Source organism: Cryomorphaceae bacterium 1068 (assembly GCA_027214385.1).
Classification (GTDB): domain Bacteria; phylum Bacteroidota; class Bacteroidia; order Flavobacteriales_D; family Cryomorphaceae; genus JAKVAV01.
Map to the genome: position 1 here is coordinate 1 of JAPVXR010000017.1, position 57,671 is coordinate 57,671.

46 protein-coding genes and 1 tRNA gene (1 of these 47 running past the window's edge) are annotated in these 57,671 nt (G+C 43.4%); 24 read left to right on the forward strand and 23 right to left on the reverse strand.

What is annotated here, in order from left to right; all coding sequences use genetic code 11:
- Both O3Q51_16260 and O3Q51_16265 read right to left on the reverse strand, forming a co-directional pair.
- The coding region (locus O3Q51_16260; protein MCZ4410371.1) for a hypothetical protein at positions 1–3,203 on the reverse strand (3,203 nt) is incomplete at its 3' end.
- Between the two features lie 214 nt (positions 3,204–3,417).
- Positions 3,418–3,491, reverse strand: a tRNA-Ile gene (locus tag O3Q51_16265).
- A 120-nt stretch (positions 3,492–3,611) separates the two neighbouring features.
- Here O3Q51_16265 and O3Q51_16270 point away from each other — a divergent pair.
- Positions 3,612–4,499, forward strand: a complete 888-nt coding sequence (locus O3Q51_16270; protein ID MCZ4410372.1) for a fructosamine kinase family protein — start codon at positions 3,612–3,614, stop codon at positions 4,497–4,499.
- On the opposite strand, the gene pdeM is transcribed toward O3Q51_16270, so the two are convergent.
- The 3 genes from pdeM to O3Q51_16285 are packed head-to-tail and all read right to left on the reverse strand — an operon-like array spanning position 4,496 to position 8,559.
- Positions 4,496–5,125 carry a ligase-associated DNA damage response endonuclease PdeM gene (gene pdeM, locus O3Q51_16275; protein MCZ4410373.1) on the reverse strand — a complete coding sequence of 210 codons (630 nt, stop codon included), beginning with the start codon at positions 5,123–5,125 and terminating at the stop codon, positions 4,496–4,498. The genes O3Q51_16270 and pdeM overlap by 4 nt on opposite strands.
- Positions 5,125–7,569: a ligase-associated DNA damage response DEXH box helicase gene (locus tag O3Q51_16280; GenBank protein ID MCZ4410374.1), complete on the reverse strand. Its 2,445-nt coding sequence runs from the start codon at positions 7,567–7,569 to the stop codon at positions 5,125–5,127. Before O3Q51_16280 ends, pdeM begins: the two co-directional genes overlap by 1 nt.
- Before the next feature lie 6 nt (positions 7,570–7,575).
- On the reverse strand, positions 7,576–8,559 hold the full coding sequence (locus O3Q51_16285) for an aldo/keto reductase (protein MCZ4410375.1): 984 nt from the start codon (positions 8,557–8,559) through the stop codon (positions 7,576–7,578).
- A 130-nt stretch (positions 8,560–8,689) separates the two neighbouring features.
- On the opposite strand from O3Q51_16285, the gene O3Q51_16290 reads away from it, so the two are divergent.
- The 6 genes from O3Q51_16290 to O3Q51_16315 all read left to right on the forward strand — a co-directional run bounded on the left by O3Q51_16290 (position 8,690) and on the right by O3Q51_16315 (position 14,524).
- Positions 8,690–9,226 (forward strand): RNA polymerase sigma-70 factor, encoded by a 537-nt coding sequence (locus O3Q51_16290; protein ID MCZ4410376.1) that lies wholly within the window; start codon positions 8,690–8,692, stop codon positions 9,224–9,226.
- A 3-nt stretch (positions 9,227–9,229) separates the two neighbouring features.
- Positions 9,230–10,048: a FecR domain-containing protein gene (locus O3Q51_16295; GenBank protein ID MCZ4410377.1), complete on the forward strand. Its 819-nt coding sequence runs from the start codon at positions 9,230–9,232 to the stop codon at positions 10,046–10,048.
- Complete coding sequence (locus tag O3Q51_16300) at positions 10,048–12,672, forward strand: TonB-dependent receptor (GenBank protein ID MCZ4410378.1); 2,625 nt, start codon at positions 10,048–10,050, stop codon at positions 12,670–12,672. The genes O3Q51_16295 and O3Q51_16300 overlap by 1 nt, the downstream gene beginning before the upstream one ends.
- 5 nt (positions 12,673–12,677) lie before the next feature.
- On the forward strand, positions 12,678–13,454 hold the full coding sequence (locus O3Q51_16305) for a hypothetical protein (GenBank protein ID MCZ4410379.1): 777 nt from the start codon (positions 12,678–12,680) through the stop codon (positions 13,452–13,454).
- A gap of 76 nt (positions 13,455–13,530) precedes the next feature.
- Positions 13,531–14,370, forward strand: coding sequence for a FecR family protein (locus O3Q51_16310; GenBank protein ID MCZ4410380.1), 840 nt, complete (start codon positions 13,531–13,533; stop codon positions 14,368–14,370).
- 4 nt (positions 14,371–14,374) lie between these two features.
- A complete protein-coding gene (locus O3Q51_16315; GenBank protein MCZ4410381.1) occupies positions 14,375–14,524 on the forward strand; it encodes a hypothetical protein in 150 nt (49 codons plus the stop codon).
- A gap of 146 nt (positions 14,525–14,670) precedes the next feature.
- On the opposite strand, the gene O3Q51_16320 is transcribed toward O3Q51_16315, so the two are convergent.
- Complete coding sequence (locus tag O3Q51_16320; GenBank protein MCZ4410382.1) at positions 14,671–15,660, reverse strand: YhdH/YhfP family quinone oxidoreductase; 990 nt, start codon at positions 15,658–15,660, stop codon at positions 14,671–14,673.
- 2 nt (positions 15,661–15,662) lie between these two features.
- Complete coding sequence (locus tag O3Q51_16325) at positions 15,663–16,085, reverse strand: Rid family hydrolase (protein MCZ4410383.1); 423 nt, start codon at positions 16,083–16,085, stop codon at positions 15,663–15,665.
- A gap of 76 nt (positions 16,086–16,161) precedes the next feature.
- Here O3Q51_16325 and O3Q51_16330 point away from each other — a divergent pair, with 76 nt between their 5' ends.
- On the forward strand, positions 16,162–17,187 hold the full coding sequence (locus O3Q51_16330; GenBank protein ID MCZ4410384.1) for a ligase-associated DNA damage response exonuclease: 1,026 nt from the start codon (positions 16,162–16,164) through the stop codon (positions 17,185–17,187).
- Positions 17,184–18,776, forward strand: coding sequence for an ATP-dependent DNA ligase (locus O3Q51_16335; protein MCZ4410385.1), 1,593 nt, complete (start codon positions 17,184–17,186; stop codon positions 18,774–18,776). The genes O3Q51_16330 and O3Q51_16335 overlap by 4 nt, the downstream gene beginning before the upstream one ends.
- Here O3Q51_16335 and O3Q51_16340 read toward each other — a convergent pair.
- From O3Q51_16340 to O3Q51_16355, 4 genes are read right to left on the reverse strand one after another with little or no spacing between them, the layout of a single operon-like run.
- On the reverse strand, positions 18,773–19,141 hold the full coding sequence (locus O3Q51_16340) for a hypothetical protein (protein MCZ4410386.1): 369 nt from the start codon (positions 19,139–19,141) through the stop codon (positions 18,773–18,775). The genes O3Q51_16335 and O3Q51_16340 overlap by 4 nt on opposite strands.
- 44 nt (positions 19,142–19,185) lie before the next feature.
- Positions 19,186–19,938 carry a succinate dehydrogenase/fumarate reductase iron-sulfur subunit gene (locus O3Q51_16345; GenBank protein ID MCZ4410387.1) on the reverse strand — a complete coding sequence of 251 codons (753 nt, stop codon included), beginning with the start codon at positions 19,936–19,938 and terminating at the stop codon, positions 19,186–19,188.
- A 29-nt stretch (positions 19,939–19,967) separates the two neighbouring features.
- A complete protein-coding gene (locus O3Q51_16350) occupies positions 19,968–21,971 on the reverse strand; it encodes a fumarate reductase/succinate dehydrogenase flavoprotein subunit (GenBank protein ID MCZ4410388.1) in 2,004 nt (667 codons plus the stop codon).
- A 10-nt stretch (positions 21,972–21,981) separates the two neighbouring features.
- Positions 21,982–22,761, reverse strand: coding sequence for a succinate dehydrogenase cytochrome b subunit (locus O3Q51_16355; protein MCZ4410389.1), 780 nt, complete (start codon positions 22,759–22,761; stop codon positions 21,982–21,984).
- Between the two features lie 164 nt (positions 22,762–22,925).
- Here O3Q51_16355 and O3Q51_16360 point away from each other — a divergent pair, with 164 nt between their 5' ends.
- Positions 22,926–24,215 (forward strand): aminopeptidase P N-terminal domain-containing protein, encoded by a 1,290-nt coding sequence (locus O3Q51_16360; protein MCZ4410390.1) that lies wholly within the window; start codon positions 22,926–22,928, stop codon positions 24,213–24,215.
- Here the strand turns inward: O3Q51_16360 and O3Q51_16365 are convergent.
- Positions 24,212–24,469 (reverse strand): hypothetical protein, encoded by a 258-nt coding sequence (locus tag O3Q51_16365; protein ID MCZ4410391.1) that lies wholly within the window; start codon positions 24,467–24,469, stop codon positions 24,212–24,214. The genes O3Q51_16360 and O3Q51_16365 overlap by 4 nt on opposite strands.
- A gap of 288 nt (positions 24,470–24,757) precedes the next feature.
- Here O3Q51_16365 and O3Q51_16370 point away from each other — a divergent pair, with 288 nt between their 5' ends.
- The 5 genes from O3Q51_16370 (at position 24,758) to O3Q51_16390 (ending at position 31,309) form a co-directional block, all read left to right on the forward strand.
- A complete protein-coding gene (locus O3Q51_16370; protein MCZ4410392.1) occupies positions 24,758–25,534 on the forward strand; it encodes a response regulator in 777 nt (258 codons plus the stop codon).
- Between the two features lie 99 nt (positions 25,535–25,633).
- The gene (locus O3Q51_16375) at positions 25,634–26,392 is read left to right on the forward strand and encodes a LytTR family DNA-binding domain-containing protein (protein ID MCZ4410393.1); all 759 of its coding nucleotides are present in this window, start codon (positions 25,634–25,636) and stop codon (positions 26,390–26,392) included.
- On the forward strand, positions 26,389–29,424 hold the full coding sequence (locus O3Q51_16380; GenBank protein MCZ4410394.1) for a histidine kinase: 3,036 nt from the start codon (positions 26,389–26,391) through the stop codon (positions 29,422–29,424). The genes O3Q51_16375 and O3Q51_16380 overlap by 4 nt, the downstream gene beginning before the upstream one ends.
- 10 nt (positions 29,425–29,434) lie before the next feature.
- Positions 29,435–29,677 carry a hypothetical protein gene (locus tag O3Q51_16385; protein ID MCZ4410395.1) on the forward strand — a complete coding sequence of 81 codons (243 nt, stop codon included), beginning with the start codon at positions 29,435–29,437 and terminating at the stop codon, positions 29,675–29,677.
- An 87-nt stretch (positions 29,678–29,764) separates the two neighbouring features.
- A complete protein-coding gene (locus O3Q51_16390) occupies positions 29,765–31,309 on the forward strand; it encodes a hypothetical protein (GenBank protein ID MCZ4410396.1) in 1,545 nt (514 codons plus the stop codon).
- Here the strand turns inward: O3Q51_16390 and thiL are convergent.
- A complete protein-coding gene (thiL, locus tag O3Q51_16395) occupies positions 31,304–32,338 on the reverse strand; it encodes a thiamine-phosphate kinase (protein ID MCZ4410397.1) in 1,035 nt (344 codons plus the stop codon). The genes O3Q51_16390 and thiL overlap by 6 nt on opposite strands.
- A gap of 216 nt (positions 32,339–32,554) precedes the next feature.
- On the opposite strand from thiL, the gene O3Q51_16400 reads away from it, so the two are divergent.
- Genes O3Q51_16400 through O3Q51_16435 form a run of 8 tightly spaced genes read left to right on the forward strand, consistent with a single transcriptional unit; the run spans position 32,555 to position 38,885 of the window.
- Positions 32,555–32,881: an iron-sulfur cluster assembly accessory protein gene (locus tag O3Q51_16400; protein ID MCZ4410398.1), complete on the forward strand. Its 327-nt coding sequence runs from the start codon at positions 32,555–32,557 to the stop codon at positions 32,879–32,881.
- A gap of 12 nt (positions 32,882–32,893) precedes the next feature.
- Positions 32,894–34,339, forward strand: coding sequence for a Fe-S cluster assembly protein SufB (gene sufB / locus O3Q51_16405; GenBank protein MCZ4410399.1), 1,446 nt, complete (start codon positions 32,894–32,896; stop codon positions 34,337–34,339).
- Positions 34,340–34,357: 18 nt separating this feature from the next.
- Positions 34,358–35,119, forward strand: coding sequence for a Fe-S cluster assembly ATPase SufC (gene sufC, locus O3Q51_16410; protein ID MCZ4410400.1), 762 nt, complete (start codon positions 34,358–34,360; stop codon positions 35,117–35,119).
- 2 nt (positions 35,120–35,121) lie between these two features.
- Positions 35,122–36,378 carry a Fe-S cluster assembly protein SufD gene (gene sufD / locus O3Q51_16415; GenBank protein MCZ4410401.1) on the forward strand — a complete coding sequence of 419 codons (1,257 nt, stop codon included), beginning with the start codon at positions 35,122–35,124 and terminating at the stop codon, positions 36,376–36,378.
- Between the two features lie 2 nt (positions 36,379–36,380).
- A complete protein-coding gene (locus O3Q51_16420) occupies positions 36,381–37,628 on the forward strand; it encodes a cysteine desulfurase (GenBank protein ID MCZ4410402.1) in 1,248 nt (415 codons plus the stop codon).
- Positions 37,628–38,050: a SufE family protein gene (locus O3Q51_16425; GenBank protein ID MCZ4410403.1), complete on the forward strand. Its 423-nt coding sequence runs from the start codon at positions 37,628–37,630 to the stop codon at positions 38,048–38,050. The genes O3Q51_16420 and O3Q51_16425 overlap by 1 nt, the downstream gene beginning before the upstream one ends.
- 8 nt (positions 38,051–38,058) lie before the next feature.
- Positions 38,059–38,370: an SUF system Fe-S cluster assembly protein gene (locus tag O3Q51_16430; protein ID MCZ4410404.1), complete on the forward strand. Its 312-nt coding sequence runs from the start codon at positions 38,059–38,061 to the stop codon at positions 38,368–38,370.
- Positions 38,370–38,885: a DUF2480 family protein gene (locus O3Q51_16435; GenBank protein ID MCZ4410405.1), complete on the forward strand. Its 516-nt coding sequence runs from the start codon at positions 38,370–38,372 to the stop codon at positions 38,883–38,885. Before O3Q51_16430 ends, O3Q51_16435 begins: the two co-directional genes overlap by 1 nt.
- Here the strand turns inward: O3Q51_16435 and O3Q51_16440 are convergent.
- The gene (locus O3Q51_16440; GenBank protein ID MCZ4410406.1) at positions 38,882–40,783 is read right to left on the reverse strand and encodes a class II glutamine amidotransferase; all 1,902 of its coding nucleotides are present in this window, start codon (positions 40,781–40,783) and stop codon (positions 38,882–38,884) included. The genes O3Q51_16435 and O3Q51_16440 overlap by 4 nt on opposite strands.
- Positions 40,784–40,948: 165 nt before the next feature.
- Between O3Q51_16440 and O3Q51_16445 the strand changes: the two genes are divergently transcribed.
- Positions 40,949–44,824 (forward strand): gliding motility-associated C-terminal domain-containing protein, encoded by a 3,876-nt coding sequence (locus O3Q51_16445; protein ID MCZ4410407.1) that lies wholly within the window; start codon positions 40,949–40,951, stop codon positions 44,822–44,824.
- Here O3Q51_16445 and O3Q51_16450 read toward each other — a convergent pair.
- The 9 genes from O3Q51_16450 to O3Q51_16490 form a co-directional block, all read right to left on the reverse strand.
- Positions 44,821–45,351, reverse strand: a complete 531-nt coding sequence (locus O3Q51_16450; GenBank protein MCZ4410408.1) for a 3-hydroxyanthranilate 3,4-dioxygenase — start codon at positions 45,349–45,351, stop codon at positions 44,821–44,823. The two genes, O3Q51_16445 and O3Q51_16450, sit on opposite strands and share 4 nt — an antisense overlap.
- A gap of 40 nt (positions 45,352–45,391) precedes the next feature.
- Positions 45,392–49,222 carry an OmpA family protein gene (locus O3Q51_16455; protein ID MCZ4410409.1) on the reverse strand — a complete coding sequence of 1,277 codons (3,831 nt, stop codon included), beginning with the start codon at positions 49,220–49,222 and terminating at the stop codon, positions 45,392–45,394.
- 27 nt (positions 49,223–49,249) lie between these two features.
- Complete coding sequence (locus O3Q51_16460) at positions 49,250–51,289, reverse strand: OmpA family protein (protein MCZ4410410.1); 2,040 nt, start codon at positions 51,287–51,289, stop codon at positions 49,250–49,252.
- A gap of 89 nt (positions 51,290–51,378) precedes the next feature.
- On the reverse strand, positions 51,379–52,293 hold the full coding sequence (locus O3Q51_16465) for a type IX secretion system membrane protein PorP/SprF (protein ID MCZ4410411.1): 915 nt from the start codon (positions 52,291–52,293) through the stop codon (positions 51,379–51,381).
- Entirely contained in the window at positions 52,290–53,027 is a 738-nt protein-coding gene (locus O3Q51_16470; protein ID MCZ4410412.1) for a gliding motility-associated C-terminal domain-containing protein, read from the reverse strand. Before O3Q51_16470 ends, O3Q51_16465 begins: the two co-directional genes overlap by 4 nt.
- 7 nt (positions 53,028–53,034) lie before the next feature.
- On the reverse strand, positions 53,035–55,089 hold the full coding sequence (locus tag O3Q51_16475) for a hypothetical protein (GenBank protein MCZ4410413.1): 2,055 nt from the start codon (positions 55,087–55,089) through the stop codon (positions 53,035–53,037).
- A 2-nt stretch (positions 55,090–55,091) separates the two neighbouring features.
- On the reverse strand, positions 55,092–56,453 hold the full coding sequence (locus tag O3Q51_16480; protein MCZ4410414.1) for a hypothetical protein: 1,362 nt from the start codon (positions 56,451–56,453) through the stop codon (positions 55,092–55,094).
- A 100-nt stretch (positions 56,454–56,553) separates the two neighbouring features.
- Positions 56,554–57,636, reverse strand: coding sequence for an FAD-dependent oxidoreductase (locus O3Q51_16485; GenBank protein ID MCZ4410415.1), 1,083 nt, complete (start codon positions 57,634–57,636; stop codon positions 56,554–56,556).
- A gap of 14 nt (positions 57,637–57,650) precedes the next feature.
- Positions 57,651–57,671, reverse strand: the 3' portion of a protein-coding gene (locus O3Q51_16490) for a DUF3667 domain-containing protein (protein MCZ4410416.1). The gene runs 921 nt beyond the window's last position; 21 of the gene's 942 nt are visible here — the last part of the coding sequence; its start codon lies beyond the right edge, outside the window — the gene reads right to left on this strand; it ends in the stop codon at positions 57,651–57,653.

A 57,671-nucleotide genomic window follows, 5' to 3' on the forward strand; every position in this document is an offset into this window, starting at 1 on the left:
ACATCAATGATTGCATCAGCAGGGCAGTCCGCTCCGTCTGAAGTAAAGAATGTCATCGGTGGTTCTTCGCAGTTAGGATCTTTTACAGGCGCTTCATCATCAGCAATTGTGATCTGTTGATCACAGCTAGATGTGTTGCCGCATGCATCAGTCGCTGTCCAGGTTCTGGTGAATACTTCCGGACAACTGCCCGTAATTGCACCATCTTCGAATGAAATGTCAATTACATCATTGCAGTCATCTTCTGCAGTCGCCATACCCAATGCTGCAGGACTTGTATCGTCGTTGCAACTTACCACAGCATCTGCCGGGCAGGTGATATCAGGACCTGTTGTGTCTGTAATCGTTGTTGTTTGTGTTGCTACTGTGAAATTACCGCAATCATCTGTCGCGATACATGTACTAACTGAGGTACTTTCACATTGTGTAATCAATGAAGGACCACAATTCAAATTGAAATTAAGGTCACAGCTCTGATTAGTCCTTACGTATGATTCCCCATCATATTGGATAGAACCAGTGTACTTCATCCATCCGGAAATACCGAAAGTTTCAGTAAACACATTGGCACTTTGCCCTACCTGGAAACCATAATTGTAATTCGGAGGATCATGAGTCAAAGTCAGGTAGCTTCCTGCATAGTCTCGGATACCGGCCATCACGTTTGACTTAGTATCGTCCATCTCGTAGTACAACCAATCCAAATAATTAGTGCCGGCAATACCTTCATCTTTGTAATCTCTGCCGAGGCCTGACCATTCTGTCCAGTCGTATCCTCCTCTGAGCCAAATGCTGAACTGCCATGCCAATTGATCATTGCCAACTGAAGCGAGTGTTCCGTAGAAGTGAACCGTCCCATCATCGAAACGAGTGTAAGTTCCCTCTTCTAGGGTGAAGAGTTTACTTCCCGAACCTGAAGTACCCGGCATATTAGGGAACCATCCTGAACGAGGAGAAGATTCCTGCGGACGGTCCATATCAAAAGGAGTGCATGGCCCACTCACTTCCAATGACTGTGTGCCTTCAAAGCACTCAACGGTAGGCATAGAACAATTGTCTGTAGCCGTAAGTGTTGCTCCTGAAACATCGTCAGAACAATCTGCCGTTAATTCTTCCTCATAAGGATCAAATACTGGCGAATCAGTGTCTGTGACAGTTATTACTTGATCACAGCTTGATGAATTGCCACATGCATCGGTAGCTGTCCATGTTCTTGTAATTACTTCAGGACAAGTACCTGAAGCTACATCTGATGAACTTACCACTACTTCCTGACCACAGTCATCGGTAGCTGTGGCTGTGCCAGTCGCAGTGGGACTTGTATCGCCTCCGCAATCTACAACCACATCAGCAGGACAAGCAATAGCAGGTGCTGTGTTGTCTGTAATATTTAGGATGGTTGCTACCGCTTCTGATGCATTGCCACAATCATCCTCTGCCACAAACGTGCAGATTAATGTTGCTAGGGCATCGCAAGAGTCGCTCAACATTACTTCAATATCTACTTCTACCCAGTCGCTGCCGCTGCAGTCATCATCTGTTCCCAATGGAACCAATCCATTGCTCACAAACAACGCGCGCGCTGATTGCAGGAACGCCTGACGCTCATCCTGTGTTAATGTATTATTCGCAAAGCCTGTCGCGTCATCTAAACTGATGTCGCTGCAAGTGATGTCGCCTTCCAGATCTGCTGGCATTAATAATGTAGGAGCGGTTGTGTCAACTACGGTTATTAATTGGTCGCAAGAGACAACATTATCGTATTCATCAAGTACAGTCCACGTTCTTGTGATGACTGTTTCACATCCGTTCACGCTAATGTCATCTTCGAAGAAAATGGCAACATCTAATGGACATTCTGTTGTTGGTCTATCCGCAGTAGCCTCTCCCAAAAAGTCAGGTGAAGTATCAGCAGAACAATCAACGGTTGTATCGGAAGGGCAAGTAATGACAGGCGGATTTTCAAAGCAAACAATGTTTGGCGGAGGAGGACATAAATTGATTGAGTTCACGTCGCCATGACCATCAACTGCATTCCCTTGGAAAACACCGTCAGTAAAAAACCAAGTAGAAAGTCCGAACTGTGCATTTTTGTCGTTTGCACCTAAACCGACTTGTAGACCAAAATTGTAATCTGCAGGTTTGTGCTCAACCGTCACATAAGAACCTATAGTAGAAGGTGAGCAACCGGAAAGGCTACTAACTCTATTGGGGTTAAAAATGTAGAAGTCCCAATTTACTTCATTACCGTTGATATTCGAAGGATTTCCCTTTATACCTCTTCCCAAACCAGACCAAGTTGCAAAGTCTGCTTTGTCCGAAAACCAAAAATCAACGCAAAGAACCAATGACGGATCATTTTGATTTTGAATCTCTCCATAAAGTCGGGCTTCTCCTCCTGCGAGTTCCGCAAAGTAAACACCAAAAGGTGCAGGCACCCAATTACTCCCAGCTGCAACACCAGGAAGCCATAGTACATGACTGCCTGCGGCGTACTGCTCTAATGGACAATTTGTAAGAATCTCGCTACAACCTGTATTCAGGTTTAGATCTCCGTGTCCACTAACCGGGTTACCAAGAACGGTTCCGTTAGTGAAGAACCAAACAGAAGCACCATCTTCAGCATTTTTGCTATTCGCGGCTGTTCCTATTTGAAGTCCAAATTCGAAATCGGCTGGCATGTGCGTAACTGTCAAAGACGAACCAGCTAAACCATCTACACCAGTTAGAGTATTGGACTCGCTAGCATCAAAAATGAAATAGTCCCAATCAAGATAATTGGAACCCGCGAGACTTGCTTCATCTTTATAATTTCCTCCACCTGCACTCCAGGTGGTCCAATCAGAACCACCCGTGTAGTGGAAGTCGATATCCCACACTAAGGTTTCATCAGTTTTGTTCCGAACTCGACCTTTTATTCTAGCGGTTCCGTCTGAAAACAATTCCAGCGTACCCGGGGCATCTGGAAAGAATTCATATTTATTGTCAGAAATACCGGGAACATTCGCCAAATGCAATGCATGGCCGTTGCTTGCATCTGAAAATTCGGTGATGCTGCAAACTTTGACTAATTCCGGTTCAACGGATTGCGCCTGAATATTTGCCGACAAGAATACAGCAGCAATCAGGGGTAAGAAAAATACAGAAAGGTAGCTACAGCAACGCGTAGCGACCCTAAACAAATTGGGTAGAGAAGTTCTCATACGGTTAAAAGATTGGTTTTGGTAATTATTAAAGCACTTAGAATATTGACAGCCAACTTTCGATGAACTTAAATATTCAACAAACAAATGCCTCCAAATATAGGACAAAATCATTTTCAATTCCAAAATTGACTCTGATTTCACAGAAAAATATTTCTGGAATATCGCCACAGAACAAAAAAAACCCGCATTCAACGAATGCGGGTAATTTATGTGGGCCCAGAAGGACTTGAACCTTCGACCTTCAGATTATGAGTCTGCTGCTCTAACCAGCTGAGCTATGGGCCCTGAAAAGAGGGCAAAACTAAGTGATCGAACTTTCTCTTGCAACCATGAAGTACGAATAAATATCTCATACCTTTGAAAGTGATAGTAGAATTCAATCCCATTCAATCTTAAAGAATCATTTTGAGCGTACTAAATCAAAATCTTTCAGACGATTGGCAAAAAGCCATCGAAACTTCAAGAGGAAAACCAGCTGAAATTCTAAGGGTAAGTATTGTAGGTGGCGGAAGTATTAATGATGCTCGTCGGCTCGAAACTTCAGAAGGAGCCTATTTTGCAAAAATCAATAGCGCCGAGGAGTATCCCGGTATGTTCGAAGCAGAATCATCGGGACTGCGATTCTTGAAAGAACACTGCGCATTCAGAATTCCAATTCCTATTGCTACTGGAGTAACAGAAGATATCCAGTGGATTCTGATGGAGAATATTAACAGCATCAATCGAAAGTCCGACTTTTGGGAAGAGTTTGGAAGAAAACTAGCTGATATGCACAAACACAGTGCTGATTATTTCGGTTTAAATCAGGACAATTATTTAGGGAGTCTAATCCAACGCAATGACAAGCGTGACAAATGGGAAGACTTCTTTAGTGACATGAGGATAAGACCTCAGCTTGAAATGGCTAAGGACAATAGACTGGCCACTTCAGAATTCTTAAGACTCTTTGACAAAATGCTAAGTCGGGTTGAAAGGTACTTCCCTAAAGAAGCTCCTGCTGCATTGCACGGAGACTTATGGACAGGAAATTTCATGACTGACTCAGAGGGGGAGGCGGTAATATTCGACCCGGCAGTTTACTACGGTCACAGAGAAATGGATTTAGGCATGAGTAAATTATTCGGCGGTTTTGATAAACGCTTTTATGACGCTTATAATGAGGTTTATCCTTTGGAGCCTGGTTGGGAAGAACGGATTCATGTCGCCAATTTGTATCCTCTCTTGGCTCACGTAAATCTCTTTGGCGGAAGCTATACAGGACAAGTAATCCAAATTCTTAGAAAGCACATCTAGAATACGCGCATTGTTTCGTTTTCGGCAGGTACGAATACGGCATCGCCTTCCGCCGGCTTGAGTGTAAATGATCCTGTAAAGTCTCCAAACGAAGGCAGTATTCCGTAGTCTTTTCCAAAAAAATAGCACGGGACTCTCAATGACTGCCTCCCCATACCCCTTAGTCTTATTGATGGATGAATGTGCCCATGAATATTATAAAAATCACTCTCTTCTCTATCGTGTGTAAATAAAAATGGTCCGGATGACATTCTGTCCACTAGTGATATATTGGCAGCTTCGAAAGCTTGATCCGAAAGTATGTCGTGGTTTCCTTTAACTAAGGTCATCTTAATATTGGAGTAGGCATTTCTGAAATCCACAAACTGATCCCAGGCTTTATTGAGTTTGCTGTGAGACAAGTCGCCCAGGAAGATGATTTGCTTGGGTTGAGTTTTTAAAACCAAGCCTGAAAGGCGCCAAAGGTTATTTCGCTCGGCCATTCCCGGAACAGGAATTCCGTTTTTTCGAAAATGACTCACTTTGCCAATATGAGCATCAGCCACAATAAGCATTTTCTTCTCTTCCCAAAAAATTGCTCTTTCAGGAAGGAGGCTGAGTTTGGTTTTTTGAATTTCGTAGACCATTATAACTCGAGTTGCAAGGTCATTTTTTTGATGCGATCTTCCAATTTCTCTGAAGACATACGCTCTCTTAATCGATCTACTAAGATTGGAAAACAAAAAGGAGTCGGCTTTTTGGGATAGGTCACGCGAATTTCTTGTGTAGCAATTCGCTTTAAAGCGGATCGAAGACGGACTTCCTCAATTTGAAACTCCATCACTTCCGAGAACGCTTGCTTCAATAAAAGGTTATTAGGTTCGTAATCTCTGAACACGTCAAAAAACAGCTGCGACGACGATTGAAGGTGTTTGTCCTTTTGATAATGCCCGGGAAACCCTTTGAACACCAAGCCCGAAATTCCCGCAATGTCGCGGAAGCGCCTTCGGGCCATTTCGCTTTGATTGAGGCTGGCTGTAATATCTTCACTCAGATGGTCCGGTGAGAAAATATTCGAATCGATTCCATCTTCAATCGGTATATCTTGATCCGACAAAAGCTCAAATCCATAATCGTTTAGCGCAATGCTGAAGCTAAATGGTTTGAACAGAGAAAGTCGATAAGCCAGTAGAGAGGCCAAACCCTCGTGAACGAATCTTCCCTCGAAAGGATAAACGAAAATGTGGTAACCTTCGCGGGAATGGAGTTTTTCGATCAGAAGTTGCTTTGCGTCGGGAACTATGGAGTGTGATTTTTGCGCTTCCACTATAGGGCGCACAGCCCTTAACTCTGCAGAATCAAATTGATCGTTGGCAATCTTACCTATCTGAATCCTAAGATTTTCAGAAAGCATGGAAGAGAGTGGCATTCGTCCACCCTGCCAACTGGGTACAGCTCCTTTCTTGTTCTTACTGAGTTTTACGTGCACCGTCATCTCTTTTACGCGAATGAGTTCCAAAGGCCTTCCGGCAAACCAAAACGTATCTCCTGGGCTAAGTCTTGAAATGAACCACTCCTCGATAGACCCGAGTCTGCCACCCGACTGAAACTTAACCATCAGCATAGCATCGCTTACGATAGCCCCGATGGAAAGTCGGTGCCTCATAGACATACGTCGATTGTTGACCTTATGAAGTCCGTCCTCCATCACCTCAACTTTCGAAAACTCATCGTATGCCTCAAGCGAAGAACCTCCTTTGGTGATAAAATTCAATGCCCAAGACCACTCGTCGTCAGAGAGGCTTTCGTAAGAAAAAGTCGACCTGATTTCATGCAGAATGTCTTTTGGCCTAAAGCCATCCGAAACAGCTAAAGTGATAAGATACTGAACCAAGACATCGAAACTTCGAATGTATGGCATCCGATCTTCCAAATCATCTTTTTCAATAGCCGACTTAAGCGCTTCGCACTCGATCAGCTGAAGCGCATTGGTAGGGAGGAAATAGATGACCGATCGCTCGCCGGGTGAGTGTCCGCTCCGACCAGCTCGCTGAACAAAACGGGATACTCCTTTTGGGCTACCAATTTGAATAATCGTTTCTACGGGACGAAAATCAACACCCAAGTCAAGGGAACTGGTGCAAACGACGCATTTTAATTTTCCTTCGTGCAGAGCATCTTCGACCCAATCACGTAACTCCCTGCTGATGGAGCCGTGGTGCATGGCAATCAATCCAGCGAGCTCAGGCTTAATGCTGAGCAGGTGTTGATACCATATTTCAGCTTGAGCGCGTGTATTGGTAAAAATAAGTGTGGTTCTGCTCTTTTCGAGAATGGGGAGAACGCTCTCGGCCAGCTTCACTCCCAAATGACCTGCCCAGGGATACTTTTCTATCTCATCAGGGATAATGGGGATGATTTCGATTTTCTTCTTGATCTCCGATTTGATGAAGCGCAATTTCTTGGTGCCAAAATCAGTTCCAAACAGGACCTCCATGGCTTGCTCCATATTACCAATGGTAGCCGAAATACCCCATATACAAGGATCTGCGATGGTCTTTAATCTGGAAAGTGCCAGCTCCAAAAGCACCGCTCTTTTTGAACCCATTAATTCGTGCCACTCATCAGCCACGACAAAGCGCAACGAACCAAAGTAATCGGCATATCCCTTCGAAGCCATCAACAGATGCATACTCTCCGGGGTGGTGATCAGAACATCGGGAGGCGTGCGCTTTTGTTTTACCCGATCAGCAGTTGAAGTATCTCCTGTTCGAATGGCTATTTGCCAAGGAAGCTCGAGATCATCACAAAATGTTTGACAGGCATTCTTTATATCTTTGGTAAGTGCGCGTATGGGAGTAACCCAAATTAACTTGAGGCCTTTCTTTTTCTTGAGCTTCCCTTCTTTTTCGGCTTTTAGGTATTCTAAAACCACTCCTGCAAAAAGTGCATAAGTCTTTCCGCTGCCAGTGGGAGCATTGAGCAGACCCGATTCTCGATTGAGGCAGGCTTGCCAAGAATCTTTTTGAAATTGAAAAGGCTTCCACCCTTTCGAGTCAAACCAGGCTTCGGCTACTTTGAGCTCGCTCATTAAAATTTAGAACTGAGGGTGATTCGGCTTGTTATCCAGAATTGCTTCAATCCGTTCCATGACATCTTCCGTGAGCTTTGGTGTCACCTCAACAGCTTTTAGGTTTTCTTCTAGCTGTGAAGTTTTGCTCGCGCCAAGAATAACAGTACTAACGTTTTCATTCTTCAAGCACCAAGCCAAAGCAAGATGTGGCATTGCTACTCCAAGATCACCCGCCAGTAACGTGAGCTTCTGAACTTTACTCAATGTCTGCTCAATGAGTAATTTTTCATTCAGCCATGAAAGCTCCGCCCTTTTCAAACGAGTCTCTCCTTCCTTTCCGCTGTTGTATTTCCCGGTAAGGACACCTGAGGCCAGCGGACTCCAAACCGTAGTACCCAGTCCAACCGTTTTGTAAATCTGAGAAAACTCCACTTCTACTTTTTCTCGAACGAGCATATTGTACTGTGGTTGCTCCATGGTAGGGCCAATCAGGTTGTACTGCTTGGCCACCATATGGGCCTCCATGATTTCTTGAGCGCTCCACTCGCTGGTGCCCCAGTAGAGAATTTTTCCCTGATTAATCAGGTTGTGCATTGACCAAACGGTCTCTTCTATCGGAGTTTCTTTGTCGGGTCTATGGCAAAAAAACAGATCTAAATAGTCCACATGAAGTCGTCTCAGTGCATCGTGGCAAGCTTCCGTAATGTGCTTCCTATTCAAGCCTTTTTGCGTGGGTAATTGACCGCCTGATCCAAAAAAAACCTTACTCGAAACGCTGTAGGTATCTCGCGGCCACTGCATCTTCTTGAGAATATTTCCCATTACGATTTCTGACTTTCCTGCGGCATATACCTCAGCATTGTCAAAGAAATTGACACCTGCATCATAAGCCATTTTCATGAGTTCTTCTGAGGTGTCATCTCCTATCTGATTTCCGAAAGTGACCCACGAACCAAAGGAAAGTTCGCTTACTTTTAGACCCGATTTACCAAGTCGTCTATATTCCATTTTCTAAGAATTTGGTTTATTTGATAACGAGAACAGTGGCACGGTGTTTAGGATACTCCGATATTGCTCTCTGAAAAACGCTTTTTAAGTAAGGTATTCATTTTATTGCAGTCTAAAGGAAGTTTCAATTTTGGGATTATTCAAAAAATCTGAATCAGAAAGTAAGAAGGAGATTCTGACTGCTCGGGAATTCGAGGAAGTGTTTGATTTGTATTACAAGCAGGTTCGGAATTTTCTATATTACAAAACATCTCAGTCAGAACTATCTGAAGATGTGGCACAAGACGCGTTCGTAAAGCTATGGGAAACCCGCGAAAAGATTGACAAGTCTTCGCTCAAAGCCTATCTTTTTACAATAGCGAATAACCTCATGATCAATAAGCTCAAAAGAGAGCAATTGAAGTTCAAATTCTTGAATTATGTTGAAGAAAGAAACGATCATGAGACGCCTCAGTACCTGATAGAAATGCAAGAGTTTGACAAAAAACTTCAGGTGGTTTTAGCCAAAATTCCTGATGGTGCTCGCGAGGTATTTTTAATGAATAGAATTGACGGTTTGAAATACCGCGAAATTGCCGAAATTCTCGGATTGAGCATGAAGGCGGTAGAAAAGAGGATGTCGAGAGCACTAGCCATTTTGAGGGATGAGCTCGACCGAAAAGTTTAGAGTATGAATGATTTGGAAAAAGCTGAAGATCGGCTAAAGGCATACAAGGCTCCGTTTTCGGATGAGAGCGTTTTATCTGCCAGAGCGAAGGTGATGGCCCGTACGATTCATTTCGAGGAAGAGGTTGAGCATTCTCAAGGTTTTAATTTTGGACGGTTTTACGCTGCTGCCGCTGGTCTTGCGCTTATTCTTTCGATTCCATTTGCTATTCATTTTATAGGCACGACTACACTTACTGCTACCGAGATTTCTTCTGAGTTCACTTTGCCTGATGGCTCAAAAATGATGCTTGCAGAGGGCAGCTCAATTTCCTACAATTCTCTTCTATGGAACCTTAGTCGCAGAACTGATTTGGAAGGTGAGGGTTACTTTACTGTGAAAAGTGGAGATGAATTTACAGTGGAAACAGAATTCGGAGATGTAACCGTTCTCGGGACTCGATTTTCAGTTTGGGAAAATGAAGATGCCCTAGTTGTCCAGTGCCAAGAAGGAAAAGTAGATGTAGAAGGCGAAATCCTCGAAGCAGACGATTACATCATTATGTCCTTGAAAAATTCGACTCAAGGTAAATGGACCAATAACGAGCCGTTTATTTCTCAAACTGCCAACGACCTTTCTTTTGATAATGCGCCCATCCATATTGTCATAGAATCATTAGAGGAGAAATTCGGGAAGGACATTCAATTCAAGACGAACGCAGTTTACCGATTCTCAGGCAGTCTGAATGAAAGTGATCTCGATAGTTCGTTGAAAATTCTAACTAAGCCTTTCGGGCTTGAAATATCTTCAAACGAAGGCGGAGTGGTTATCTTAGAGCCTTAATGCGTTTTGTCACTTTTCTATTTCTTTTTGTTTTCGGCTCTCTGAACGTCTTCGGACAGCCAGAGGATGGAATCAAATTTAAACAGTTTAGTGGTCAAAATTTAGAAGTCGCCTTAAAGCTGCTTAGGCAAAAAGAGGGAATAGCGATCTCATACGACCCTGATGCGGTTTCTCTTATAACAGTACCTGAAATTGACTCCGATATAAAAACGATGTCGGCTTTTCTAGAGCAAGCTCTGCAGGGCTCTCCGTTGAGATTTGAACTAGTTGGGTATACCTATGTCATTGCACCCAAAGACTCTGTTCCAATCGAAACCTCATTCCCGCTTAGCGGAATTATCCGAGACGAACTTACCAGCGAATCGCTACCATTTGCATCGGTGAGAATTGCCAATACGAATCAAAGTACCACGGCTAATTCTGAAGGCCGTTACACACTTCTGGAGGTCCCTTCAGACACTTCAATCATTCTTGTGTCGTACATCGGATATGAAAAGCCAGCAGTCATGGTAGGCCGTTCTGCCGCTCTATCGGGAAAACTCAATTTTGACCTGAAGAGAAAACTGAAAAATTTGCCTTCTGTGCAAATAAGTGCCCGAGGAAAAAATTTACTGGAAATTGATGAAAATATCAGTCAGCTCACATTTGATCCGTCGGAAATTTCCACTTTGCCAAATCTGGGAGAGAACGATGTTTTCTCAGCACTAAGGCGATTGCCGGGAATCAGCGGGGGTCAAGATGCCGAAAGCGGTCTGCGCATACGCGGAGGGCAAACCGATCAAAACCTAGTCATGTTTGATGGTATTTCGGTTTACCATGTCGATCATCTTTTTGGCTTTTTAAGTGCCTTCAATAGCAATGTGATTAAAAATGTGCGTGTCAATAAAGGGGGATTCGATGCCCGATTTGGGGGAAGATCTTCAGGAGTCGTAGACATTACCGGAATTGATGGAAACAAAGTAGACCCTTCCGTCCAAGCAGAGCTGACTATGCTTAGTGCCAATGTGCTTCTGGAATTACCGGTAGTTAAAAATAAGGCTTCACTGGTATTCGGTTACCGGAGGGCTTTTACCAATTTGATTCAAACCACGACCTACCAAAATATTTTCAATAATATTTTCAATTCGAGCTTACCCAATACTCCTGAGAACAATACTGATATATTTCAGGGAAACGATGTACCCGATTACTTTTTCAGTGACTTGAATGCGAAATTCAACTTCACACCTTCAGAAAAAGACGCTATCTCGTTAAGCTACTACCAAGGGCAAGATGATTTGGACATTACGTTTGATGCAAGTCTGGACAACCTCACCAGAATTTCAGAAGATCAAACCAACTGGGGAAATCAGGGGGGAAGCGTAAAGTGGTCGCGAAAATGGAATCCTAAACTGTTTACTTATGCCAATTATGGAGTTTCTCAATACTCCAGTAATCTGGAAGCTCAAGAAACATTCTTAGCCCAAGAAGATACCTTTAGCCTGCGCTTTTTTGAGCAGAAAGTAGAGGTGAATGACAACACATTCAGACTGGATAATAATTACAACATCAACAAGACCTCTAGCCTGGAATTCGGCTGGTGGAACACGGTCAATCGAATCGTTTCTCAAGCACAAGATCAATCAGAAATACTTCAAGACTCGACCATTTCGGCCGTAAGTAATGCCTTTTATCTGCAACTTCAAAAAAGGTTTGGTAGACTCGACACCAAAGTTGGCTTAAGAGCCACCCACTATGATCGGGATGGAAATATCTATCCCGAACCAAGACTTGCAGTGAGCTACGAGTTGACTCCTAAGCTGACACTTAAAGGGTCTTATGGAATCTTTCATCAAATGATCAGGCGATTGAACGAGCGTAGCCTCTACTTCAGCATCCCCGAGACCTGGACCCTTTCGGGAGATAACACCATCCCTGTTCTACGGAGTGATCATTACATTTTAGGTGCTGTATATCGGATGGATGATTGGGAAGCCTCTCTAGAAGGCTACCACAAGTATGAAAGGGGTGTAGTTGAATTTTTGTTCCCTGAGTTTGGGATTCCAACGGGAAGTCTTGATCAATTCGCAGTGAACGGAAACAGAAGGGTTTTTGGCGTAGATTTCTTACTCAAGAAGTCATTTAAAAATCAAAACATCATGCTGGGCTATACCTTTATCAGCTCAGAGTCAAAGTATGACAATATCAATCGAGGAAACTATTTCGATAGTCCGGGAGTATCCAATCATGAATTGTCTTTGATTTATAATTTGGAATACAAGAGGTGGGATTTTTCCGCTGCGTTTGTATTAGCTAACGGCGTACCTTATACTCCTGTTTTGGGAACTTTTATAGTTACGACACCTAATGGAGACCAGCAGCAATTTGTCACCATAGGTGGAATAAACTCCAGCAGGTTAGAATGGTACCACAGATTAGATGTTTCAGCAGGTTATACCTTACCCTTGAAAAAGGGCGTTTTACAAATGGGTATATCAGTGTTTAATGCATATGATAATTTGGCAGTTAAATATGTGGACTATTTTCGAATACCTAGAGAAGACAGCGATTTCTATGACCTCGGACAAAGAAATATTCTATCTCTTGGTATTACGCCGTCAGTTTTTTTGAAGTTGAAATTATGAGAGGATTGATTAGATTTTTCGGAGTGCTGTTCTTAATCGTTTTTGTTATCGGATGTACATCCGATGACTCTTCAGACGATATCAGTTTGAAACAGCCTCTGATGGTAGAGGCCTATGTTTATGCAAATGAGCATGTTGACCATGTAAAAGTGGCTCATATACATGAAGATGGTGAGGCAGAATTAGCCCCCGTAAACGATGCAAGTGTTAAACTCACTCAGGGAAATCTAAGCGTCAATCTTGTTCTGAAAGACGAAGCTGAGGGAATTTATGAAATCAGTGATCCGGAAACCGTTTTCTCGGGACCTGAGCCATTAACCCTCGAGATTACCTACAATGGTAAAACCTATAGATCAACTACTACTTTCCCTCCAGCCATTGACAGCCTAAGCATTACCAACGATTATGTCAACATTAGCGAAGCCGTCAATGATCAAATTCCTCTGACCACTTTGAGTTGGAGTGAGGCCGGAGATGATGAAAGATATTGCGTCTTTGCCCGGGGAATAAACAATGATACTGCCGCTACTTACGCTATTCAGCCCTCATATGACAGCCCTCTGCTTGGTTTGAACAATGGGCATTCAGTTGACCTCTACCCCGACCACTTCACATACATCGGGAGTTACCAACTTTATGTAACAGCGGTTAATGAAGAATATATTCAGATGTATTCTGACAATTCTGCCCCTGATCTTCGCGGAGCTCCTTCGAATATTGAAGGAGCCTGGGGTGTCTTTACGGCCTTTAACGGTCTTTCTGTGGACATTACCGTAGAATAAATCTGTTTCTCAGAGTAGGGTAAAACTTTAAACGTGTGTATAACTGACGCAAACATCAGGAAATACACCCAATCAAGTGGAACAAGATTTTAATTCTAAGTTAGATTTTCTTCTCGACGAGAATAGGCTTTCTTTCTCAACTTCTCAAGAAGAAGCGGGACGCCGAGTAATGGGAAGAATCGAAAAGACCGAAAAGGTGATTCCGCTGTATCGATCTAACAATATCTATTCGAAATTGGCAATAGCCGCTTCCATAGCGATCCTCTTTACTTTTTCAGTAGCATTTATAGGTTCAGAAACAGTTGAGAATTCAAGCGATTCCGTTTTGGCTCACACGTTACCTGATGGCTCGATCATCTACATGAATGCTAGCGCTGAGTTGAGCTACAATGATTTGACATGGACACTGTTTCGAGACCTTGATTTTTCTGGTTCGGGATTTTTCGAAGTAGAGAAAGGAAGCAAATTCAACGTAAATACAGATGTTGGAGTGGTTAGTGTACTTGGAACTTCGTTTTCGGTAATCACAAACAATGATGTTCTCAAAGTTTCGTGCAAAACAGGTAAGGTTTTGGTCGAAAATGAGAACAACTTGTCCGCGACACTTACTCCTGGTCAAGGAGTGGAAATGTCTGAATCCAATGCTGAAGAGTTTTCATTAGAAACAGATTATGTCGACGCTTGGGTCGCCGGGACCTACCGATTTGACAACGTAAATATTGATCAAGTGCTCAACTCTCTTGAAGATTTTACAAATTTTCAAGTCGAATACCCCGAAGGTTTAAGTCTAAACTATAGTGGAGAGTTTTCGACGAATCAATCGATTGAAGAGATTTTAGAAATCGTCTGCAAACCTATGGGTCTGACATACGAAATCATTGAAGAAAAAAGTCTTATTCGAATCACAAACAAATAAAGCCATGCTTAAAGAACTCAACAAAATCAGAATGAATCTTAAGGCCAACAAGATTTACGGTGGCATGACTCCTCTTTGGGATGAGTATTATGTAGAAGCCCAAAACAAGAAATTCAAAAACAAATGGGATAAGGTTCGATCAACGAGCAAATAATCCCAAATAAACGTTAAATGCTCCATCAGCATGGGGGTTAATTCCCCGACAGATGTATAAACAATGTATGGGAGTGGTTACCCATGCATCTTCATAGTAGTTTTATTGGTTAGTTGAAAAGGGTGCTCATACGGGCACCCTTTTTTTTATCCTATTTGAGCCACTATTCTCCCGGAGGTCTCACCACCCAAGATTTCTTCCATATAGTCAGGAATGTCTTCAAGAGAAACTATTTTACACATTTCACTTAATCCGTCGGGGCGATAGGTAGTGGCAAGAAGGTGCCAAATCCTCTTTCTCAATTCGATCGGCGTTTCTGCGCTATCCACGCCAAGAATATTCACCCCGTTTAGAATGAAAGGGTATACGGTCGTTTGCAATTCATGAGAGCCTACTAAACCACATACTGCAATTGATCCTTCTTTTCCGCAGGATTTAATTAAAGTAGCCAGGGTGTTTCCACCAACGGTATCAATCGCTCCTGCCCATTTTGCAGAAAGAAGTGGTTTTCCTGATTCATCACTTGCCTCTTCACGACTGATGCATCTTTTGGCTCCAACACTTTTTAACCAAGCATAATGCTCTTGCTTTCCGCTAGAAGCGATCACCCTATATCCACGCTTTGCCAAAATGGCCACGGCCATGGACCCCACTCCGCCCGAAGCTCCGGTTACCACTAGCTCTCCCATCTCGGGGTTTTGTCCAGACATCTCCATTTTGTGCAGCGCCAAGGCAGCGGTGAAAGCAGCCGTTCCCATGATCATTGCGTCTTTCAGGGATAAGCTTTCCGGCAATGGAACTACCCAGCCCGAAGGGACGGAAATGTACTCTGCGAATCCGCCTTTGGTATTCATTCCCAAATCAAATGAGGTAACGATTACTTCTTGACCCACCGAGAAATCAGGAGAAGAACTCTTTTCAACTATACCCGAAGCATCTACTCCCGGAGTATGCGGAAACTTTCTTGTAATGCCCCTGTGACCTGAAGCTGAAAGGGCATCTTTGTAATTAAGTCCGGAATAAGAAACCTTGATCAGCACTTCGTTTTCAGGAAGAAAATCAAACGGAACTTCTTCTATTCTTCTTGAGAACTTCTCCCCTTCTTCCCTTATCACTAATGCTTTGTAAGTAGACATGGCTATTTGTCGTTTAATGTGGCAATGCATTTAAGCTCAATCCCGATCGGTGTCGGTAGGCAGTTAATCTCGACAGTTGTTCTGCAGGGTTGATTGTCTTTGAAATATTCAGCGTAGATCCTATTGTAGGTCTTGAAGTCATCTTTCATATTGGTGAGAAAAACAGTGACATCTACCAAATTGGCCCAAGAAGATCCCGAGGCTTCCAAAATGAGGCGTACATTTTTAAATACCGAGTGACATTGTGCTTCGATGTCATAGCTTTGAATCGTTCCGTCCTCATTGAGTTCTACACCGGGAATTTTTTTTGTCCCTCTTTCCCTTGGGCCTACTCCACTAAGAAAAAGGAGATTTCCTACATTTCTTGCGTGCGGATATAGACCAACGGGTTCAGGTGCTTTTTCAGAATTGTACTTTTCGTTCATCAATTTCTTTTTTTTCGAAACTACACAAAGGCATAAATATAAACCAACTAAACAGCCTTTGACCTGTTAACCACTTATGCGTCTCATCGAATTTACCGACAAAGGACTTTACTGTCCGCAAGGAGACTTCTTCATCGATCCTTGGCGGCCCGTTGATAAGGCGGTAATTACTCATGCCCATGCTGATCATTCCAGGTGGGGGATGAAGAACTACCTGACCCACCATCAAAGTATTCCTGTAATGCGACATCGCCTAGGCGAGATAAACGTAGAGGGCATAGAATACGGGGAGGTTCGCAAAATGAATGGCGTTAGTGTTTCCCTTTTCCCGGCAGGCCATATTCCTGGATCAGCTCAAGTTAGGGTCGAATACAAAGGTGAAATTTGGGTCATCACAGGAGACTACAAATTGATTGACGATGGAATATCCACTCCTTTTGAATCTGTTAAATGCCACAGTCTGGTTACTGAATCCACCTTTGGTCTGCCCGTTTATAAATGGAAACCACAGGAAGAAGTTTTTAGCGAAATCAATGAGTGGTGGCGCACAAACCGAGAACAGGGATTGGCGTCGGTTCTCCTCGGATATTCCCTTGGAAAGGCGCAACGCATGCTGTGTTCAATCGACGCGTCAATCGGCCCTATACTCCTTCATGGCGCTATCCACAACAGCAACTTGGCACTGGAAAAAGCAGGGCTTATATTTCCCCACACTGAATTGATTACCAAGGAGACACCGAAAGAAAAATACCGTGGCGCATTGATCATCGCGCCCCCATCTGCCTTCGGATCGCCTTGGATGAAAAAACTCAAACCCTACAAAGTCGGAACGGCTTCAGGATGGATGTCGCTGCGTGGAGCCCGTCGCCGTCGTAATGTAGATCGTGGCTTTGTTCTCTCCGATCACGCCGATTGGAACGAACTCAATCAGGCCGTAGAAGCTTCGGAAGCTGAAAAGGTCTATGTAACTCACGGCTACACCAATATCTTTTCCAATTGGCTCAATTCGCAAGGCATAGACGCCGAGCCTGTAATTACAGAATACGAAGGCGAACTCTCAGAAATTGGAGAAGGGACAAACCAAGACAAGGAATCAGAATGAAGGATTTCGGAGAACTGATTCTGGCACTAGATGCTACCACAAAGACCAATGACAAATTGGATTCAATGGTGGCTTTCTTGAATGCTGCTACCGATGCAGATAAACTTTGGTTCGTTGCTCTCCTTAGCGGAAAAAGACCCAAACGCCCCGTGAAAACCAGCTTTCTCAGAGAGTGGGCGGCAGAGGTATCGGGCGTGCCATTGTGGCTGCTCGAAGAGTCGTATCACGTGGTGGGCGACTTGGCTGAGACCGTTGCTCTCATTTTACCTGATGTAAAAGAGACGAGCGACAAATCTCTGGATGATCGGATGATTGATCTTCTAAACCTGAAATCATTGGTAGAAGAGCAAGTGAAGGCTTATATCCTCTCTGCTTGGGCGGAAATGAACAAGACCGAGCGATTTGTCTTCAACAAACTCATGACGGGAGGATTCCGAATTGGAGTCTCACAAAAGCTGATCGTACGTGCCTTGTCGAGACATCTTGAAGAAGAAGAAAACCTCATCGCACACCGTTTGATGGGTGATTGGAGTCCACAGAATACCACTTTCCAAAAGCTGCTGGTAGAACCCGATGAAAACGAGAATCTTTCTCGCCCCTACCCTTTTTATTTAGCCTACCCTTTGGAAGAAGTTCCAGAGAATTTGGGGGATGTGAATGATTGGCAAATCGAGTACAAATGGGATGGAATTCGCGGTCAGATGATTCTGCGCGAGGGAGAAATCTTCGTTTGGAGCCGCGGAGAGGAATTGGTCACAGAGCGTTTTCCCGAATTGGAAAAATTGAAAGACTTTCTTCCAACTGATTGTGTGATTGACGGAGAAATTATGGGTTTTAAAGATGGCTTTCCTTTAACATTCAATCACCTACAAACAAGAATAGGGCGAAAGCAGGTTTCTAAAAAAATATTGGAAGACTCTCCCGTGGTGATGATCGCTTATGACGTTCTGGAAAAAGACGGGAAAGACTTGCGGGAATCCTCAATGGAAGAAAGGCGAGCGATACTGGAAGAAATAGTCCAAAACAGTGCGGCTGATACTTTATTAATTAGTGAAAAAATCCAACCAAAGTCTTGGGAAGAAGCGGCTGAAATTCGAGAAAAAAGCAGAGAAGTGCTAAGTGAGGGACTGATGCTCAAGCGAAAAAATAGCAGTTATAAAGTCGGACGAAAACGAGGAGACTGGTACAAGTGGAAGGTAGACCCAATGAGCATTGATGCAGTAATGATTTATGCGATGCGCGGTCATGGAAGGCGAGCCAATCTTTACTCAGATTATACGTTTGCCGTTTGGAAAGAAGGAGAACTCGTTCCTTTCGCGAAGGCTTATAGCGGCCTTACGGACAAGGAAATGCAGCTGGTGGACCAATTCGTCAAGAAGAATACAATTGAGCGATTTGGACCCGTTAGAAGCGTTAAACCGGAACTGGTTTTTGAAATAGGTTTTGAGGGAATCGCCCCTAGCACTCGACATAAATCAGGGATTGCATTGCGCTTTCCGCGAATACTGAGAAGGCGACTCGATAAAAAGCCGGAAGAGGCAAATACATTGGAAGATTTAAAGGGTATTTTGAAGATGTACGACGCTTAATTTCTATTGCCAACATAGAGCCCCAAAAGCCCCACTCCAAATAAGACAAATGAAGTCCACAAAAAATATTCAGCTTTGGGGTAGCCTACTATGTGCAAGAAAACCCCAACGATTAGAATCACTCTGCCCACAAAATAGGCATAGGCAGTAAGCCGCTTTTCTTCAGATCTCCTGAGCCTGATCACCGCGGCGATCAATAATAAGATCATACCACATAAAAGAGCGGGTTCGCCGAAAGGCCAGCGCAAGTAGTCAGAAAGGAACCAGTAAATGAAAAAAACCAGGGAGGCTCCATAAACCAAATAGACATTTAGTCCTTGACGTGGCTTTCTTTTAAGGTCGAGTATTTCGTCTTCTTCGCTCATAAAAAAAGGCGCCAGAAAGCGCCTTTGAATATCGTAATTTGGATTTATTTCCCTGGAGAAACATTTGCTTTCAAATACTCGCGGTTCATCCGCGCAATGTTCTCCAAGCTGATGCCTTTCGGGCATTCTACTTCGCAGGCTCCTGTAACGGAACAGTTACCAAATCCCTCCTTATCCATTTGGGCTACCATGTTTTTCACACGCTCATTGGCCTCTACTTCTCCTTGAGGAAGCAACGATAGCTGAGATACCTTGGCTGATACAAAAAGCATCGCCGAGGCGTTCTTGCACGTAGCCACACATGCTCCACAACCGATGCATGTAGCAGCATCAAAAGCCATGTCCGCGTCTTCTTTCGGCACAGGGATAGCGTTTGCGTCAAGCGTATTTCCACTGGTATTTACAGAAACGTAACCCCCAGCTTGAATCACTCGGTCAAAAGCCGAACGGTCTACAACCAAGTCTTTGATCACCGGGAAGGCCTTTGCTCTCCATGGTTCGATGAACACGGTATCGCCGTCTTTGAAAGAACGCATATGCAATTGACAAGTTGTCGTTCCTTGCATAGGGCCATGTGCCTGTCCGTTGATGTAAAGGCTGCATGAACCACAGATGCCTTCGCGACAGTCGTGGTCGAACGCGATCGGCACGTCACCTTTTTCAACTAATTCTTCATTCAACACATCCAACATCTCTAAAAAGGACATGTCAGGACTCACATCAGAAACAGGGTATGTTTCCATGCTTCCCTTTGCTTCCGGCCCTTTTTGTCTCCAAACCTTTAGTGTTAAGTTCATGCTTTTATCTTTTGACCTGACCAAACAGGTTATTTATAACTTCTTGTTTTTACTTCAACGGCTTCGAACTCGAGTTGTTCTTTGTGCAAAGTAGCTTTTCCGGGATCACCCGTGTATTCGTAGGCGCTCACAAATGTGAAATTCTCATCGTCTCGTAGAGCTTCTCCTTCGGGAGTTTGGTGCTCTTCACGAAAGTGACCTCCAGCCGACTCTTCTCTATCGAGGGCGTCTTGACACATCAATTCGCCCAGTTCAAGGAAGTCAGCAACACGAGATGCTTTTTCCAACTCCAAGTTCATGTCGTTAAGCTCTCCCGGTACTTTCACGTCACTCCAGAATTCATCCCTCAAGGCGCGAATGTCTTCCATCGCTCGTTTCAAATCTTTGCCGTTACGAGACATTCCGCAATCATTCCACATGATTTTACCTAAACGTCTGTGGAAGTAATCTACCGTTTTGTTTCCCTTGATATCAATCAGCTTTTGCAAGCTATCTTTCACTTCTTTTTCCGCTGCCGCGAATTCTGACGAATTGGTGTCAATTTCTCCTGTTCGAATATCGTCGGCTAAATAATCGCCAATCGTGTAAGGCAATACGAAGTATCCATCGGCCAATCCCTGCATCAAAGCAGATGCTCCAAGCCTATTTGCACCGTGATCGCTAAAGTTGGCTTCACCGCATGCATAACAACCGGGGATAGTCGTCATCAAATTATAATCTACCCAAATACCACCCATGGTGTAATGAACGGCTGGGTATATTTTCATTGGGGTTTCGTAAGGATTGTCGTCGGTAATCTTTTCGTACATCTCAAAGAGATTTCCGTATTTCGACTCAACTACTTTCCTACCCAATTTGATGATTTCTTCTTTGGAAGCATTTTCCAAACCGTGCACTTTGGCTTCCGTTTTTCCGTAGCGCTCAAATGAAGCCGCGAAGTCGAGAAATACGGCTTCTCCCGTTTGGTTTACACCAAAACCGGCATCGCAACGCTCCTTGGCAGCTCTAGATGCAACGTCACGTGGCACCAAGTTTCCAAACGAGGGATACCTTCTTTCGAGGTAGTAATCGCGATCTTCTTCAGCCAATTGGACAGGCTTCATTTTGCCTTGGCGAATGGCCTCAGCATCTTCTTTTTTCTTGGGAACCCAGATTCTTCCATCGTTTCTCAACGACTCAGACATCAAAGTCAATTTCGACTGATGGTCTCCCGAAACAGGAATGCATGTCGGGTGAATTTGTGTGTAAGAAGGGTTTCCAAAAAAGGCCCCTTTCTTATGAACTTTCCAAGAAGCAGAAGCATTGGATCCCATTGCGTTTGTAGAAAGGAAGAATACGTTTCCGTAACCACCCGAACAAATAACTACTGCATGAGCACCGTGTCTTTCGATCTCGCCCGTCACCAAGTTGCGAGCAATAATTCCACGTGCCTTCCCATCTACTTTCACTACATCCATCATCTCATGACGGTTGTACATGGTGATTTTTCCTTTGGAAATTTGGCGAGACATCGCCGAGTAGGCTCCCAGCAACAGTTGCTGCCCCGTTTGCCCTTTAGCGTAAAATGTTCTTGATACTTGAACCCCTCCAAAAGATCGGTTGTCCAAAAGACCTCCATACTCACGTGCAAAAGGAACTCCTTGAGCAACGCACTGGTCAATAATGCTGGTAGAAACCTCAGCCAATCGATAAACGTTTCCTTCGCGAGAACGATAATCGCCACCTTTGATCGTATCGTAGAACAGACGGTAAACACTGTCGCCGTCATTCTGGTAATTCTTTGCGGCATTGATCCCTCCTTGAGCGGCAATACTGTGCGCCCTTCTTGGAGAATCTTGGAAACAAAACGCTTTCACGTTGTAACCCATCTCTGCGAGTGATGCGGCTGCGGCTCCTCCTGCCAATCCTGTTCCAACAACGATAACGTCGATTAGTCGTTTATTGGCTGGATTAACCAGTTTAATATTGTTTTTGTGATTCGTCCACTTCTGATCAATCGGACCCTTAGGTATTTTAGCATCTAGCTTTGTCATGACGAAAAACTTAAAAAATTAGATAAATGTAAATTGGGATGGCGGCAAAGGCCAGTGGAACCAGTATCGAAAAAGCGTATCCAGCCTTTTGAATGGCAGATTCAACCTTCGGCGTTTTAGCTCCGAGGGAGGTAAAAGCACTCTCGAAACCATGCCACAAGTGAAAGGCGATTGCTGCAACACCGATGACATAGAGCAATACAATCCACCACTCTTGAAACGCGACCATTACTTCTTTGTGCAAATCCTTCATCACCGGGCCAAGTACTTTTCCACTCGATGAAACCACTTCGTAATTGGCATTCACAGTAGCTCCCACTATTTCCTCACCAGATTTTAATAGCATAGCGCTTCCGTCTTCGCTAGTCATGTATGGCATTTCGCCAAACTTGTAGTCATACCAAAAGTCTTGCATGTGAAAAACGATAAAAGCGAGAATAATCGTTCCTAAGATTCCCATGTTTCTTGAGCTCCACATCGAATTGGCCGATGGCTTTGTTTTGGCATAGCCCTGCGGTCTTGCTTTTCTATTGTTGATTGTAAGTACCAGTCCGTCAATTGCATGGAAAATGATACTCAAATAAACGACATAACTCAAAAGCTTCACAGCAGGATTGGTGGTCATAAAGACGGCATACTGGTTAAACTGAAGCTTGGCGGCATAGCCGTCTACAAAAAGCTGGAGATTACCGGCTAAGTGACCTATTAAAAAAAGACATAAAAAGAGACCTGTAAAGGCCATCCAATACTTTTTTGCCAGGCTGGATTTTATCAATGCAGAATTACTCATGGTAAAAGCAGTTGTTCAAAATTTAGGGACAAATGTAAGTGTACGAAAGGAATAATGTAAAACTTAGCACTATCTAAACTCATTCTACGCGGATACAATCTTCGCAACTACTAAACATCGATTAAATCGTAAAGTTTACTTTTGGAAAAACTGAAGAAGACGTCATGAGATACCAACCACTCTCTGGAAAAACATATATCAATCATCGAAGAAAGTTAACTGACCGAATGTCAGACGGTGAGATGGCCATCATCAACTCGAACGATATTCTCCCCACCAATGCTGACGGGAATATGCCCTTTCGCCAGAATAGCGATTTACTCTATTTAACGGGAGTAGATCAAGAAGAATCAATTCTGGTGATTTTCCCTAGCGCTCATAATAAGGCGCATCGAGAGATTTTATTTCTGAAAGAAACCAGTCCTGAAATAGCCATTTGGGAAGGAGCAAAATTGAGCAAGCAGGAAGCTCAGGATCTCACGGGAATTGAAACCATCATGTGGGTCGACAACTTCGGAACGGTTTTAAAAACTCTTATGTCTGAAGCTGAAACGGTTTTGCTTCCATCCAATGAGCACACTCGCCGATCCATTGAAACAGTGACAAGAGAAGAGCGGTTCTCCAAATGGATCAGAGAAGAATACCCATTGCACCACTACGGTAGGCTTGCACCTCACATGCATAGAATTCGATCCATTAAAAGCGTAGAGGAAATTGAGCAAATGCAACGCGCTTGTAATATAACCGAAGATGGCCTGAGAAGAGTTCTCAAATTTGTAAAGCCGGGAGTTAAAGAATACGAAATTCAAGCAGAATTTATGCATGAGTTTCTTCGTCAACAATCAAGGGGTTTTGCCTATGAGCCCATTATTGCCTCAGGATTCAGCGCTTGCGTTTTGCATTATATCAGCAATGAAAATGAATGCAAAGACGGTGAGGTGATATTGATGGATGTGGGTTGTGAATACGGAAATTACGCCAGCGATATGACCCGGGCTATTCCTGTAAACGGAAAATTTACTCCACGGCAAAAAGACGTTTATAATGCGGTGCTACATGTAATGAAGGAAGCTAAAAAGCTTCTTAAACCAGGGGTTTTCCTCGCAGACTATCACAAGAAAGTCGGCGATTTGATGGAGACACAATTAATCAAATTGGGGCTCATTACTCAAGAAGAGGTGGATAATCAGAATCCTGCAATGCCTGCCTATAAGAAGTACTTTATGCATGGCACTTCTCACTTCATTGGTTTGGATGTACACGATGTTGGATTATGGACTGAGCCGATAGAAGCCGGCATGGCTTTTACCGTAGAACCCGGGATTTATATCAGAGAAGAAAATCTTGGTATCCGTCTGGAAAATGACATCATTATTACCGAGGATGGATATATCGATCTGATGAAAGATATTCCAATTGAGGCTGACGAAATTGAGTCGCTAATGAATGCCTAAGAATTTGGAGTGAGCTGAATTTTTTCAGTGAAAGCTCTGTCACCATCTAAGATTAACAGAACATATTGGTTTTGATCAAGCCCTCTAAGATTAATGCTTGTTTGGGCTGAAGAAATTTCTCCGGTTTGTAGAATCCTTCCTTGTATATCGCAAACATCGTAAATCGCAGGAGAAGATACCGGTTGGTATTCAACCTTAAGGGTGGATGTTTCTTCGTCTACGTCTAATTTAATTCTGGTTTGAAAATCTAACATATTCCGATTAATTCCAATCGGAGGGTTCTACGCAATTGACTTCAAATGAGTTACAAGGGATATTTCAGAGAGCGCTTATCCGCTCTCTCTGAATGATTATCGATCAGAAAAAATCCATCTGGACTCAAAGTCTGTTGATTCTATTGAAATACTTGAGTTAGGTAAAGAAGAAATCATAAGCTTTAAGTTTTTGTTCATCTTAAATTTATGTCAACTTTAGGGATTCATTCAGGTCCAAAAAAGGAACGGGCCCTATGAGCCAATCATCGGAAAACAATCCGCAAAATCTTGGAAACCAAAGGAGATAAAATAAGAGCCTTAATCGTAGACGATGAACTTCACGCCAGAGAGAATCTGAAGTTTTTGATTGAAGAAAGCTCGCCTGAAATTGATGTAGTTGGAACAGCAGATGGTGTTCCCACTGCCGAAAGGATCTTTCATGAATTAAAACCCGATTTGGTTTTTCTGGATATTAGGATGCCATCTGGAGCCGAAGGATTCGACCTATTAGAAAAGCTTGAGGGGGAATCATTCCAAGTTGTATTTGTAACTGCATTTAAAGATTACGCCATCAGAGCTTTTGAGCGCCGCGCGTTGCACTACGTCTTAAAACCTATTGATGAAACTGACTTAAGAGAATCTGTAGAGCGAATAATGGTGGCTCGTGACAACTCCGAAAACCTCAATAGCCAAGAAAATCTCAAAAATCTAAAAGAAGAGATTGAGTACAATAAGGAACCCGAACGAATAACGATTCATCACGCAAAGGGAATTCGGATCATAGAAATTTCAGACCTTGATTATTTAGAAAGTAGCGGAAATTGCACAATTCTTCATTTTAAGGATGGTGATCAGTATTTAGATACCCGCACTTTGAAAGTATATGAAGCTCTGCTTCCTGACTATTTCAATAGAACACACCGCTCATACATGGTTAATCTAAAAGAAGTTCGCGAAATTCTTCACGGTGACGACCAATCGGTAATCCTCAAGTCCGGAAAAAGCATACCGGTATCTCGCGAGCGCAAAAAGGAATTGATTGAGGCCATTAAAGGTTTGGCTTAAATCAACCAAAGCTACCATTGGCTCAATGAGAGGGTCATTCCATCAATTCCTAATCATAAAGCAAAAAGCTATTTCATAACTTCATGAAAAAGCAAGCCTATGAAAGCCTTAATAGTAGATGACGAAAAATTCTGCCGGGACAATCTCCAAATTCTCCTTTCGGACTACTGCCCTGAGATAGCTGAAATTGAACTCGCTTCCAACGCTATGGAGGCCCGTGAAAAGCTTTCTGATTACGATCCGGACATATTGTTTTTAGACATCATGATGCCAAAAGAAAATGGTTTCGATTTGTTGGAAAGCATCTCTAGTAAACCCAAATCAATTGTTTTTACCACAGCTCATAATGAATATGCCTTGCAGGCAATAAAAGCTGAGGCTCTTGACTACCTGGAGAAGCCCATTAATATTGACGACTTGCAAATTGCAGTATCAAAAGCTTCAAAAAGAATTAACACTTTATCTAATCCCGACGACGTTGTAAGACAAGTTTTAAAGGAAATTTCTAAGAAGTCTGACAACGAAAAAATTGCTATCCCTATGCGGGAAGGGTTCGAGTTGATAGCGGTCAAAGACATTGTCCATTTAGAAGCAAGCGAGAGTTATACACTTATTTATTTGTCGAGTGGAAAGCGCATCGTTAGTAGCAAAAACATTAAGGTATACGAAGAAAAACTAGACGAAAGTATCTTCTTCAGAACGCATAAATCGCACATTATAAATGTAAAGCACCACTTGATTCGCTTTAGCAGAATAGATGGAAATTCTGCCGTAATGAGCAACGATAAATATGTGCCGATTTCACGTCGAAAACTTCAATCATTCCTGGAAGAAATAGTAGGTTCGTCGGAAGAATGATCAAACGGAGTCTATTTCTTTCTTTTTTCTTCTGCTTTAGTATTGCTGTTTTCGGACAAAAATCGACATACATCAATTATGGATTAGAAGATGGCCTACCCCAATCTCAGGTACGAGCAATTGCCCAAGATTCATCAGGGCATTTGTGGATTGGGACAATGGCTGGCTTGAGCCGATTCGACGGGGCTGAGTTCAAAAATTTTAGCAAAGAAGATGGTCTGAATGACAATCAAATCAACTGCTTCTATCAGGGGTCTAGACTTTATGTGGGAACAACGGGAGCCTTGTGTTATGTAAAAGGTCAAAAGGTGACCAGCATCCCTTTCCCCGAAGAACTCGGGACGGCAAAAGTTCTCGATTTTGCCGAAAGTGCAAATGGCATCCTTTACATGGCTACTGCCGGCAGCGGCATTATCAGATGGGATGGGAAAGAGTTTAGTACCCTTTCTATCAATGATGGATTGCCGGATGATTATGTAAGAAGCGTTGCATATGACAAGAAGGACCAATTGTGGATCGGAACCCGATCGGGAACCGTAATGCTGAAGTCTGCGAATGATACGATTACCCCTGCCGATACGGTCTTTTCCAATCTCAGCGTTAGTCAAATCAAATTGGCGTCAGATGGGAAGATGGTCATCACGACTTTTGGAAACGGGGTATTCTTTGTCGAAGGGGATGAAATTGAAAATTTCACTATGGACGACGGCCTGAACACCGACTTCATCAGGTGTTTTGAGGAACTCCCTTCGGGCGAATACTGGTTTGCTTCCAGAGTAGGTTTAGCCAAACTTGAAAATGGCGGGATAGAGACTTTCAATGAATCAAATGGTCTATCCTATGCAAACGTGAAGTCTCTCGGCGAAGACCGAGAAGGAAACTTATGGATTGGCACAGACGGTCAGGGGCTAGTGAGAAGTGCCGGTAAGGTATTTCAAACTTATTCCGTTTTGAACGGCCTCAATTCAGACCTAGTGATGTCTATAGCTGAAGGCGAAAATGGCTCCTTACTTCTTGGAACCTATGATGAAGGTATATCTATTCTCAAAGACGACACAGCGGTCAGCTATCCTTTTAACGAGCTTTTGCCATCATACACTGTCTGGTGCTTGAACAAGAGTCCTGAGGGTCTATTAGCCGGAACCTCTTCAGGGCTGTTCTTTGAAAAGAATGGCCAAGTTCAAATTTTTGATCGGCAAAATGGACTACCGGGAAATCGAATCACATCGATTTATCGTAAAAGCGCTAAAGAGATTCTCGTGGGTACGGAAAATGGTCTCGTTTACTTGAATTCGGATTTTGAAGTAGAAGAAATTATTTCCAGCGCCGGGAAAAAGAATATGGGCGGTGTTCGAGCAATAGCCGAATACAATGGTGAGATAGTCTGTGGTACCGATATAGGCTTGGTGAGAGTGAATGGTAATAAAGCCACGATCGTTCCTGGTAGCATCCCAACAGAGGCATCTACCTATTGCATTAGTGAAGATGCTTACAGGAATTTATGGGTCGGAACTTCTGATGGTCTCTTTGTGATCACTGCTGAGGGAGATAGCCTTCGAGAGGTCAATTTCGCTAGTGGTTTCGGAGCTAAAAATGTAAACTTTCTGACCGCTGTAACTGAGCGAAGGATGCTTATAGGAACAAATAACGGACTGTTCTCTATTGATCTTGAGAATTATCGAGAACTATCCAAAATTACAACCAAGCACTATACTCGATTTGAAGGGCTTTCAGGATCTGAGACAAACCAAAATGCTGTTTTCAATGATGGGGCTTCGGTCTGGTTCGGAACGACTCAAGGAGTGGTTCGATTCGACATTGAAAAAGAACCAAAGCAATACGCTTCGCCTTCTGTAGAAATTTCAAATATTCAATTATTTCTGGAAGACGTTAAATGGGAAAATCTCGCCGATAGTTTTTCAACTGAGCTCGGCATACCCATTAACCCGGAACTCAAGCACAGTCAAAATTATTTGACTTTCAATTACAACGGAATCTATTTCACCAATCCTGAGAAGATCCGCTACCGCTACATGGTAGAAGGCGTTGATGACAATTGGCTTGGCCCAACTCGAAGCCGATCAGCTACGTACGCCTACTTACCTCACGGAGACTTTACATTCCGCGTGCAGTCATATCAAGTCGATAATCCTGAGCTGATCGCTGAAGCAGTATTTGCCCTTTCAGTAAAGCCCCCGTTTTATCTCACACCGTGGTTTTTCCTCCTTGTGACATGCATTACCATTGGCGTTATCTACCTCATTTACTCATCTCGCCTCAAAAAAGAGAGGGAAAAACGAGAAAGGCTTCAATTGGCCTTACAAGCAAAACTGATGCAGCTAGAGTCACAATCGTTGAATTCAAGTATGAACAGACACTTCATTTTCAATGCACTTAATTCTATCCAGTATTATATCAATATGCAGGATAGAAAATCTGCTAATCGATATCTAACCAGTTTTGCCAAGCTCATTCGAAAAAATCTGGATAGTAGTCAACAAATGGACACTAGTTTAGGAGAAGAGCTGGAACGTCTGAAACTCTATTTATCCTTAGAGCAAATGCGTTTTCAAGAGAAGTTTGATTACGAAATTGAAATTGATCCTGAGATTGATGTTGACGCGCTGACCCTTCCGGCAATGATGCTACAGCCTTTTCTGGAAAACAGTATTTGGCATGGGATCTTGCCGAGCGATACCCACGGAAAAGTTCTTATCCGAATCGTTTTAGGAGATGGCAACTATGAAATCATCATCGATGACAATGGAGTAGGAATAGATACCAGTTTGAAAAATAAATCAAGCCATCGTGAAGCTCACGTCTCTCACGGAATGGATATAACGTTAAATCGAGTAAGGCTATACCAAAACATGACAGGGCTAAGATATGAAGTTGACGGGCCTTTCGAGAGAAAGAATAAATCCGGAGATACAGAAGGAACCAGAGTAGTTATCCGAATACCCAAAAAATCGACCGTTCCTGAACTTAAGCAGGACCAAACTTGGAAAATTAAAGCTGATGAAGTACTTTAGTTAATCAGAAATGCGATTTTTCAAGTACATAACGCTTTTTTTCTGCCTCACTTTGGTCTTTAGTTGCACCAAACCTGAGGATGAATCTCCTCAGAGCATTGTTCCATCTTCAGTTACAGATGCGCCTTTCCGCGATTTTGAAAATGGAGCTCAAGATATTCTTTCTGAAGAAGATGAAGAGCCAACACCTCTTCTCATCAATGATGATGGAGATGATGAGTCAGGACCTTCGGACGGAAGAAATCCTAAATAAATTAGTTTCGACCGTTCATTGTTTGAGGTTCACTTTATCGGTGAGCCTTTTTTATTTTGATCTCAATCCACCACCTAGTGAATTGATATGTCAAATAAAGCCTCAAATCAAGTACACGAATTAATCCATTCCATGGCTCCTGCCGAAAAGCGCTATTTCAAGCTTTACGCTGAGCGCCATTCCGGGAATTCGAAAAACAACTACCACATCCTCTTCCAAGCTATCGAGAATCAAACAGAATATGATGAAACATTGATTCTCGAACAATTCAAAGGTAACCCCTTCGTAAAACACTTCTCAATTGCTAAGAATAGGCTGTATCATCAAATTCTCAGATCTCTGGATGCCTATTATGCTGAAAGTTCTGTAGAGGCAGAGCTTCAACGATACCTGCACTATGTCGAAATTCTATTTCAAAAAACACTCTACAACCAGTGCTCCCGCGTTTTAGCCACAGCGGAAAAAATCGCTGAGAAGTATGAAAAGCAAATTGTCCAGCTTCGCATTATCAAATGGAAAAAGAAACTGATAGAAGTTCGACACCACGAAGAAAAGTGTCCTGAATTGTACAATAACCAAAATAAATTATTGTCCGAATTGTCATTGGGAAATGAGCTTTGGAAAATAAAGGCGGCTGTTTTTGAAGAACTCTTCAGGATGGGGCAAGCAAGAAGTCCTGAAATGGCTGAAAGCAGTGCACCCGATCTTAAGACGTTGAGTAAATTCAAGCGGAAATCAGAAGCGTTCGACACCAATCACCTCATCTACCACACAGAAAGTGCCATCTATTTCCGGACAGGCGATTATGAAAGATGTAAAAATGCGCTTCTGCATAATCTAGCACTGATTGAGGAACACCTTCACCTGATTGCGGAGGAGCCAATTCTGTATCACTCTGTGCTTACCAATCTAATCTATGTTTCAGCTAAGCTCAATCATTTCGATGATGTTAAACGATTTCTTGAAGAAAGCAGGGCGCTACCTGAAAAATTGAAAATCACTCCCACTGAACATATCGAATACCGAATATTCTCAGATAGTTATGAATTGGAGTTGGCCATATGCAACCTATCAGGAAATACTTCAAGAGGAAAAGAATTGGTGGAAATAATTCCGCCGATGCTTGACAGGTGGCAGTACAAGCACGGTGATGTGAAGCGTGCATCTTTTTTGCACGGCCTCTCCGTCATGTTTTTTACTTTGGGATCGATCGCAGATGCGCTCAAATGGAACAATGAATTGCTAAATACAATCAGCATTAAAAAAGCCGAAGATTCCTTTTGCTTCGGGCAAATGTTTCATACTGTACTGCACTTCGAGCTAGGGAACAAGGATCTCTTATCCGGTATCATCAAAAGCCTCACGAGATATCTCGATACTCGAGAGCGGCGGTACAAATTTGAAGAGCACTTCCTCAAACTGGCTAAGAATCTCGAAAAGCATAATTCCGAATCAACCGAAGCAGAATGCTTTGAAACTTTTGTAGAGAGCATTAAGCCCCTTGAAAATGAAAATTATGAAAAGATCGCATTTGAATACTTTGACTTCATTGCCTGGGCGGAAAGTCATATTTCAAAAGTTCCCTTTCAAGAAACGGTTAGAGCAAGGGTGGAATTAAAGAATGTTTTATGAGTCTTTATTCAAAAAAGCATCCCACCCCTGAGCAGTTAGCTCAACAGCCTGTCCTTCTTTGGTCACGAGTTGGGCAGATCCACCTTCGGTCATATGGCCAATGAACGTGAAATTCGGATTCCCTTTCAATTTGTCATAATCACCCTGCTTTATCGTAAAGAGAAGCTCGTAGTCCTCTCCTCCGTTCAGTGCACAAGTGGTGGGGTCTAGATTAAAATCTTCAGCAGCTGTCATAACGGTTGGGTCAATCGGAATCTTTTCACCAAAAAGTGAGCAGCCAACACTAGAACTCTTGCAAAGATGAAGAATCTCGGAGGCCAAGCCATCTGACACATCAATCATTGAAGTTGGCAAGACGTTCAATTTCTCCAAAAGTTCCACAATATCTTTCCGAGCTTCGGGCTTGAGCTGTCTCTCCAAAATGTAATCGTATCCACTCAAATCGGGCTGAATATTCGGATCGGACTTATAAACTGCTTTCTCTCGTTCCAAAACCTGCAAGCCCATATAGGCCGCGCCCAAATCGCCTGTAACAACGAGCAATTCCTTGTCCTTGGCGCCGTCGCGATACACTACGTTCTCCTTTTGAGCTCGACCAATTGCGGTGATGCTGATCATCAAGCCACCTTTCGAGCTGACCGTATCTCCTCCTACGAGGTCGACTCCATAAATATTGCAAGCAAGCAAGAAGCCCGAATAGAGCTCCTCGATGGCTTCTAACGAAAACCGATTGCTCAAAGCCAGGTTTACTGTCATCTGCTCCACTGTTCCATTCATAGCATAGACATCAGAAAAGTTGGCAACAGCCGCCTTATATCCCAAATGCTTTAAAGGAACATAGCTTAAGTCAAAGTGAATGCCCTCCACTAGCATATCGGTTGTGACCAACTTCACATGATCTCCCGCATCAATTACTGCGGCATCGTCCCCTATTCCCTTAAGTGTAGAGGGGTGAGAAACTTCAACGTGCTTAGATAAATGGTCGATTAAACCAAATTCTCCCAAGTCTGCCAGTTCTGTTCTTTCCATAATAATGCCATTTGAGGGCCGCAAAGATAGAGGTTCAAAATGTCTTGAAAGAATTTGTCAATGACCATATCAAGAAACTGGTGATGATTCATTTGTATACACGAGACTTGTTCGGTATTTTTGCAGAGTGATTGGTTATTTATAATTGTTCTAAATAACCATTCTGATTTATCAACATTTGGAAGCAGAAACTGTTAGACACTTGAATTTAAGCTTATGATCAAAGTACGAGAAAGTGCTAAAGCTGAAGTACAAAGGCTCTTGTCCGAAAGCGGTGCAGGAGAGCAAGCTTTTATACGCGTCGGTGTAAAAGGAGGTGGATGCAGCGGATTAATGTATGACCTGGATTTCGACACAGAAAAGCAAGAGGGGGATAAAGAGTTTGAAGACAACGGTATTAAGATAGTAGTGGATAAGAAAAGCTACCTCTATTTGATAGGAACCGAATTGGATTACTCCGGAGGTCTGAATGGTAAGGGATTCTCCTTTGTCAATCCCAATGCAAATCGCACTTGTGGCTGCGGCGAAAGCTTTTCAATTTAAGAAAAACATACCATGGCAGTAGACGAAAATGAAATAATCGATGAGGTAACGAAAGCCCCTTACAAATATGGGTTTACGACCAACATCGCATCTGATAAAGCACCTCTGGGAATCAATGAAGATATCATTCGACTGATTTCCATGAAGAAGAAAGAGCCTCAATGGATGCTCGATTTCCGACTTGAGTCTTACCGAAAATGGACGGAAATGACAGAGCCCGAATGGGCCCATGTTCATTACGAAAAGCCGGACTTTCAAGCCATACATTATTATGCAGCTCCACAGCCGAAGAAAAAGCTGGACAGTTTAGACGAGGTTGACCCTGAATTACTCGATACATTCAAGAAATTGGGCATCTCCGTTGACGAGCAAAAGAGGTTGACAGGGGTGGCGATCGACGTGGTTATGGACAGTGTTTCCGTTGCCACTACTTTTAAAGAAAAACTAGCTGAGTTGGGAATTATCTTCTGCTCATTCAGTGAGGCAGTACAAAATCACCCTGAGTTAGTAAAAAAGTACGTCGGCTCGGTTGTACCCAAATCCGACAATTTTTACGCAGCTCTGAACAGCGCCGTTTTTACTGATGGTTCTTTCGCCTACATCCCTCCAGGGGTGCGATGTCCGATGGAATTGTCCACTTATTTCCGAATCAATGAAGCAAACACTGGTCAGTTTGAGAGAACGCTGGTAATAGCCGACAAGGGAAGTTATGTAAGCTACCTCGAAGGCTGCACGGCTCCGATGCGCGACGAAAACCAACTTCACGCTGCGGTAGTAGAATTAATTGCTCTAGACGATGCGGAAATCAAATACTCTACGGTCCAAAACTGGTATCCCGGTGATGACAAGGGAAAAGGTGGTATTTACAATTTCGTGACGAAAAGAGGCCTTTGCGAAACCAACGCTAAAATCTCTTGGACGCAGGTTGAAACAGGATCTGCCGTTACTTGGAAATATCCTTCGTGTATTCTAAAAGGAGACAATGCAGTCGGAGAGTTTTATTCTGTTGCGGTTACGAACAATTACCAGCAAGCCGATACGGGAACCAAGATGATCCACATCGGTAAAAACACTAAAAGCACGATTATCTCAAAGGGTATCTCGGCAGGGAAATCTCAAAACTCTTACCGAGGATTGGTGAAGATCAATAAGAGCGCAGAGAATGCGCGAAACTTTTCCCAATGCGACTCTCTTCTGATGGGCGACCGCTGTGGAGCGCACACTTTCCCTTACATCGAAACATCGAATAGCTCGGCAAAAGTTGAGCATGAAGCTACGACTTCCAAAATCGGAGAAGATCAGATTTTTTATTGTCTGCAAAGAGGTATCAGTGAGGAGAAGGCGATCAGCCTGATCGTAAACGGATACGCCAAAGACGTTCTCAATAAACTTCCTATGGAATTCGCCGTGGAAGCCCAAAAATTACTCGCCATTTCGCTTGAAGGAAGCGTCGGATAAAAAAAGAATCACAAGAAAATGCTCAATATAAAAGACATACACGCCTCGATTGAAGGCAAAGAAATACTGAAAGGACTCAGCTTAGAAGTAAAGCCAGGAGAGGTACACGCCATCATGGGGCCAAACGGCTCGGGCAAAAGTACCTTAGCATCTGTCCTTGCAGGAAATGAAGACTTCGAAGTTACTTCAGGTTCGGTTGATTTCTTAGGTAATGACTTACTTGATATGGGTCCTGACGAACGCTCCCATGCGGGAGTGTTCTTAGCCTTTCAATATCCTGTAGAAATCCCCGGAGTTAGCAATATCAACTTTTTAAAGGCTGCTATCAATGAGCGCCAGGAAGCACTTGGTGAAGAACCTATTTCAGCGAAGGACTTCCTCCAAAGAGTACGAGAAAAAGCAAAACTGGTAGAGTTGGACAACAAACTCACCAACCGATCAGTCAACGAAGGCTTTTCAGGAGGAGAGAAAAAACGAAACGAAATCTTTCAAATGGCGATGCTCGAACCCAAACTGGCTATCCTGGATGAGACAGACAGTGGACTTGATATCGATGCATTGAGAATCGTGGCTAATGGAGTAAATCAACTTCGCGCCAAAGATCGTTCGTTCGTGGTAGTAACCCATTACCAGCGTCTCTTGGATTATATCGTACCCGATTTTGTTCACGTGCTTTACAATGGAAAAATTGTAAAAACAGGAGGCAAAGAACTCGCGCTAGAACTTGAAGAAAAAGGTTACGATTGGATTAAAAAAGAAGCTGACGCAGTAACTGCTTAACTATGGAATTAGCAAAAGAGATGACTAAAGAACAAGCAGTACTGGATTCCATGAAGAGTTCATACAAACATGCTGTTCCCGAATCTTTCGGCTCCTTAAGCAGCAATAGCGCACGAAACCTTGAATCTCTCCAATTTCCAACCACAAAGCTGGAATATTGGAAATACACAAGAACGGGACAGATCGCGAATAAGGAATGGAAATTCGGCGGACTCGAAAACGTCGACATCCCCGAAAACTTACCTGTATCAAAACACCGAATGGTTTTTGTAAACGGTCAATTCGACGAAAAACGATCATCACTTCCTCAAGTGGAGGGCTTGACGATTTTACCTTTCTCCAAATCGAGTGTTGCTTCAACAATCGCTCAAGCAGAAGAGGATATTTTCAGAGCTTGGAATACCGCTATGCCGCAAGATGGTTACCACATTACTGTATCTAAAAACAAGGCGATAGAGGATACTTTGCAGATTGTATTTCTCTACTCGGGTCAAAATACCATCTCGCAGCCGCGCTCATTTGTTGAGTTGGCGGAGAATTCGGAGTTAAAGATTTCCGAGTTTCACATTCACTCGGCAGGCAGTATGGCTTTCGCCAATGTGCACTCTGAAGCCGTTGTGGGCGATAATGCACACCTCAAGATTGACGTGGTGCAGCACGGTTCCGAAAAGGGATTTCATCTGCAAGAGACCTACGGCGAACAAGGGAAGAATTGCACTTACATGCAAAACACGTTTACCTTGAGTGGAAACTGGACGAGAAACAACTCGACCATTCGACTCACAGATGAACACAGCGAGTGCAATCTGAATGGATTCTACATTCCGAATTTGAAGGAGCACGTCGATAACCATACGATCATCGACCACGAGAAACCAAACTGTGAGTCGCACGAGCTATACCGCGGAGTGCTATTGGACAAATCCACCGGCGTTTTCAACGGGAAGGTTTTCGTGAGGCAAGACGCCCAAAAAACCAACGCATTCCAAAGCAATGGAAACATCATTGTGTCAGATACGGCCACGATGAACTCGAAGCCCGAACTGGAAATCTATGCGGACGACGTGAAGTGCAGCCACGGTAGCACCACGGGTCAGCTAGACGAGGATGCGATGTTTTATCTGATGGCTCGCGGTTTGTCGAAAGAGAGTTCACGAAAACTTCTGATCAATGCCTTCGCCGAAGATGTTTTGGAGAAGCTTGTGAATGAAGACCTGAGAGAGATAATAGAAGATACGATACACACAAAACTGGCTTAACTATGGCCGAAAGCGCAATAAAATCCATTACACTGCCTGACAATGCTTCCTTCATTGAGGATTTCCCCATTCTCAAAAGAGAGGTGAATGGGCACAAGCTTGTTTACCTGGATAATGCGGCATCGGCTCAAAAACCTAAGCAAGTTGTGCAGGCTATTGAAGATTATTATTTCAATGAGCACAGCAACGTTCACCGAGGCATACACTACCTCAGCCAATTGGCAACGGATAAGTACGAAGGTGCCAGAGAGAGAATGCGCCGATTCATCAATGCTGCTTCCTCCAAGGAAATCATCTTTACAAAAGGATGTACCGACGGGATTAACCTCGTAGCAGCCGCTTTTTCGAAAGCGCACCTGAAAGAGGGAGATGAAGTACTCATTACCGAAATGGAGCACCACTCCAATATTGTCCCTTGGCAAATGGCTTGCGCCGATAAAGGTGCCAAATTGGTGGTCGCCAATGTGAAGGAAGATGGATCGATCGACATGGATGACTTGAAGTCGAAACTGTCTGATCGAACAAAATTGGTTTCTGTCGTTCATGTTTCGAATGCATTGGGAACCATTAATCCCGTGAAGGAAATAGTAGCTGAAGCAAAAAAATTCGGAGCTTACACTCTGATTGACGGAGCCCAAGCTGCTCCGCACGGAGGAATTGACGTTCGGGATATGGATTGCGATTTCTATGTGTTCTCGGGGCACAAAATGTACGGGCCAACCGGTAGCGGTATCCTTTACGGAAAAGAGGCCGTGCTAGACAACATGCCTCCTTACCAAGGTGGCGGTGAGATGATCAAGACGGTGACTTTTGAAAAAACCACTTACAATGAACTTCCCTTCAAGTTTGAGGCAGGGACGCCCAATATGGCAGCTGCCATTGGATTAGCCGCAGCGGCTGACTTTATGGAAGACTTCGGTATTGACAAAATCTCTGAAATCGAAAATGGCCTGCTGGCATATGCCACAGAAAGACTTTCGGAAATAGATGGATTAAGAATCATCGGAACGGCCGCACAAAAGGCCAGCGTTGTTTCTTTCGTTGTCGACGGAACCCACCCTTCCGATATCGGAGCGATTATCGACAAGCTCGGCATAGCGGTAAGAACAGGACACCACTGTACGCAGCCCTTGATGGACAAGTTTGGCTTGCCGGGAACCTGTCGTGCATCCTTTGCGGCCTACAACACAATTGAAGAAATTGACTTGCTCACCGAAGGCGTAAAACGCGCTGTAAACATGTTGAGGTAATGGCAGATTCGATTCAAGAACGCGAAGCAGAAATCATTGAAGAGTTCGAGTTTTTCCCCGAATGGATGGAGAAATACGAACACCTCATTGAGTTGGGAAAAAGCCTTCCATTGATCGATGAGCAATACAAAACAGAAGACAACCTGATCAAAGGGTGTCAATCTAGAGTCTGGCTTCACGCCGACCGCGAAGCTGACAAAATCAAGTATTCTGCCGACAGCGACGCCATCATCACGAAAGGAATAATTGCCTTGATGATCCGGGTGCTCAACGAGCAAAAACCCGAAGACATTGTGAGTGCAGAATTAGGCTTCATCGACAAAATCGGTTTGAAAGAACACCTCTCCCCCACTCGCTCAAACGGACTCGTTTCGATGGTGAAACAAATGAAATTTTACGCTTTGGCCCATCAGGCTAAATAGAAAAAGCTATGAACGACATTCAACTTGAAACTACGATTATCGAAGTGATCAAAACGATCTACGACCCTGAGATTCCCGTGGATATCTACGAGTTGGGTTTGATCTACGATATTGCCATCGATTCCGAGCGTAAGGTAAAAGTGAGCATGACATTGACTTCTCCTTCTTGTCCTGTAGCCGAATCACTTCCCGTTGAGGTAGAAGATAAAATCAAAGGAATTGAAGGGGTGAACGACGCTAAGGTCGAAATCACCTTTGAGCCACCTTGGGACAAAGAAATGATGAGTGAGGAAGCGCAGCTTGAATTGGGATTCTTGTAATGAGCGATTTTGAAATTGAAAATAAAGTAGCCAAAAGCGGGCTGATAGTGATCGAAATGGACGAATTTGTTTCAGACGATGAGCTGGTTCAAATCGATATAAAAGAGCGCCTTTGGGAAGGATTCGCGCTCAAAGAGAAAGACTTTCGCGAATACGTTTCAACTCATGACTGGAGTCAATACCAAGATAAGGCAGTAGCCGTTTTTTGCTCCGCAGATGCCATTATTCCCAACTGGGCTTTTATGCTTTTGGCTTCAAAGCTCGAGTCAGTGACTTCTGAACTTTACTTCGACACTGCTGCTGAATCCGAAAAAAGACGGATAGAAAAAGCCATTTCAGCTCTCGACGCATCGGAGTACCAAGATGCTCGAATCATCATCAAAGGCTGTGGGAAAAAGTCAGTGCACTTTAGCGCCTACGGAAAGCTTACCGAAAAGCTGATGCCCGTAGCAAAGACCATCATGTTTGGCGAGCCTTGCAGCACGGTGCCGATTTACAAAAAGCCGAAAGCTTAGTAAGCGCGCTCGTTTTTCCCTTCGTAGTAATTGATAAATGCCCGATTGACCACTTTGTTTCCTCCGGGTGTAGGATAATCTCCTGAGAAATACCAGTCGCCTAAATGATCGGGAACTGCTTTATGCAATCCGTCCAGCGTTTGGAAAATGATCTCCACCTCACATTCCACTTCAGGTGGAGTAAGTAGCTTAGAAATTTCGGCTGATACCTCCTCGTAAGCAAATGGCGTGAAGATCTCTTTCGCATAATTTCGAATCTCCGACTTGTCCAGGTTCTCTTGGTTCTTGCACTTTTGGTAAACATCAGAGATGATTTTCTCCTGACCCGTTTTCTTCAAAAGGCTGATCCCTGCTTGAAAAGCGATAAAGTCCCCAAGCTTCGCCATATCGATTCCGTAGCAATCAGGAAAGCGAATCTGAGGTGCGCTGGAAACAACCACGATTTTCTTCGGCTCCAGCCTATTCAAAATTCGGATGATACTTTGACGCAAAGTCGTACCACGAACTATACTGTCATCAATCACCACAAGATTGTCCACCTTTGGCCGCACCGCTCCGTAGGTGACATCGTAGACGTGAGCCACCATATCATCTCGCGACTCATCTTGGGTAATAAACGTTCGTAGCTTGGCATCCTTCACGGCAATTTTTTCCATTCGAGGGCGCAGAGAGAGAATCCTCTCCAATTCATCGGGATCGGGTTTATCTCCGAGATTCAAGATCATATCCTTCTTCTGGATATTCAAATGGTCTTCCAACCCTTTCATCATGCCGTAGAAAGCTACTTCAGCTGTGTTGGGAATAAAACTGAAAACGGAATTTTCAATATCTCCATCTATGGTTTCCAAGACGCGCGGAACAACTGTTTTTCCTAGAGCGATTCGCTCGCGATAAATATCTTGATCGCTTCCTCTTGAGAAATAGATCCGCTCGAAAGAGCACGCTTTTCGTTCGCCAGGCGTCCTTATTTCGCTAAGGCTGAAAGTCCCGTCGTGTCTGATGATCGCAGCATTACCAGGAGGCAATTCATGCACATCTTCCACCTTCAAGTTAAAAGCAGTTTGAATAACCGGCCTTTCTGATGCAACCACTATGACCTCATCGTCCTCGTGGTAAAATGCCGGCCGAATGCCATTCGGATCACGCAACACGAAAGCATCTCCGTGCCCAAGAAGACCCGCCATGGCATATCCCCCATCCCAGTCTTCAGCCGAACTGCGAAGAATTTCAGGGAGATTAATGTGCTCAATGATTTTTTCTGTGATGTCCTTTTTGCTGTATCCCAGCGCTTTCCAGTTGGCTACCAATCGATCATTCTCTTCGTCGAGGTAATGACCGATTTTTTCCAAAACGGTAACTGTATCAGATTTTTCCTTAGGGTGCTGCCCGATGTCTACCAAGAGATCGAACAACTCGTCTACATTGGTCAAGTTGAAATTGCCTGCGACTACAAGATTTCTCGTCTTCCAATTGTTCTGACGCAAAAACGGGTGACAGCTCTCAATGCTGTTTTTCCCAAAAGTTCCGTATCGAACATGCCCGAGGAATAATTCTCCGGTAAATCCTTCGTTCTGCTTAAGCCAATCAACATCCGTTAATTTCTGTTCCTCTTTTTCCGCAAGCTCTTGAAAACGCTTGTTAATATGATCGAAACACTCTTGAATAGGACGTTGACTATTGGATCTAACTCGGCTAATAAATCGAGTGCCCGGAGGCATATCGAGTTTGACATTGGCCACACCAGCTCCGTCTTGTCCGCGGTTGTGCTGTTTCTCCATAAGGAGATACAGTTTGTTCAGGCCGTAGAATGACGTCCCGTATTTTTCACGGTAAAAAGAGAGTGGTTTCTTGAGCCGGAGAAGTGCAATACCGCACTCGTGTTTGATCGGGTCGCTCATGAATTTTTTAGAAAGCGCAAAGTTAGTTGAATAAATCAGAAAGTAAATAACTCAAAGAATGATCAAACGTCTAAAGAAAAGTAGAAAAGACGGAACTCACGGTGTCAACCATTTAGGTGAATTAGCGTCATAATTGTATATCTTTAAAGTTCCTCGATCGAGAAAATGCTCCCATCACCAAAGCAGATAACATTCTTCGTTTTCTGGCTGATATTATTTCAGTCAGTCATTGGTGGTATCGACCCTCGGTTGGTAGAGAACAAAGGTCAATGGCACGAAAATGTTCATTTCAAGGCCCTTACTGATGGCGGATACTTTTTCATAGGAGAAGATGGCATTACTGTTCAGCAATTGGAGCAAGGCTTTTTCGATCACTTTCACGGCTACATACAAGGAAGTTCAGAAGAACCGCTGGCAAAAACGCATACGTTAAAGATCAACTTTATCGGTGGAGATTTCAGCGACTTTAGTGGAGAGGAGAATTTAGGTAGGGCTGACAACTTTTTTATTGGAAACAATACGGCCAAACATGCTAAGGCAGTTCAGTCTTTTCAAAGATCTTACTACAGCAATGTCTACTCAAACATCGACTTACGGTTCGACATAAAAAGCGATCGACTGAAATATGAGTTTCTGGTTGCGCCAAATGCTGATCCGAATGAAATTCAGATCAGTGTGAATCATGCTGAATCGATTGAAATTCGCGATGATCGTTTGATTTTTAAGACGAGCATTGGTGAGGTTTACGAAGAGCCTCCGTTCGTCTATCAACTTGATGAGTATGGGCGTATCGAACGAGTAGAATGCAATTATCATTTAGCCGGAAACCTTGTGACCTATGAATTCCCGGAAGGTTATGACACCGCCCGAGAGCTTATAATTGATCCTGAAATATCCTTCTCGACATACGTCGGCGCATTTTCCGATAATTTTGGCTTCACAGCCAGCTATGATGCCGATGGAGATCTTTACGGAGGGGCTATCGTTTTTGGTAGTGAATATCCAACTGTAGGAGGCCCCTTCCAAATAAATTTTGCGGGGGGAGTAATCGATTGTGGGATCACAAAATTCAGTGCAGATGGAACGGAATTGTTGTACAGCACCTTTTTAGGAGGACTGGATAATGAAGCCCCGCACTCGCTGGTGGTCAATGAGAACAATGAGCTCTTTGTCTACGGAAGTACGGGGTCATTTGACTTTCCAACAACTACAGGTGCTGCACAAGAAAACTTTTCGGGAGGCCCTTCTTTAACGGGGCTCGGAGCATCCTACCTTCAGGGCTCAGACATTTTTGTTGCCAAAATCAGCGCAGATGGAACTGACTTAATAGCTGCAACTTATGTTGGCGGGACAGGCAATGATGGCCTTAATTTTTCTCCGGCTCTGGAATTCAATTTCGGTGATCGATTTAGGGGGGAAATTGTAGTAGGTAATGAAGGAGATGTGTACGTGGCTTCCTCCACGGCGTCTGCTGACTTCCCCGCGGTAAACGGCTTCTCAAATGCTTTTAATGGTTTTTCCAATGGAACCGTATTTCGTTTGAGTGAAGATTTATCGACCCTAGTCTGGTCTTCCTCGACAGGCGGGCAGCTCGCTGAGGCAGCGTATGGTGTGCAAATTGGACCCGACGGAACTATCTATATTACAGGTGGGACCGCCAGTTCAAATCTACCCGGAACTGCGAACGGAGCAAATCCAGATGCCAGTGGTGGTGTAGATGGCTACATCATGCGAATTAGTGCCAATGGTGCAGTACTTCTTAACACAACTTACACGGGGACGAACGACTTTGATCAAACGTATTTTGTGCAATTGGACACGGACGGAGAAGTATACGTCATCGGGCAATCGTTAGGAGATATGGAAGTATCAACAGGTGTTTATTCCAATCCCGGAGGGAAGCAATTTGTGCAGAAATACAACAATGAGCTCACGAACTTGGAGTGGAGCACCACGATTGGAAGCAACGACAACCAAATCAACTTTTCTCCTTCGGCCTTTTTGGTGACCAACTGCAATGATATTTATGTTTCAGGGTGGGGCGGATCCACCAATAATTTTGGCCAAGCCGGTGGAACAACTTTTGGATTACCTACGACTCCTGATGCATTTCAATCATCAACCGATGGAAGTGACTTCTATCTGATGGTGCTCAGTGAAGATGCCCAAGATCTTACGTATGCTACTTACTTCGGCGGAAGTGAAAGTTCCGAACATGTAGATGGCGGGACAAGTCGATTTGACAAAAACGGAACGGTTTATCAAGCTGTGTGCGCGGGTTGCGGAGGCTTGAGTGATTTTCCTAGTCAGCCCGGAGTTTGGTCACAAACCAATCCATCTTCCAACTGCAATTTGGGCGTTTTTAAGTTTCGGCTTAACTCCGTATCAGCATTGGCTGAAGTAGACTTCGATGCGACTCCCCTGTGTGAAAATCAACCTGCAGTTTTTACTAATCTCAGTGAAGACGCTGATCTTTTTTTGTGGGATTTTGGCGATGACAATACCAGCACTGAATTTGAGCCTACTCACATTTATACTGAGCCCGGGATCTATGAAGTCACTCTTTTAGCAGAGGATAGTGAAGGTTGTTTAGGTCCCGATTCAACTACCATTGAACTCGAAGTTCTCCCCTCGCCTGAAATTGAATTTGACTTTGAAAACAACCCGATTTGTCCGGGAGAACAATTGACTCTAGGGGCAAGTGGTGCAGACTCTTACTTGTGGACACCTGCCGAAGTCTTTAATAACAACACCTTGGCAAATCCCATTTTCTCGGGATCAGAATCGACGACGGTTACCCTTACCGGTACTACTACGTGTGGTAGCCAATCATTAGAAGTAACTATTGAAGTTGGTACTGTCGAAGTTGAGCTGGAAGAAGAGATACTCATTTGCCCGGGTGAATCCGCCCAATTAAACGCCTCCGGTGGCGTAGCCTATTCTTGGTTTCCCGCTACGTTTTTAGATGATCCCGATATCCCCAACCCAACCGTTACACCTGACACTGATGTAACTTATGAAGTTACGGTGAGCACAGAGCAAGGATGTGAAGGGACGGGAAGTATCGAAGTCATCGTGTTGGATCCTCCTCCTGTACTTTCCGGAGAGACTGACTATGCCACATGCAATTCCATTCCAGTGCAGCTTAATGTGAGCGGTGGCGACAACTATTCTTGGTTTCCGGAAACGGGCTTGAGCAATCCATCCATTTCAAACCCTACCGCAAACCCCTCATCTCCTACTGTTTACACAGTTACGACTAGCAATTCATGCGGCTCTTCCAGTCTGGATATTTTGGTGAGAACTGAGGCTATCGATATTTCGATGACTACGGACTCTATCGGCTGTTTTCTGACGCCAATCGGCGTGAGTGCTTCCGGCGGTTCATCCTACAGATGGCAGCCGGAAAGTCTCTTCGCAGACCCGAATGCCGCGAATACTTCGGTTGAAATTACATCGTCAACCGAAATATCCGTCATTGGATTCAATGAAGATGGTTGTTTTGATATAGAGACTCGCTTGATTAGAATTTATCCCAGACAACCCATTTATCTGGGTCTTGATGAAGTTATTCCCTTTGGCGGTGAAGCGACTATTGAGGCTTTTAGCAATTTTCCCATTACGTGGGTTGAGAGTCCTTACTTGAGCTGCTTGGACTGCAGTAACCCCGTTGCATCACCACCTGAGACTTCGACCTTCTACGCCACTATAGAAACACCTGACGGATGTATTGAAAGAGATTCGATTTTGGTAACAGTGACGGGAAACATTTACGTACCCAATGCTTTTTCTCCTGATGGGGATGGAATAAATGACATTTTCAAAGCTCAGGGTATTGACATCGTTGAATTCAAAATGGAAATATTCAACAGGTGGGGAGAACTAGTGTTTACATCAAATTCAATAGACGATGGCTGGAACGGGAGCTCTCCGAATAACGAATATTACGCCCCCACAGACGTTTACCCTTATCGAATAGTCGCAAGAGAGCACACAGGGGAAGTATTCGAATTGAAAGGAATGGTGACGCTTATCCGTTAGACGAATCGCGGATCGGTTTCCATTTTATGTCCACAGTTATTGCAGGTTCTCAAATCTTCACTTTCATAAAATTCACGAAATCTCGGTAGAAAGTCTTTCTCAATATTCTCAAGTTTGAAGTACGTTTCATGCAATTTGTTGTTGCAATTGTCGCAAAACCAAAGAAGACCATCGTTGAAGTCAGTTCCCTTTCTCACCCTTTCGATTACCAAACCGACAGAGCCTTCAGACCGCATTGGAGAGTGTGGTATACGAGGCGGAAGCAGATACATCTCCCCTGCTTTTATCGGCACATCTACTGCCTCTCCATCCAGCTGAATGCGAACGTTTATATCGCCTTCCAGCTGATAGAACAACTCTTCGGTTTCGTTGTAGTGGTAATCTTTTCGGGCATTTGGCCCACCCACAACCATAACGATATAGTCGGTACCCTCAGGATATAAATTCTTATTGCCAACAGGTGGCTTGAGAATATCTCGGTTATCGTCGATCCACTGCTGCAAGTTAAAGGGCTTCGGAATACTCATAAACTAAATCATTGGTCAAGCCTAAAGTTAGGCAAAATCGCTACTTGATTAATACAAATTCCGTGCGCCTGTTCTCAGCATGCTTCTCATTAGTGCAATAAACACCGTCTTTGCATTCATTGATCGGCTGGCTTTCTCCACGGCCTTCATAGGTAAGTCTGTCAGCGTCTATCCCTCTTCTGATTAAGTATCTCACTACTTCTCTTGCTCTCAAGTTAGAGAGTTGCTCATTATAAGCTTTCGGACCCCTGCTGTCAGTATGTGAGAGAACTTTGATTTTCTGATTGGGGTTTTGGCGTAAGAAGCCATACAGGTTATCCAGAGATTCCGTTGACTCAGGACTCAAAGTATAACTATCGAAAGAGTAATAGATGTTTGGAAGCGAAACAATTCTTTCGACCTCTTCTACTTCTGTAAAATCAAATTTCCAAAGGCCTTGAGATTCTAGCGTTCCGGACTTCTCAAATCCATGATAGGTTGATGTCAACTTCAAGGATTTCGTAACTTCTGCTTTAACAAAGTATATCGAATCCATCGGAACCTGACTAAAGCTAAACAGTCCATCTTCTATCGCATAAGATTTCGTTAAGAAGTTGTTTCTAGCCCCGAAAAGTAAAATTTCGTCATTGGCTTTTAGCTCATCAGACATTCCCAATAGATTCACCAGAGTTTCATCTGCTTTCTCATTGATACTGTTTTCAGCGAGCTCGACTTCCTCTATTTCCGGCTTCATCGAAGGTGGCATCAGCTCGAATACAAATGCTGATGTGCCATCAGGCCGCACAGTTTGAGTAGTGTCACCCGATCCATCTATGATTACCAGTTTATCGCTAAAATTGAAATGGCTTTCTTTGAAAACTAACTCATATGCATTTCCCGTAGAAAGACTACCCATTTCCATAAAACCATCTTCATCCGGCACGCAGATTCTGATCAGTGAGTCACCCAAAGCTCTGAGTTCAGCCCTATCATTTAAAGCTAGGTCAGCGGTAGGCACAATGCCAAAAACAGCGGGAATTTCCTTATGCGTTGAAATCATCCAGTCTGCTTCTGGTCTGGCGCGGGTATAAGCAAAGCTGTTTCTGCCTTTCCCTTCTTCCATAGTGGTAATGGGTACTCCTGTCTGACCAATTACATCTATTTCAACATCTCCTGTGGCACCTTTGGCAGTTAAGTTATATGGAGAATCCCAAGCTAAACCTTTGAGCAAAAACTGACCTGTACTATCAGTCGGAACCTCATCAATAGAAGTTCCTTCACTGTCTTGAAGAAGAACTGAAACATTTGCGAAATCTTCAGTTTCATCAGATACGACAGAACCGAGGAGGTCGAACATATCACTTTCATCTAAATTGTTTTCTTTCTTCAGGTCATACTCATCCGGCTCTAAAAACACAATCATGAAGGAAGAGGTATCTGAAGTAAACTCTTGGAATACATTTCCATTTTGGTCGTATGCGACTAGTTTAAGCGTAGTCTCAAATACTGAATCTGTTTCGATTGTATAAATCTCTCGCGTAACCACTCCTGAAATTTTCATTGACTTATCACCGCCATTTATCCCAACCATCTCATTTCCTGACTTATCAAAAATTCGAATCGGTTTTTTAGCTCCACTCATATCTTCCAATGCGAGGGTCAGATTATCCAATTTCTTACCGGCTTCTGCAGGTACGGACTTATCAATAGCTGGTTGGATTGAATGAGAATTGAGTTCAAAAGCAAATGAAAAGGTTCCGTTGGGTCTAATGGATTGGGTAGTATCTCCTGAATCATTTACGATTAGAAACATATCGTTCCATTCAAAATTACTGTCTTTGAAAACCAACTCATAGGCATGGCCCGTTGTAAGGCTTCCCATTTTAATATTACCATCATCGTCCACCTCACATATCCTAATCAAAGAATCTCCTTGTGCCCTCAGCTCGGGGCTATAGTCTGTATTGAGTTTTGATGTAGGTACAATTCCAAATACGGACGACAACACCATTTCAGTTGACATCATCCAATCCGCTTCCGGTCTGGTTCTCGTATATGCAAAACTGTCATTGGCCTGTTTTTTCTGAAGTGTAGTAATGGGAGCTCCTGTTTGACCAAGAATATCAATTTCAACATCTTCCGGAGCATCCTTTGTCGTAAGGTTATAAGGTTGATCCCATGTCAATCCTTTGAATAAGAATTTCCCTGTACTGTCGGTTTTTACTTCACCTAAGGCATTGCCTGTTTTATCCTCCAGCACTACTGATACATTGCTAAAATCTTGGGATTCGTTTGAGACCACAGTTCCAAACAGGTCATACAATTCGCTTTCATCCGTATTGTCTTCCTTGTTCATGTCGTACTCGTCCTGTTCCAAGAATTCGATATTGAACTCAGCCGTGTTAGAGTTGAATTCATGAACTATCTTGCCATCGCTGTTATAGGCCACCAATTTCAGCGATGAAGAAAAAACAGAGTCTGCCTTAACAGTATACAGCTCCCTGGTTAGCAAACCCGATACCGTCATGGTCATATCATCATTGTTGATCCCAACCATTTCGTTTCCAGAACTGTCAAAAATGCGAAGCGACTTCTTAGCTCCACTTATGTCTTCCAAAGCAAAAGTGAGAGTATCCAAGACCGCGGATGCAGGCTGAAAATACATTTCGTAAATGTCATCCCCTCCAAAGCCTGTTATTCTATTGGACGAAAAATAGCCTGTTTTTTCGTCTACAAAATCTACCCCAAAATCATCATAAGCAGAATTTATCGGGGCCCTCAAATTATAAGGAACATCATCGGCTGTAAGCAAACTCACATAGTACAAATCGAGTCCGCCGTATCCTTGATCTCTTCGGTCTGATGAGAAGAATAATCGATCATTACAGATTTTGGGATATAAATCGTTGCCAGGCGAGTTAATACCAGGCCCGGCGTTTTTGGGTAAGGTCCATTGACCTCCAACCCAATCGGTATACCATAAATCCAGCTGTCCATAACCTCCGGGTCGATCACTGGCAAAGTACATTCTGTTTCCGTCATCAGAAAAAGTAGGATGTCCGGTGTTGTAATTGCCGTTGTACTTGAAGGGTATAAGGTCCTCCTCATCTCCGGTTAACTTCGTAAAGAAAATATTCATTTTCAATTCGTAGAGTAGCCCTTCTATTTCTCGCAGTGTAACGGCATAAATTTCTTCATTGGGTCGTTTTTCAATCGGGCCATCGTGGTAGTAGTATTCTCTTCCTTTTAAAAGCATTTTGGACTTCCCAAACTTGCCGTTCTCTCCTTTCGGACTCGTGAAAAAAAGATGCAAACTCTGGTTGGTAAATGCCGAAGGGTAAAGCACTTGCACCGTTAGGTGGTCAGCTATATATATCAACCCATCGTCAGTAACATAAGGGGCATATTCGTTATAAATGGTATTCAAACCCTGAATATCAGTAACGGAACTCTCTGTCGCTAAAGAATCCCATTCCAATAGATTCCCTGCTTTATTCAGCCATTTGTATCCTTGAACCATGGCCCCTCCTTCACTTAGCATTCTGGATAGGTTCACATATGCACGAGAAAAGTCATTGTTAGCAATCAGAACATCTGCATAGAGAATCATCTCTTTTTCATTGACAGATCTCTCAATATCCATCAATTCTGCAACGTCCAAGGCGTCTTGATATCGCTGCAACTTATAATACGACTCTATCAAAAGATATCCTGCTTTTCTGTCTTCCATCTTCCCTTCAAAAGCTCTTCTAAGAGGTTTAATGGCATCTTCATATCTTCCTTCATCTACTAGTTTTTCTCCTTTTCTTGTTTGCGCCATTCCAACGGAAACAATCAAAATCAAAAGAAGCGGTAATCCTATCCTGAGGTATTTAGATAACAACTGTATCATAGTATTTTATATTTGGGGAGGTTATGGTTATTTCGTGCTGTAAAATTGTACTTCTATTCGTCTGTTCTCTGCATGTTCTTCATCCGTGCATTCAATTCCATCTGCGCACTTATTGACAAGTCGTGTTTCACCAAAACCCTCTCCTGAAATTCGGCTGGAATCAATCCCGCTTTGAACCAAATACTTCTTAACGCTTTCAATTCTCTGTTGAGAGAGTTTTAAATTGTACGCGGCCTCTCCTTTTGAATCAGTATGGCCTGCTAACTTTATTGCAACGTGAGGGTTGTCTTCCAATATTGAAATGAGTTTATTCAACACAACGTCTGCGCGTTGGCCAAGCATAGATTCATCCAGTTCAAAGTAGATAGAGGGAAGATTGAACTTTTCCTCCTCGGCTAGTTTGACCGTTACATTATCCTCATTGGTAATGGTGATTATTTTGTCAGATTCTTTCAATCGAACATAAACAAACTCTCCGCTCTCATCAGGCTTTATGCTTTCGATCACCTCTCCGTTTTGGTTGAAAATTCTAATCTCGGAATTCATATCTATCACAGCCGAGGTGAAAGAATAAGCCTCGTCGGGTCGAACCTGCTCAAAAGTAAATTCCCCTTTATCGTTGGTAAAAGCTCTGGCAATGGTAGTACCCTCCGAATCTTGTAAATAAATTTCAACCCCTTTTTGTGTCCCTTTAGAGGAACCGGAAAGAAAACCTGAAATATCAACAGACAGCATGCTCTCGTCTGTATTGACCACTTTGTCTAGGGAATAATCAGCAGGTGTGAGAAGTTCAAATTTGGCTTGACCTGATTCATCTAATTCCAGCTCTTCCATCAATCCAAAATTTTTGTCAAAAAGACGAACCTTATCGCCCTCACTCAGCTTCCCTTCAGTAAATGAAATAGTATAGCCCTCAAGTCCCTTGATACTCGCGAAGGTGAATCGACCGTCTTTATTCACGTAAGTGTAATCAAGAAGATTTCCGTCACTATCTAACAACTCTACTTTATCACCTGCGACTATTTCATCATTTTCCACTTCGCCATGGATGAGGTCAAATAGTAGTCTTGACTTGAAGGGTTTCACCTTCACAACCAAGTCAAGTGAATCAGGGAATAGCCTGTCGGTGCTAATAAAGGCTAACTCGCCTTTTACCGTGTATGGGTTAAAATCGTCGCTTACGCTATTCAAAGGCTCTCCGGGGTTTGCGATGCGCCCGTCGTGAAAAAGTAAAACGTCAAATCCCCCTATTGACCTCTCCGGGTTATTAGTCACGAAGTACAGGGAGTCACCTGCTTCTGAGGGATATAATTCATCAAACTCAGAGTTAACATCAGCACCCAAATTGATTGGTTCCCCTTCGTCAACATTGAGATTCATCTTCCAAAGATCCATGCCTCCATAACCCCCTTCTCGATCGGAAGAAAATATGAGCCATCCGTCTTTGGTTACCGTTGGGTGAACGTATGCACTTTTTTTGTCAATCCATTTTAAAAGCTCGTGCTTCTTCCCATTCCAAGTATAAATGCCATAATTGTCATGAAATCCTGCAGAAGCCAGGGGTGCTTGGTGAAAGGCGCTATAGTAAAGTAGGGTGTCGTCGGTAATCCACCCTGTAGAAATTTTCAGCATATGCTTTTCCTGCACACGAGAAAACTCCTTGTTCAATTCTGCAAAGAATGTCGAATCTGCTCCTTCTAATTCGAAATACACCATTTCCTTAGAAGTCTTTCTGGGAAAATAGCTTGTTTGTACTTCTTCTCGTCGAATAAGGATTGGGCCATTCAATACGGCAAAAATCGTCTGAGAAACAGAGTCATTTTTTCCAAATGCTCTTACCGAATAAAGTTCATCCTTCTTTTTAATACCCAGAAACCCTTCCAACTCATGCCTCAATTCGACCGCCTCTTCACTTTGTTCTCCTTGAAGAATTTCCAGAGATTCTTCGTAACGGCCGTTCCATTTTAATACTTCGGCGTAGCGATAGCTTCCGCAGGAATACTCTCCGTTCATAACCAAATAGCGGTAAGCGCTCTTGAACTTGCCTTCCTCAATTAGATCGGTCAACTTTTCACAGTTGCGCGACTCATTTTGACTTTGAAGGCCAAAAGAGTAAAGAAACAATGCTATGATCAGGGGGAGACTGCGCACGCTTTTTAGAAGTTTCTTAACGAGGACTGTTTTTCTTTGTAAAGATTGAAATCATAACCAATGAAAAGTTCGTGTGTGCCGCTTTGCTGTGACAGTATTGCGTTTGTGGTAAGATCATATGAATACCCAAAATGAAAATTATCGTTCAGGTAAAAATGACCACTGAAAACCATCCCAAATTGATAGCGATAAGTGGCTGTCAGCCAAAAAGCATTGTTGAATCTTGCGCTTAAATTGGCATCAAATTGCATGGTACCGTCAGTCTGCAATCGAATCAATGTACTTGGTTTCAGATCAACCTTATTCGAAACGGGAAAAATATAGCCTCCCACTACATTGAAGCTTGGTTCAAGTCTGGCATCGATCACATCGCTTGAAGTTAATTCGACCCCATTTAGGTTCATAACGCTTAAGCCAGCATACCCTCGAGTGGAAAGATACATGACCCCAAAATCAAAAACAGGCCTCCATTGATTGGCTTCATTTACAAATGCCACGGGATCTGATCCATCGGGAAAGTCGAGCTCATTCCAATTGTACCGATGGTTCAAAGCGCCACCGCTCAGGGCAAATGAAATCTTACTGTTTCCTTCCAGTTGAAGCTTGTAAGAAACCGAGCCATGCATCGACGAGGTCTCTCTAGCGCCTACTTGATCGTTTTGAAACCAAAAGCCCACAGCCAAATTATTGTTGCGAACAGGAGAATGAGCCGAGAAATAGGCCGTTTTAGGCGCTCCATCAAATCCTACCCATTGGGTTCTATAGCTTAGCGCAGTCGCAACAGAATTGCGTTCACCGGCATAGGCAGGATTAATGGCGTACAGATTGAAAATGTATTGAGAATACAAAGAATGCTGCTGGCCAAATGACTCAGCCAATGCTGTGAACAGGAGAAATGATATGATTATGAATTTTCTCATCTGATCAGTTCTATATAACCCTTATAAGTTATTCCGCCTGTTTCCAGAACATAGAAGTATGTTCCCGACAATAGTTCTTGGCCTGACTCAGACTCGCCGTTCCAGACTACATCTTCATTGTTGTAGTTTCTCGCCGAATAGACTTGCTGACCCCATCGGTTAAAAATCTCCACTTTATTTTGTCTGAACTCATCCAAGGTTATGTTTTCAATAGTCCACGTATCACTCTTGCCGTCACCATCGGGTGTGAAGGCATTAAATATTCTGAGCGCACAATTGGTAGCAGGGCCGGGAACAATCTCAAACTCCACCGTTTCTTGACAAAAACTTGAAAACACGGTTACAGAATAGAACCCGGGCAACAACCTATCGAGACTATCTACTTCTATGACACCGTTGCTCCAAACTATTTCATAAGGAGGAACACATCCGGTAAGATTGCTGATAAATGCACTACCATCAGAAGAGGTAGGGCACGAAGAAGCTGATGTAACGACATCGAAACTCAATAACCCTTCCGTCAGCGGCTGATGAAACCCCTGAGTTAGTGTAAAATCGTTGTTTCCAATTGTAGAGATGACAGATTCTCCAATGGTTTGCTCCAATAATAGACCTCCGTTAAGCGAAAACGAACCTCCTGAAGAGCCGATTACCTGCCTGTCCAAAACCACTTGTGCTGAGCTTGATAAAGCCAGCAGCATAAGGATGAAGGTTAGTATTTCGCGTTTTCTCAAGTTGAATCTAATTAGTCGCATACTCAATTACAGCACCGTAAACTCCCTGTTCTACGCTATCTACATCAACCGCATCGTCTCCTTCAAGAGCAGAAAAACGAACATAAAGTCGATATGAGTAAATGGAGTTGTCTATTTCGTTCAAATTGGTAATGTCAATGTCCAATTCTCTGTCTCCTGAAGGGCCGTTAGCTAAGACGGCTGTCAAAACCTCATTTCCCACACTAAAATTGGTCATGTTCTTTCTGTAAAGAGAAAATCGCATATTTCCAGGGCCAAAATCTCTATAGTATACTTTTAGATTATTTATGGTAGCACCATGAGGCAAATGAATTGGAGCCATTATTTCAATGATACCCGTGTTTCTCAACATGGCAAATGGAGCATCATCATCAAAAAACTTCAACGCGTTGTGCTCTTCTAAATCCACCCCGATTTCATTGTCCGTCAATTCTCGAAAATCGAGAGGATCAATACTATAAAATGAGGTAGTAGCAGAAGGAGTAACTGATGGGGAAGATTGCGGTTGCCACTCAGAATCCGTGGCGTTGTAAACAAGCACTTGTCCATCTGTTGGTGGAACAGCACTCACATCTGTCCCCATAATAGCGCTCACTTTTGTTTCCCCGGTATCATCTAAGATAAGGTCTCCAAAAACTTCCACTTGGCTCGCCTTATCTGATCCGTTTCCAATAAAAATAAAGCCCTGAGAAAGATCAGACTGATCATATGGACTTAAGTCAACAGTAGTGCCATCGCCTGAAAGGCTTAAGGTAGAACCTGACAAACTCAAATCTTGAATCTCATTGGATGGGTCGGCATCAGCATCATCACCCAAACCGGGAAGTGTGCTCAAGTCTACTGTCGTGCCATCTCCTGAGAGACTTAAGGTAGAGCCCGAAATACTTAAATCTTGAATTTCGTTCGTTGGGTCAGCGTCGGCATCATCGCCTATTCCGGGTACATTACTCAAATCTACGGTTGTCCCGTCACCCGTCAAACTCAAAGTAGAGCCCGAAAGTGTCAGGTCCTGGTTATCGGTATTATCCAAATATCCCGAAAGATCTACCGTAGTCCCGTCATCCGATAAGCTTAACGTATTTCCAGATAGACTCAAATCTTGAATCTCATTGGAAGGGTCGGCATCAGCATCATCGCCTATACCAGGTAAAGTGCTTAGGTCAACAGGAGTAACATCACCCGAAAGGGTCAAAGTTGTTCCTGATAGAGCTAAATCCTGATTGTCGGTATTGTCCAAATAAGACGAAAGATCGACTTGCGAATTACTCGGACTATTTGAAATGGATAGACTATTGTCTTCAAGTTCTAACTCCTGCAATTCGTTTGATGGGTCGGAATCTGAATCGAGTCCAAGACCGGGTAATTCACTTAAATCCACAGATGACTCATTTCCTGAAATACTCAAGGAAGTTCCGTTTAAACTGAGACTTTGAATTTCATTTAATGGATCGGCATCCTCATCCTGTCGCAGGGAGCTGAGCTCAACGGTATTGGTTTGATCTCCCTCAGTAATTAAAAGATTGGTTCCTTCCAATACTACAGCTTCAATGAGCTCGTTGGTGGAATCTCCATCTCCGTCAGGACTATTAGATCCGGAAGACTTCGCATAAAAGGCGTATGGCACCGTATTGAAAGGTGCCTCTTGAAGTATGTTCAATCCATTTCCAACATCGACCGAAAGTCGTAGCCAGATTTTTCCTGACTCCCAAGGAATCTCACTAAAACTATTTATTAGCGGATTCCCTTGACCAAGACTTAAATTAATGAGCCCTGCCTTCCCGGTTTGAATAGACGAAAACTCTTCTTGATAGATCAAGTCACCATTCGGACCATCTAGAAATTCTACAGAAACATAAGCTCCTTGATCTGAAATGGGTAGGAAAGTTGAGGCATCGCGAACTATTGCCTGGTAATTGATAGCCTCAGGAACGCTCTGACCATTGAGATTGGTTGCTGAAAAGCACACCATCCAAAGCGCCGACAGTAAAGCAATATGAAAACTGCTTACGTCTCTAAGTTTTAAGGGGGGAAACTTTGACATATCTAATTTTCTCTAAGTATTCTGGTCCAACCATCAACTCCGAGAGAGAGCAAAACCGCCGTTTCTGCGCCAAACTCGTCCAAAACAAGATTTGGTGTGAAGAAATCAACGGGAAAAACTCCCGTATCTATCGTGACTTCGCCAAAGGCAGCAAAGGCTCCAGTCTTCCTGATGGTATAGACTCGTCCTTCGCATACGGAAGCCGGAGGCAAAAAGATACCAAAATCAAGATTTCCTAAAGGCTGAAAGTTGATCACAATCATGTGATCGTCAGCATTTGCAGTATAATTATCAGTGTCGCCAGACTCCAACAAGGTCACATCATAGCCTACGGAGCCACCAAATTGCACCGTGCTAAGAGGCGATGAAGTTCCAATTCCAACCCGCTGATCTTCATTGTATACCGTGTTTTGGTCTTCGTCAATAATCCAATCCCCATCTTCTCTAAGCGGTGCAAGGTTTACCGAGTGCTCAATCCCTGCCTCACTCAAGGTTAAGATGGTATCGTTGGTCAAAGTGAAAGCTTCATCGTCGATGAGTTCGTTTGTTGGATCAGCATCTTCATCTTCGACCAAAATGTCCAGATTCACACTGTAAGAAATCCCAGCCTCAGATATAACCAAGTTCGTTCCTATGAGTTGTAGGCCTGAGTCTGAATCAATAAGTTCATTGGTCGGATCAGCATCAGCATCGGCAATGTTCAATTCGGCAAGTGAAATAATTACTTCACTGCCATCGGCTTGGGTCAGGGTAATAGTATTGTTCTCAGGATTAAACAGGGCCGAGGAAATTAATTCGTTGGTAGCATCTGCATCTGCATCATCCACGTTCAACCCTTCCAGTGGAATATTCACTACGTTTCCCGGCTCTTGGATATCAATGGATTGAGTTTCCTCATCAAATTGCGCTGACGTGATCAGTTCATTTGTCGGATCATTGTCCAAAGATTCTTCTGCATTTCCTGCAAAGAGAGCATAAGGAACTGAAAGAAACCGGGATGATCCAAGACTTTCTAATCCCGAACCACTATCCACTTCAATTTCATACCAAATGTTTCCCGAAGCCCATGGTATGGCCTCAAAGCTCCCATCTGTGGCATCGCCTCCACCGATAATGAGGTTGATCAACCCGAAGTCATTGGTTTGAATTCCCGAGTGAGATTCAGAGTAAACTATAGTTCCGTTAGGGCCCCCATCTCGAATAGTAACGACTATAAATACCATCTCGTTTTTGAGTGCTTCACCAGATTCACTATCTCTAAGCGCCGCCTGGTAGTTGATCCCTTCAGGCGACTGAGCTGATGAAATCAAGCAGGAAAAAAAGAGGAGAAAAAAGGAGAAATACTTCGCGTGTTGGAATTTCATATTGGAGCAGGACAAAAGATTCGAACCTTTTGTAAAATACTTCAATTCAATGGCGGGAAAACAGGGGGTTCCGGTTTAAATGCTAACAGTGCGAAGTGAGTTATGGATAAGGGTAATTAATGGTAGGGTTTTTTTCACCCCAATGCTTTTCAAAACGCTCAATATTTATTTCGGAAGACAAGGTGACATCACCAAAAAGGAAATCAACAAAATGTGCTGAGAGAAAAGGTGCAAGCATGACTCCTTTAGTACCTAATCCATTAAATAGATAAAGGTTTTCTTCTTTTGGGTGTTCGCCTATGAGAGGCCTTCTATCCTGAACAGTAGGCCTGATTCCTGCTTTGTGATCAATGATTTCGTATGCGCAAGTAAAATATGTTTCAAACTTGTCAAGCAACTCCTTTTTGCCTGCTTCAGTGGGGTCAGGGGTTTTATCCTTCCAGCTAAAAGTGGCGCCAACTCTGTAAAGCTCATTGCCCAAAGGCAAAACAAAAAATCCTGCATTAAAGGTCTGCTCTAGCTTAAGCCCCGGGCATTTCAGTGTCAGCACTTCACCTTTTGTTAAGCCAAAAGGTAGGTAGGACCACCAATCACTCATCGATGATCGATTTCCTCGACAATCAATGACTTTGGTAAAGTCAACGGGGCGATCAAGGGCATCCTTCAGCTCTTTAATAGAAGGACTTATACTAAGACTAACATCTTGAAAACATCCTTTTTCGGCAATGTATCGCCTGGAGGCGGTTAAGAAAACAGGAATGTCCAAATATCCTGCATGTCTCACTTCGCCTTCTCCAAATTCGGGAATTCGACCAAATAATTCCTCCAATTTCGGAGGAGGGTTGAATAGGTATGGGATAAAACCAGGTAGATCATTTTTTTCAAACCACTTGTCTCTTTCCTGTTTGGAGCCATGAATTCGCCATACCGGACGAGGTTTATAAAAATTGACTTCAAGAAGAGATTCCATTCGGGGATAAAACGATTCCAATTCGCTGATGAATTCATCAGCCATCCAACTCTTATTTATTCTTCTGAAAACAATGGGGTTCCAAAGTCCTGCCGCCACCATGGAGCTCGATGATTTGTAGCCGTCATCAAAAACAACAAAATCAATTCCTTTTTCCAATAATCTCAACGCAAGTGCAGTTCCCGCAATGCCCTGACCTAAAATAGCTATCACCCCACAAAGCTAGTCTATACGGTAACAATAGCCAG

Bases quoted from the DNA above. Each gene is read 5' to 3' on its own strand.
- sufC (MCZ4410400.1), top strand. From the start codon at position 34,358: ATGCTCAATATAAAAGACATACACGCCTCGATTGAAGGCAAAGAAATA.
- O3Q51_16330 (MCZ4410384.1), top strand. From the start codon at position 16,162: ATGCGTCTCATCGAATTTACCGACAAAGGACTTTACTGTCCGCAAGGA.
- sufB (MCZ4410399.1), top strand. From the start codon at position 32,894: ATGGCAGTAGACGAAAATGAAATAATCGATGAGGTAACGAAAGCCCCT.
- O3Q51_16455 (MCZ4410409.1), bottom strand. From the start codon at position 49,222: ATGATACAGTTGTTATCTAAATACCTCAGGATAGGATTACCGCTTCTT.
- pdeM (MCZ4410373.1), bottom strand. From the start codon at position 5,125: ATGGTCTACGAAATTCAAAAAACCAAACTCAGCCTCCTTCCTGAAAGA.
- O3Q51_16360 (MCZ4410390.1), top strand. From the start codon at position 22,926: ATGAGATACCAACCACTCTCTGGAAAAACATATATCAATCATCGAAGA.
- O3Q51_16475 (MCZ4410413.1), bottom strand. From the start codon at position 55,089: ATGTCAAAGTTTCCCCCCTTAAAACTTAGAGACGTAAGCAGTTTTCAT.
- O3Q51_16445 (MCZ4410407.1), top strand. From the start codon at position 40,949: ATGCTCCCATCACCAAAGCAGATAACATTCTTCGTTTTCTGGCTGATA.
- O3Q51_16320 (MCZ4410382.1), bottom strand. From the start codon at position 15,660: ATGTCTACTTACAAAGCATTAGTGATAAGGGAAGAAGGGGAGAAGTTC.
- O3Q51_16350 (MCZ4410388.1), bottom strand. From the start codon at position 21,971: ATGACAAAGCTAGATGCTAAAATACCTAAGGGTCCGATTGATCAGAAG.
- O3Q51_16365 (MCZ4410391.1), bottom strand. From the start codon at position 24,469: ATGTTAGATTTTCAAACCAGAATTAAATTAGACGTAGACGAAGAAACA.
- O3Q51_16325 (MCZ4410383.1), bottom strand. From the start codon at position 16,085: ATGAACGAAAAGTACAATTCTGAAAAAGCACCTGAACCCGTTGGTCTA.
- O3Q51_16430 (MCZ4410404.1), top strand. From the start codon at position 38,059: ATGAACGACATTCAACTTGAAACTACGATTATCGAAGTGATCAAAACG.
- O3Q51_16300 (MCZ4410378.1), top strand. From the start codon at position 10,048: ATGCGTTTTGTCACTTTTCTATTTCTTTTTGTTTTCGGCTCTCTGAAC.
- O3Q51_16450 (MCZ4410408.1), bottom strand. From the start codon at position 45,351: ATGAGTATTCCGAAGCCCTTTAACTTGCAGCAGTGGATCGACGATAAC.
- thiL (MCZ4410397.1), bottom strand. From the start codon at position 32,338: ATGGAAAGAACAGAACTGGCAGACTTGGGAGAATTTGGTTTAATCGAC.
- O3Q51_16375 (MCZ4410393.1), top strand. From the start codon at position 25,634: ATGAAAGCCTTAATAGTAGATGACGAAAAATTCTGCCGGGACAATCTC.
- O3Q51_16355 (MCZ4410389.1), bottom strand. From the start codon at position 22,761: ATGAGTAATTCTGCATTGATAAAATCCAGCCTGGCAAAAAAGTATTGG.
- sufD (MCZ4410401.1), top strand. From the start codon at position 35,122: ATGGAATTAGCAAAAGAGATGACTAAAGAACAAGCAGTACTGGATTCC.
- O3Q51_16285 (MCZ4410375.1), bottom strand. From the start codon at position 8,559: ATGGAATATAGACGACTTGGTAAATCGGGTCTAAAAGTAAGCGAACTT.
- O3Q51_16465 (MCZ4410411.1), bottom strand. From the start codon at position 52,293: ATGAGAAAATTCATAATCATATCATTTCTCCTGTTCACAGCATTGGCT.
- O3Q51_16380 (MCZ4410394.1), top strand. From the start codon at position 26,389: ATGATCAAACGGAGTCTATTTCTTTCTTTTTTCTTCTGCTTTAGTATT.
- O3Q51_16345 (MCZ4410387.1), bottom strand. From the start codon at position 19,938: ATGAACTTAACACTAAAGGTTTGGAGACAAAAAGGGCCGGAAGCAAAG.
- O3Q51_16390 (MCZ4410396.1), top strand. From the start codon at position 29,765: ATGTCAAATAAAGCCTCAAATCAAGTACACGAATTAATCCATTCCATG.
- O3Q51_16480 (MCZ4410414.1), bottom strand. From the start codon at position 56,453: ATGAAATTCCAACACGCGAAGTATTTCTCCTTTTTTCTCCTCTTTTTT.
- O3Q51_16435 (MCZ4410405.1), top strand. From the start codon at position 38,370: ATGAGCGATTTTGAAATTGAAAATAAAGTAGCCAAAAGCGGGCTGATA.
- O3Q51_16440 (MCZ4410406.1), bottom strand. From the start codon at position 40,783: ATGAGCGACCCGATCAAACACGAGTGCGGTATTGCACTTCTCCGGCTC.
- O3Q51_16280 (MCZ4410374.1), bottom strand. From the start codon at position 7,569: ATGAGCGAGCTCAAAGTAGCCGAAGCCTGGTTTGACTCGAAAGGGTGG.
- O3Q51_16315 (MCZ4410381.1), top strand. From the start codon at position 14,375: ATGCTTAAAGAACTCAACAAAATCAGAATGAATCTTAAGGCCAACAAG.
- O3Q51_16340 (MCZ4410386.1), bottom strand. From the start codon at position 19,141: ATGAGCGAAGAAGACGAAATACTCGACCTTAAAAGAAAGCCACGTCAA.
- O3Q51_16420 (MCZ4410402.1), top strand. From the start codon at position 36,381: ATGGCCGAAAGCGCAATAAAATCCATTACACTGCCTGACAATGCTTCC.
- O3Q51_16385 (MCZ4410395.1), top strand. From the start codon at position 29,435: ATGCGATTTTTCAAGTACATAACGCTTTTTTTCTGCCTCACTTTGGTC.
- O3Q51_16295 (MCZ4410377.1), top strand. From the start codon at position 9,230: ATGAATGATTTGGAAAAAGCTGAAGATCGGCTAAAGGCATACAAGGCT.
- O3Q51_16425 (MCZ4410403.1), top strand. From the start codon at position 37,628: ATGGCAGATTCGATTCAAGAACGCGAAGCAGAAATCATTGAAGAGTTC.
- O3Q51_16400 (MCZ4410398.1), top strand. From the start codon at position 32,555: ATGATCAAAGTACGAGAAAGTGCTAAAGCTGAAGTACAAAGGCTCTTG.
- O3Q51_16335 (MCZ4410385.1), top strand. From the start codon at position 17,184: ATGAAGGATTTCGGAGAACTGATTCTGGCACTAGATGCTACCACAAAG.